At 65.5% G+C, this 56,178-nt stretch carries 55 protein-coding genes and 1 pseudogene (2 of these 56 only partly in view); 29 read left to right on the top strand and 27 right to left on the bottom strand.

Going from position 1 to position 56,178, the window contains the following annotated elements; all coding sequences use genetic code 11:
- The 6 genes from HL671_RS02560 to HL671_RS02585 all read right to left on the bottom strand — a co-directional run.
- Positions 1-501, bottom strand: the beginning of a protein-coding gene (locus HL671_RS02560) for an efflux RND transporter periplasmic adaptor subunit (protein WP_172235506.1). It extends 606 nt beyond the left edge of the window; 501 of the gene's 1,107 nt are visible here — the first part of the coding sequence; its start codon is at positions 499-501; the stop codon falls past the left edge of the window.
- Between the two features lie 234 nt (positions 502-735).
- Positions 736-2,067, bottom strand: coding sequence for an MFS transporter (locus HL671_RS02565; protein ID WP_012042421.1), 1,332 nt, complete (start codon positions 2,065-2,067; stop codon positions 736-738).
- 340 nt (positions 2,068-2,407) lie between these two features.
- Positions 2,408-3,370, bottom strand: a complete 963-nt coding sequence (locus HL671_RS02570; protein ID WP_172235507.1) for an alpha/beta fold hydrolase — start codon at positions 3,368-3,370, stop codon at positions 2,408-2,410.
- A 49-nt stretch (positions 3,371-3,419) separates the two neighbouring features.
- Positions 3,420-3,977 (bottom strand): TetR/AcrR family transcriptional regulator, encoded by a 558-nt coding sequence (locus HL671_RS02575; RefSeq protein ID WP_012042419.1) that lies wholly within the window; start codon positions 3,975-3,977, stop codon positions 3,420-3,422.
- Between the two features lie 126 nt (positions 3,978-4,103).
- On the bottom strand, positions 4,104-5,276 hold the full coding sequence (locus tag HL671_RS02580; protein ID WP_172235508.1) for a winged helix-turn-helix domain-containing protein: 1,173 nt from the start codon (positions 5,274-5,276) through the stop codon (positions 4,104-4,106).
- A 71-nt stretch (positions 5,277-5,347) separates the two neighbouring features.
- The gene (locus HL671_RS02585; RefSeq protein WP_012042417.1) at positions 5,348-5,578 is read right to left on the bottom strand and encodes a hypothetical protein; all 231 of its coding nucleotides are present in this window, start codon (positions 5,576-5,578) and stop codon (positions 5,348-5,350) included.
- 371 nt (positions 5,579-5,949) lie between these two features.
- On the opposite strand from HL671_RS02585, the gene HL671_RS02590 reads away from it, so the two are divergent.
- A complete protein-coding gene (locus tag HL671_RS02590; RefSeq protein WP_012042416.1) occupies positions 5,950-6,600 on the top strand; it encodes an OmpA family protein in 651 nt (216 codons plus the stop codon).
- 67 nt (positions 6,601-6,667) lie between these two features.
- Here the strand turns inward: HL671_RS02590 and HL671_RS02595 are convergent, their stop codons facing one another.
- Positions 6,668-8,002: a phospholipid carrier-dependent glycosyltransferase gene (locus HL671_RS02595; RefSeq protein WP_172235509.1), complete on the bottom strand. Its 1,335-nt coding sequence runs from the start codon at positions 8,000-8,002 to the stop codon at positions 6,668-6,670.
- 343 nt (positions 8,003-8,345) lie between these two features.
- Between HL671_RS02595 and HL671_RS02600 the strand changes: the two genes are divergently transcribed.
- The 3 genes from HL671_RS02600 (at position 8,346) to zigA (ending at position 12,855) form a co-directional block, all read left to right on the top strand.
- Entirely contained in the window at positions 8,346-9,788 is a 1,443-nt protein-coding gene (locus HL671_RS02600) for an MATE family efflux transporter (RefSeq protein ID WP_012042414.1), read from the top strand.
- Positions 9,789-10,059: 271 nt separating this feature from the next.
- Positions 10,060-11,289 carry a TadE/TadG family type IV pilus assembly protein gene (locus tag HL671_RS02605; RefSeq protein ID WP_012042413.1) on the top strand — a complete coding sequence of 410 codons (1,230 nt, stop codon included), beginning with the start codon at positions 10,060-10,062 and terminating at the stop codon, positions 11,287-11,289.
- Between the two features lie 360 nt (positions 11,290-11,649).
- Positions 11,650-12,855, top strand: a complete 1,206-nt coding sequence (zigA, locus tag HL671_RS02610) for a zinc metallochaperone GTPase ZigA (protein ID WP_012042412.1) — start codon at positions 11,650-11,652, stop codon at positions 12,853-12,855.
- A gap of 160 nt (positions 12,856-13,015) precedes the next feature.
- Here zigA and HL671_RS02615 read toward each other — a convergent pair whose 3' ends face one another.
- Positions 13,016-13,534: a cupin domain-containing protein gene (locus HL671_RS02615; RefSeq protein WP_172235510.1), complete on the bottom strand. Its 519-nt coding sequence runs from the start codon at positions 13,532-13,534 to the stop codon at positions 13,016-13,018.
- 157 nt (positions 13,535-13,691) lie between these two features.
- Between HL671_RS02615 and HL671_RS02620 the strand changes: the two genes are divergently transcribed.
- Positions 13,692-13,907, top strand: coding sequence for a CsbD family protein (locus tag HL671_RS02620; protein ID WP_012042410.1), 216 nt, complete (start codon positions 13,692-13,694; stop codon positions 13,905-13,907).
- 333 nt (positions 13,908-14,240) lie between these two features.
- Here the strand turns inward: HL671_RS02620 and HL671_RS02625 are convergent, their stop codons facing one another.
- Positions 14,241-14,699, bottom strand: a complete 459-nt coding sequence (locus tag HL671_RS02625; RefSeq protein ID WP_244424400.1) for an FKBP-type peptidyl-prolyl cis-trans isomerase — start codon at positions 14,697-14,699, stop codon at positions 14,241-14,243.
- Between the two features lie 734 nt (positions 14,700-15,433).
- Positions 15,434-17,020 carry a gamma-glutamyltransferase gene (ggt, locus tag HL671_RS02630; protein WP_041750524.1) on the bottom strand — a complete coding sequence of 529 codons (1,587 nt, stop codon included), beginning with the start codon at positions 17,018-17,020 and terminating at the stop codon, positions 15,434-15,436.
- Positions 17,021-17,154: 134 nt separating this feature from the next.
- On the opposite strand from ggt, the gene trhO reads away from it, so the two are divergent.
- Together trhO and HL671_RS02640 are read left to right on the top strand one after the other, a co-directional pair.
- Positions 17,155-17,922: an oxygen-dependent tRNA uridine(34) hydroxylase TrhO gene (gene trhO / locus HL671_RS02635; protein ID WP_172235511.1), complete on the top strand. Its 768-nt coding sequence runs from the start codon at positions 17,155-17,157 to the stop codon at positions 17,920-17,922.
- Positions 17,919-18,146, top strand: a complete 228-nt coding sequence (locus tag HL671_RS02640; RefSeq protein ID WP_172235512.1) for a SlyX family protein — start codon at positions 17,919-17,921, stop codon at positions 18,144-18,146. The genes trhO and HL671_RS02640 overlap by 4 nt, the downstream gene beginning before the upstream one ends.
- Before the next feature lie 13 nt (positions 18,147-18,159).
- Here the strand turns inward: HL671_RS02640 and HL671_RS02645 are convergent, their stop codons facing one another.
- A complete protein-coding gene (locus tag HL671_RS02645) occupies positions 18,160-20,070 on the bottom strand; it encodes a diguanylate cyclase (protein ID WP_172235513.1) in 1,911 nt (636 codons plus the stop codon).
- A 165-nt stretch (positions 20,071-20,235) separates the two neighbouring features.
- Positions 20,236-20,484, bottom strand: a complete 249-nt coding sequence (locus tag HL671_RS02650; RefSeq protein ID WP_012042405.1) for a hypothetical protein — start codon at positions 20,482-20,484, stop codon at positions 20,236-20,238.
- Positions 20,485-20,711: 227 nt separating this feature from the next.
- Between HL671_RS02650 and hemE the strand changes: the two genes are divergently transcribed.
- Entirely contained in the window at positions 20,712-21,743 is a 1,032-nt protein-coding gene (gene hemE, locus HL671_RS02655; RefSeq protein WP_172235602.1) for a uroporphyrinogen decarboxylase, read from the top strand.
- Between the two features lie 4 nt (positions 21,744-21,747).
- Here hemE and hemC read toward each other — a convergent pair whose 3' ends face one another.
- The 3 genes from hemC to HL671_RS02670 form a co-directional block, all read right to left on the bottom strand.
- Positions 21,748-22,725 (bottom strand): hydroxymethylbilane synthase, encoded by a 978-nt coding sequence (gene hemC / locus HL671_RS02660; RefSeq protein ID WP_172235514.1) that lies wholly within the window; start codon positions 22,723-22,725, stop codon positions 21,748-21,750.
- Positions 22,726-22,740: 15 nt separating this feature from the next.
- The gene (locus HL671_RS02665) at positions 22,741-24,366 is read right to left on the bottom strand and encodes a GMC family oxidoreductase (protein WP_172235603.1); all 1,626 of its coding nucleotides are present in this window, start codon (positions 24,364-24,366) and stop codon (positions 22,741-22,743) included.
- 94 nt (positions 24,367-24,460) lie between these two features.
- Entirely contained in the window at positions 24,461-25,654 is a 1,194-nt protein-coding gene (locus HL671_RS02670) for an acetate/propionate family kinase (protein ID WP_172235515.1), read from the bottom strand.
- A gap of 175 nt (positions 25,655-25,829) precedes the next feature.
- Here HL671_RS02670 and HL671_RS02675 point away from each other — a divergent pair, with 175 nt between their 5' ends.
- Positions 25,830-26,864, top strand: coding sequence for a cobalamin-independent methionine synthase II family protein (locus HL671_RS02675; protein ID WP_172235604.1), 1,035 nt, complete (start codon positions 25,830-25,832; stop codon positions 26,862-26,864).
- Positions 26,865-27,002: 138 nt separating this feature from the next.
- Positions 27,003-27,653 carry a hypothetical protein gene (locus tag HL671_RS02680; protein ID WP_012042399.1) on the top strand — a complete coding sequence of 217 codons (651 nt, stop codon included), beginning with the start codon at positions 27,003-27,005 and terminating at the stop codon, positions 27,651-27,653.
- Positions 27,654-27,688: 35 nt separating this feature from the next.
- Here HL671_RS02680 and HL671_RS02685 read toward each other — a convergent pair whose 3' ends face one another.
- The 4 genes from HL671_RS02685 to HL671_RS02700 all read right to left on the bottom strand — a co-directional run bounded on the left by HL671_RS02685 (position 27,689) and on the right by HL671_RS02700 (position 31,491).
- A complete protein-coding gene (locus tag HL671_RS02685; protein ID WP_012042398.1) occupies positions 27,689-28,669 on the bottom strand; it encodes a PDR/VanB family oxidoreductase in 981 nt (326 codons plus the stop codon).
- A 10-nt stretch (positions 28,670-28,679) separates the two neighbouring features.
- Complete coding sequence (locus tag HL671_RS02690) at positions 28,680-29,435, bottom strand: GntR family transcriptional regulator (RefSeq protein WP_012042397.1); 756 nt, start codon at positions 29,433-29,435, stop codon at positions 28,680-28,682.
- 6 nt (positions 29,436-29,441) lie between these two features.
- Entirely contained in the window at positions 29,442-30,485 is a 1,044-nt protein-coding gene (locus HL671_RS02695) for an aromatic ring-hydroxylating dioxygenase subunit alpha (RefSeq protein WP_172235516.1), read from the bottom strand.
- Positions 30,486-30,882: 397 nt separating this feature from the next.
- Positions 30,883-31,491: a nuclear transport factor 2 family protein gene (locus HL671_RS02700; protein ID WP_172235517.1), complete on the bottom strand. Its 609-nt coding sequence runs from the start codon at positions 31,489-31,491 to the stop codon at positions 30,883-30,885.
- Positions 31,492-32,427: 936 nt separating this feature from the next.
- Here HL671_RS02700 and HL671_RS02705 point away from each other — a divergent pair.
- Complete coding sequence (locus tag HL671_RS02705) at positions 32,428-32,829, top strand: DnaJ family domain-containing protein (protein WP_172235518.1); 402 nt, start codon at positions 32,428-32,430, stop codon at positions 32,827-32,829.
- Between the two features lie 238 nt (positions 32,830-33,067).
- On the top strand, positions 33,068-33,547 hold the full coding sequence (locus HL671_RS02710; RefSeq protein ID WP_012042393.1) for a VOC family protein: 480 nt from the start codon (positions 33,068-33,070) through the stop codon (positions 33,545-33,547).
- 39 nt (positions 33,548-33,586) lie between these two features.
- On the opposite strand, the gene HL671_RS02715 is transcribed toward HL671_RS02710, so the two are convergent.
- Positions 33,587-34,306: a class I SAM-dependent methyltransferase gene (locus HL671_RS02715; protein ID WP_012042392.1), complete on the bottom strand. Its 720-nt coding sequence runs from the start codon at positions 34,304-34,306 to the stop codon at positions 33,587-33,589.
- Positions 34,307-34,508: 202 nt separating this feature from the next.
- Here HL671_RS02715 and HL671_RS02720 point away from each other — a divergent pair, with 202 nt between their 5' ends.
- From HL671_RS02720 to HL671_RS02735, 4 genes and pseudogenes are all read left to right on the top strand, one after another.
- A complete protein-coding gene (locus tag HL671_RS02720; RefSeq protein WP_083780631.1) occupies positions 34,509-34,811 on the top strand; it encodes a hypothetical protein in 303 nt (100 codons plus the stop codon).
- 388 nt (positions 34,812-35,199) lie between these two features.
- Positions 35,200-35,418, top strand: coding sequence for a hypothetical protein (locus tag HL671_RS02725; RefSeq protein ID WP_148221424.1), 219 nt, complete (start codon positions 35,200-35,202; stop codon positions 35,416-35,418).
- 78 nt (positions 35,419-35,496) lie between these two features.
- Positions 35,497-35,931 (top strand): annotated as a pseudogene (locus tag HL671_RS38890) (HWE histidine kinase domain-containing protein); the annotation flags it as partial.
- Between the two features lie 372 nt (positions 35,932-36,303).
- Positions 36,304-36,675: a signal transduction histidine kinase gene (locus tag HL671_RS02735; protein WP_083780775.1), complete on the top strand. Its 372-nt coding sequence runs from the start codon at positions 36,304-36,306 to the stop codon at positions 36,673-36,675.
- Positions 36,676-36,693: 18 nt separating this feature from the next.
- Here the strand turns inward: HL671_RS02735 and HL671_RS02740 are convergent, their stop codons facing one another.
- Positions 36,694-37,599, bottom strand: coding sequence for a LysR family transcriptional regulator (locus tag HL671_RS02740; RefSeq protein WP_172235519.1), 906 nt, complete (start codon positions 37,597-37,599; stop codon positions 36,694-36,696).
- Between the two features lie 138 nt (positions 37,600-37,737).
- Between HL671_RS02740 and HL671_RS02745 the strand changes: the two genes are divergently transcribed.
- From HL671_RS02745 to HL671_RS02775, 7 genes are all read left to right on the top strand, one after another.
- A complete protein-coding gene (locus HL671_RS02745) occupies positions 37,738-39,018 on the top strand; it encodes a gallate dioxygenase (protein ID WP_172235520.1) in 1,281 nt (426 codons plus the stop codon).
- 71 nt (positions 39,019-39,089) lie between these two features.
- Positions 39,090-40,052, top strand: coding sequence for a PDR/VanB family oxidoreductase (locus HL671_RS02750; RefSeq protein ID WP_012042387.1), 963 nt, complete (start codon positions 39,090-39,092; stop codon positions 40,050-40,052).
- 4 nt (positions 40,053-40,056) lie between these two features.
- A complete protein-coding gene (locus tag HL671_RS02755; RefSeq protein ID WP_012042386.1) occupies positions 40,057-40,260 on the top strand; it encodes a hypothetical protein in 204 nt (67 codons plus the stop codon).
- A 261-nt stretch (positions 40,261-40,521) separates the two neighbouring features.
- Entirely contained in the window at positions 40,522-42,165 is a 1,644-nt protein-coding gene (locus tag HL671_RS02760; RefSeq protein WP_172235521.1) for a SagB/ThcOx family dehydrogenase, read from the top strand.
- 65 nt (positions 42,166-42,230) lie between these two features.
- Positions 42,231-42,968, top strand: a complete 738-nt coding sequence (locus HL671_RS02765) for an ankyrin repeat domain-containing protein (protein ID WP_172235605.1) — start codon at positions 42,231-42,233, stop codon at positions 42,966-42,968.
- Complete coding sequence (locus HL671_RS02770) at positions 42,965-43,315, top strand: hypothetical protein (RefSeq protein ID WP_012042383.1); 351 nt, start codon at positions 42,965-42,967, stop codon at positions 43,313-43,315. The genes HL671_RS02765 and HL671_RS02770 overlap by 4 nt, the downstream gene beginning before the upstream one ends.
- A complete protein-coding gene (locus HL671_RS02775; RefSeq protein ID WP_041751355.1) occupies positions 43,305-43,547 on the top strand; it encodes a hypothetical protein in 243 nt (80 codons plus the stop codon). Before HL671_RS02770 ends, HL671_RS02775 begins: the two co-directional genes overlap by 11 nt.
- Before the next feature lie 121 nt (positions 43,548-43,668).
- On the opposite strand, the gene HL671_RS02780 is transcribed toward HL671_RS02775, so the two are convergent.
- Entirely contained in the window at positions 43,669-44,118 is a 450-nt protein-coding gene (locus HL671_RS02780) for a Rieske (2Fe-2S) protein (protein ID WP_012042381.1), read from the bottom strand.
- Between the two features lie 193 nt (positions 44,119-44,311).
- Between HL671_RS02780 and HL671_RS02785 the strand changes: the two genes are divergently transcribed.
- The gene (locus HL671_RS02785; protein ID WP_172235606.1) at positions 44,312-44,953 is read left to right on the top strand and encodes a glutathione S-transferase family protein; all 642 of its coding nucleotides are present in this window, start codon (positions 44,312-44,314) and stop codon (positions 44,951-44,953) included.
- A gap of 271 nt (positions 44,954-45,224) precedes the next feature.
- Here the strand turns inward: HL671_RS02785 and HL671_RS02790 are convergent, their stop codons facing one another.
- A complete protein-coding gene (locus tag HL671_RS02790) occupies positions 45,225-46,943 on the bottom strand; it encodes an ATP-binding protein (RefSeq protein ID WP_172235522.1) in 1,719 nt (572 codons plus the stop codon).
- A gap of 25 nt (positions 46,944-46,968) precedes the next feature.
- The gene (locus HL671_RS02795; protein WP_172235523.1) at positions 46,969-48,582 is read right to left on the bottom strand and encodes a flavin monoamine oxidase family protein; all 1,614 of its coding nucleotides are present in this window, start codon (positions 48,580-48,582) and stop codon (positions 46,969-46,971) included.
- A gap of 135 nt (positions 48,583-48,717) precedes the next feature.
- Here HL671_RS02795 and HL671_RS02800 point away from each other — a divergent pair, with 135 nt between their 5' ends.
- The 5 genes from HL671_RS02800 (at position 48,718) to HL671_RS02820 (ending at position 52,664) form a co-directional block, all read left to right on the top strand.
- The gene (locus HL671_RS02800) at positions 48,718-49,122 is read left to right on the top strand and encodes a nuclear transport factor 2 family protein (RefSeq protein WP_041751354.1); all 405 of its coding nucleotides are present in this window, start codon (positions 48,718-48,720) and stop codon (positions 49,120-49,122) included.
- A 162-nt stretch (positions 49,123-49,284) separates the two neighbouring features.
- Positions 49,285-49,662: a hypothetical protein gene (locus tag HL671_RS02805; RefSeq protein ID WP_012042376.1), complete on the top strand. Its 378-nt coding sequence runs from the start codon at positions 49,285-49,287 to the stop codon at positions 49,660-49,662.
- A gap of 2 nt (positions 49,663-49,664) precedes the next feature.
- Positions 49,665-50,183, top strand: a complete 519-nt coding sequence (locus HL671_RS02810; RefSeq protein WP_172235607.1) for a hypothetical protein — start codon at positions 49,665-49,667, stop codon at positions 50,181-50,183.
- Positions 50,184-50,497: 314 nt separating this feature from the next.
- Positions 50,498-51,088, top strand: coding sequence for a cysteine dioxygenase family protein (locus tag HL671_RS02815; protein WP_172235524.1), 591 nt, complete (start codon positions 50,498-50,500; stop codon positions 51,086-51,088).
- On the top strand, positions 51,045-52,664 hold the full coding sequence (locus tag HL671_RS02820) for a rhodanese-like domain-containing protein (protein ID WP_172235525.1): 1,620 nt from the start codon (positions 51,045-51,047) through the stop codon (positions 52,662-52,664). Before HL671_RS02815 ends, HL671_RS02820 begins: the two co-directional genes overlap by 44 nt.
- A 177-nt stretch (positions 52,665-52,841) precedes the next feature.
- Here HL671_RS02820 and HL671_RS02825 read toward each other — a convergent pair whose 3' ends face one another.
- The 3 genes from HL671_RS02825 to HL671_RS02835 form a co-directional block, all read right to left on the bottom strand.
- On the bottom strand, positions 52,842-52,994 hold the full coding sequence (locus HL671_RS02825; protein WP_012042372.1) for a hypothetical protein: 153 nt from the start codon (positions 52,992-52,994) through the stop codon (positions 52,842-52,844).
- A 15-nt stretch (positions 52,995-53,009) separates the two neighbouring features.
- A complete protein-coding gene (locus HL671_RS02830; RefSeq protein WP_172235526.1) occupies positions 53,010-54,482 on the bottom strand; it encodes a putative sulfate exporter family transporter in 1,473 nt (490 codons plus the stop codon).
- Between the two features lie 249 nt (positions 54,483-54,731).
- Positions 54,732-56,178 carry the 3' portion of an ATP-binding protein gene (locus HL671_RS02835; RefSeq protein ID WP_172235527.1) on the bottom strand. The gene runs 914 nt beyond the window's last position, so only the last 1,447 of its 2,361 coding nucleotides appear in the window; its start codon lies off the right edge, out of view; it ends in the stop codon at positions 54,732-54,734.

Here is a 56,178-nt window from a genome sequence, read left to right on the forward strand (position 1 = left end):
GACCGAGCGCTCGGCCCGGTTCAGCCGCGCGCGCGCCTCGTCGGCGGACGCCTTGGCCTGATCCATCTGTGCATCCGTGGTCCAACCCTTGACGCGCAGCTCCTTGGCGCGGGTCTCGGCAGCGGAAGCCTGTGCCAGCACGCCGGTGGCGGCCCGGAATTCGGCCTCGGCCTGCTCGGCCTGCAGCTTGAGATCAACTTCGTCGAGCGTGGCCAGGGGCTGGCCGATCTCCACGGTCTGCCCCACCTCGACCAGGCGCTTGGCGACCTTGCCGGCCACGCGGAAGCCGATATCGGCCTCGATCCGCGGCCGGATGGTGCCAACGAAGCTGCGCTCCGGTGTTTCGGCCTCGTAATGCACGGACGCGACCAGAACCGGCCGGATGGGTTCGGCCTTCTGAGCGACGGTTTCGTTGCAGCCGGCGAGCGAGACCGCCATCGCGGCCAGCGCCACGCCGCTCAACAGCTTGGAAAAGCTAGAGAAAACCTCACGAACGAGCATCGCATACCCCTTGCTGCTATTGCGAAGGAGTGTCGATTATCGAGTGACGATTGTCAATAATCGTCATCAATCATGACTTCGTGAATGTTAAGACATGTTGCCGCAGTTGCTCATTCGTTGCGCAGATGGTCATGAGAGAGCCGGCCGCAACGGCGGCCGGCTCACAACACGCAATGGTTGGCCTGATCCACAGCCCGGCCGGCGGCCCTGCCAGGGGGCAGCCTCGGGGCTCGCTCACTCCGCCGGGGCCTGACCGGCGAATTCGACCTTGCTCTCGTGACGGCCGAAGAACACCAGCAGCCCGGCGATCAGCGGCAGCACCGACAACGCGAGCAGCCCGTGCGTCGTCGAGCCGGTCGTGTCCTTGATCCAGCCGACCAGATAGGGGCCGCCGAAACCGGCAAGATTGCCGATCGAGTTGATCAGCGCGATGGCGCCGGCCGCGGCGGTGCCCGACAGCCATGCCGTCGGCAAGGTCCAGAACACGCCGAACACGCAGAACACGCCGATTGCCGCCACGGTCAGCGCGACCATGGTCAACGTCGGATCGCCGATCATGCTGGATGCGGCCAGCGCCACCGCGATCAGGATCAGCGGCGCGCCGACATGGACCACGCGCTCGCGCGTCGCATCCGAATGCCGCGCCCACAGGATCATCGCAACGGTGCCGAACGCATAAGGAATCGCGGTCACGAATCCGGTCTGCACATTGGTCAGGCCAAACGCCTTGACGATCTGCGGCAGCCAGAACTGCATGCCATAGAGCGCGCCGACGAAGCCGAAATAGATCAGGCTGAGCACGATGACCTTGGGCGACGACAGCGCCTCGCCCAGCGTCATGTGTCCCGCCGCCTGCTTCGCTGCAGTCTCGGCCTCGATGCGCGTGGCGAGCCAGGCCTTCTGCTCCGCCGACAGCCAGTTCGCATGCTCCGGCCGGTCGGTCAGATAGAACCAGGTGACGACGCCGAGCAGGATCGACGGAAGGCCCTCGATGATGAACAGCCACTGCCAGCCCTGCAGCCCCAGCAGGCCGTGCATGCCGAGCAGCAGGCCCGAGACGGGCGCGCCGATCACCGTCGAGACAGGAACGGCGACGGCGAAGGCGGCGAGAAAGCGCGCGCGATACTGCGCCGGGTACCAGTAGGTGAGATAGAGGATGATGCCTGGAAAGAAGCCCGCCTCCGCGACGCCGAGCAGGAAGCGCAGCGCATAGAAGCTCCACGGGCCCGAGACCAGCGCCATCAGCGCCGAGATGATGCCCCAGGTCACCATGATGCGCGCGATCCAGCGGCTCGCGCCGAACTTCTCCAGGGCCAGATTGCTCGGCACCTCGAAGATGAAATAGCCGATGAAGAAGATGCCGGCGCCCCAGGCGAACACCAGCGGCGAGAATTTCAGCTCGGCATTCATGGTCAGCGCGGCGAAGCCGAGATTGACGCGGTCGAGATAGGAGAAGAAATAAGCGAGCACCAGGAACGGAATGAGCCGCCAGGAGATGGCGCGGATGGTCGAGCTCTCGATATCGGAACGGCCCGGCGCGGCCGGCGTGCTGGCGGACAAACTCATCGATCTCCTCCCCGGAGCATTGCAGGATTTCGTAGTTGAGGGGCGGTGTTGAGCATCGGTCGTGGCAAGTCAATCGGAAAACCCGATCTCCCACAGTTCGAGGGCGCATTCCCGGGGCGCGGCGCACGCATGACGCTGGCATCGGCCGGGATCGCCGCTGACACGCGCCGCCGCGCCGCTGCTCGGTCGGATCTTCTCGCTCCGGAACATCGTGGCCTATGCGATCGGCATCGTCCTCGGCCTTCTGGTCGACCGGATCGCAATGCGGCGGGCCTCGGCATCGGCCTGCCGACGGCAGGCCGGCGATCTCACATCATGAGATATCCCATCATGAGAGGGCTCAGCTCGGCGCTGTGCCGACGCGGCTGAAAAAGGCGTCGAGCTGTTCTGCCAGAACGGCCGGCTGCTCTTCCGGGATGTAGTGGCCGCATGCGGCGATGGTGATGCCTTCGACATGCTGGGCGAACTCCCGGAGCGGCGCCGCCATGTCCACGATCGATCCCTGGTCGGAGCCGACCGCCAGCATGGGCGGCTTGAGTCTGCCCCTGGCGCTGAGCTCCCGGTTCTGGCTCGCCGACAGCGCCGCCGAACGATAATAGGCCAGCCCGGCCCGCAAGCCGCCGGCCTTGGTCAGCACGCGGCTGTACTCATCGAGGTCGCTCTCCAGGAAAGTCTCGGGATTGGCGGACTTTCGCCGCAGGAACCAGCCGAGATAGTCGCGTTCGCGCCCCTGAATCAGAAACTCCGGAAGGTCCGCGAGGACGTGGAACGCAAAGTGCCAGGTCCGCCACGCGCGGTCCGGCGCGAAGGGCAATGCATCGGGCAAGGTGACGCCAGGAATTCCGGCATCGAGGAGCGCCAGGCTGCGCAGCTCGGCCTCGAACAGCGCCGCATAGGGATAGGCCACCCACGCGCCGATGTCGTGCGCCGCAAGATGATAGCGGGTGGCGCCGAGCCGTTGCAGCAATCGGTGCACGGCCGTGGCCAGGGTCTTGGTGTCGTAGCCATCGGCCGGCCGATCCGAGTCGCCCTGCCCTGGCAGATCGACCGCGATGACCCGATAGCGCGGCGCGAGCAGCGGCATGACCTTCCGCCAGGCGAACCAGCTCTCCGGAAAGCCGGCGAGCAGCACCACGATCTCGCCCTCCGGCAGGCCACCGCTGACATAATGCAGCCGGGTCCCGTCGATGGTCTCGAACCGGTGCGCGAAGCCTGGCAGCGACGCCTCCGCCCGCGCCAGCGGCTCCGCCGCGACGATGCGCGACGCGCCGGCTTGGGCGGTCCCATTCGACTGATGATGCATGAGGCCTCTCCTTAAATGTAGAACAATCGTTTCCTATTTAGCCGCAGGATTATCCGAGCAAGGCGTCGGCCTGGCTCGCGACGGCCAGCATCTCGCGCTTCGTACGCCCGGTCTTGCCGACCACGCGCAAGCCCTGGATCAGGCAGAACAGCGCGCCGGCGACGGCGTCTGGGTCCCGTCCAGTCCGGATCGATCCATCGGCCTGGCCGAGCCTGACGAGGTCGCACAACGCGGTCTCGACCCGGCGCAGCGCGGCGCGGACCTTGACCGCGATCTCCGCGTCCAGGCTGGCGAGTTCGGCGGCGCTGGTGACGACCAGGCAACCGCGCCGGCCTTCGCTGTCGCTGGCGGACTCCGCGTAGAACTGCAGCAGGGCGCGCAGCTTGTCGCGCCCGCTCTGCTCCGCATCGAGCCGCTCGCGCAATTGCCGGTCGCGCCGTGCGATGTAGTAATCCAAGGTCGCAACGAAGATCGCGCGCTTGTCCTCGAATGCCTTGTAGAGGCTTCCTGTCGCAAGCTTCATGGCGGCGCGCAGTTCGGCCAGCGACGCCGCGTGGTAGCCGCGCTCGCTGAACACCACCAGCGCCCTGCTCAAGGCCGTGTCCATGTCGAACTCACGCGGCCGGCCAGGCCCGCGGCGCGCGACGGAATTGCTCGGTGACTTCGTCATGCTCCCATATTAGGAAACAATCATTCCCAAATCAAGGGAGAGGCATGTGCGCTGCTTTCCCCCTCAATCTCCAAGCTGGAACTTCTGGAACCGGTGCAGTTCATCCTCGATGCGCCGCTTCAGATCCTTGCGTCCGGCGCCCCGCGCGGATTTACCCCCGCCGACCCAGCTCCATTGCTGCATCAACAGCCTGCCGTTCTGCCGGTCGGTCTTGAGGTCCAGCGCCGCGACGATCTCCTCGCCGACCAGCACCGGCAGCGCGAAATAGCCGAACAGCCGCCTGTCCTTCGGGACGTAGGCCTCGAAGCGGTGATCGTAGCCGAAGATCGCCTGCGTCCGCTTGCGCTGGATGATAAGCGGGTCGAACGGCGAGAGGATGTGGACCCGCTCCGGCGAGATCTCGATCACCTCCGCCAAGGCGCCCGGCGTGGCCCAGTGTTCCTGCCTGCCGGCGCCCTCCAGCGCGACCGGCACCAGTTCGCCGCGCCGCACCCGGCCGTCGATCACGCGCCGCACGTCGCTTTTGCGCGCGGCATTGAGGTGGCACAATGAGTCGAGGCTGACGACGCCCTGCGCGCGCAAACCGCGGTCGAGCAGATAGGTGGCGATCTCGCGCTCGCTCGCGCCCTTCGGCAACCGCTCCCAGCCGAAATGCCGGGTCGTCAGGTCATAGGTCTTGAGCATGCCGTCGCGGCCCGACACGGTCAGCACGCCTTCGTAGAAACCGAGCTGCAGCGCCCGCTTCGACGGCTTGCGGCTGGCCCAGGCGTGGTCCTTCTCCCGCAGCACGTCATCGTCGATGTCGCGGATGGTCAGCGCCCCACCCTGCCGCACCAGGCGCATCACCTTGCGCGTATCCTCGGGCTTCACCGTCTTGAACCAGCCATGCCCCTCGCGGCGATAACGCCGCATCGCCGGCACGAAATAGCGGAAATCCTGCACCGGAACATAGGACAACGCATGCGTCCAATATTCGAACACGGTCTTGTCCGCGCTCTGGGCCTGGCGTAGCTCGGCGCGGCGATAGGCGGGAATCCGGCTGAACAGGATATGGTGATGGCAGCGTTCGATCACGTTGATCGTGTCGATCTGCACATAGCCGAGATGGGCGACCGCGGCCGCCACGGCCGCGGGGCCGGCGCCAAACGGCGCCTCGGCATCGAGGCGCTGGGCGCGCAGCCAGAGTCGGCGCGCTGCGGTGGCGGACAGTTGATGGTGGGAGGAAGGCGCGGGCATGACGACGAGATCGTGCGAGATTCGGCAGCGTCCGCGCAACATCCATTCCGTCCGCCCGATCCGCCTGGCCCCTACGGCTTGGGCTTGTCCGGAATGCTGCCGGTGGCGATCTCGGCTCGGCAATTGGCCCGCCCCGGATCGGGCGCACGACATTTGTACATGCGGCCGGTGAGCCGGTCGACCAGCCAGGCTGTGTCCTCGGACGGGCTTTCCAGCCCGATATAGCGATTGCCGACGGCCGAGATCAGGGTCGACAACAAGATGGCGGCGGCGATGATGCCGGCGCCGATCAGGGTCGACATGGAACCGGTGGAGCCGGCGTGGTCCTGGCCGCTCGGCCGATGGGATTGATAGTCGCGCCTCTGGGATGAGTTGAACACGGCTTTGCTTTGCTTTTCTGTTGCGTTTCTTGTTTCAATGCTTGTTGCCGACCTCGCTTTCCATGGTTTGCGATTTTTTTCCGGCGGTGGATATCCGGTAGAACCGCATCTTGCCGATTTGTTGTTCGTGGACCGGCCCCGGCCCGATGGCTTTGCGACAAACTTGCAAGCCCGGCAGCCCGGCTACAGCCGTGAGGCCGGCCGGCGGGTGACATCAATCACATTCGAAACTTTGAACCGATTCTATCGTCGCCCCATCCAATGCCCAGAGGGCACACCCGAGGATGACGACGATGACCGTATTTTTTGGACGTTTTGCCATGCGAGCGACGACGGTGGCTGCCGTGCTGGCCCTGGGCGCAGGTGCCGCTCTCGCCGGCGAAGCCGTGTCCGCCGATCAGATCCTGAACGCGTTGAAGCCGAAACCCGCCACCCGCGGCCTGTCTGTCGGGCCGCAGGCCGCCCCGCAAATCGACGCGACCGCCCAGGCGAAGCAGTCGACCTTCATCGACAGCATGCGCAACCGCAAGACCCGGTCGCTGTCGCTCGGCGAGCGCGAGCAGCTGGCCGAGATCGCCGCGACCAAGCCGAAGATCGATCTTGAGATCCAGTTCGATTACAACTCGGCCGCGATCAGCAAGACCTCGATCCAGGCGGTGCAGGAACTCGGCAAGGCGCTGTCCGATCCGAACCTGAAGGGCTCGACCTTCATGGTGGCCGGCCACACCGACGGGATCGGCAGCGACGGCTTCAATCAGGATCTGTCGGAGCGCCGCGCCGACACCCTCAAGCGCTATCTGGTCGAGAAATTCGGCCTGGCCGGGCAGGACCTCGTGACCGTCGGCTACGGCAAGACCAAGCTGAAGGATGCCGCGAACCCCGCCGATCCGGTCAACCGTCGGGTCCAGGTCGTCAACATGGACACCAAAACCGCGGCGAAGTGAGAGCGCTCCGCCGCGTGGCGCTCCGCCTGCCGATGGTCCCCCGGCAGGCGGAGCGTATCGTTGGCGGTCAGATCCAGCTCTGGAACAGCATCAGTCGGCTGAAGCCCTGCATCGTGGTGCCGATGAAGGCGGCGCTGATCGGCAGCATCACCAGGAAGCCGATCGTCGCGACGGCGACATAGGCCCACATGGCCCAGCGCGGCAGGCGCGTCAGCGCATGGACCAGCGCAAGGCTCGTGAGCGTCGCCGACGGCAAGTAATAATACAGAAAGCTCAACGCCCGCGGCAGCAGCGCCCAAGGCAGATAGCAGCCGAGATAGAACGCCAGGATCAGGAACGCCGGCGCGCTGCGCGCCGCCACGACATCCCTGGCACAGACGGCGAGCGCCACGAGCGCCGGCCATAGCACCAGGGGATTGCCGAGCAGCACCACGGCCGCGATGTCGCTGTCGCCGGCCTTGTCGAACAAGAACCAGACCGGACGCATCAGCAAGGGCCAGGTCGGCCACGCACTCATGTAAGTATGACCTGCGATCGCTGTCGTGATACTGTCGGCGAAAATTCGTCGCTGCGCGTCGAAAATCCCTGGGATCGACATGCCGTGCAGCGGAACGAAGGTGGCGAGATAGCACAGCGCCGGGATCGCGACGAGGCAGAGGAGGATATGCCATCCCCTCAACTCCGGCCATTGCTCCGGCCGATACCAGTCGGTCGGCTGCGGGTCGCCGAACGCCGTCTGCCAATGCTGCAGCAGCTTGATCACGCCCACAATCCCGAGCACGGTCAGAAGCGGGAACAGCCCGCTCCATTTGCACGCGACGGCAACGCCGAACAGGGCGCCGGCCAGCGCAAACAGGAGCTGCGGCCGCCGCTGCCCGTAGGCGAACAGGAACGCCGCAATCCCCAGCAGGCTGAAGGCGAGCGCGCCGATATCGAGCATCGCGGCGCGCGCCTGGACGAACAGCATCTGGTTAACGAGGGCGAGCAGCGCGGCGGCGAGCGCCGCCGGCTGCGCCGCGAACAGGGCGAGACCGCACAGATAGATCGCGACGACGGCCAGGGCGCCGAGCACCGTCCCGGGATAGCGCCATGCGAAGGCATTGTCGCCGAAGGTCCTGATCGACAGCGCGATGAGCTCCTTGGCGAGCGGGGGATGCATCGGATTGAGCTGCGGGGCCGCCGGCGCAAGCCCGAGCATCTGCCGCGCCGCCGGCACGTAATGGACCTCGTCGAACACGAATTTCGACGGCGCGGCCACCCCGACCATCAGCAGCACATGCGTGATCGCGAAGATCAGCAAGGCCGTCAGCGCGCAACGTCGGACGGCCGGCACGCCCTCCGGCACAGCCTCGTCGGCGCCGTCGTCATCGTCCCGGCGCGCAGCAGGTGACTTCGTGTGCATGCGCGTAACCGCCCCAGCGCCTTGAACGAAGATGCCGCATCTTACAGCATTCCGTTCTCCTGTCTCGGGCCGGCGGCGCGATGCCCCCCTCGGAGCACTCGCATCTCCCCGGGGTTCCCAGGGAGCAGCCGCCTTGCGACGTCACGACAGCCGGTCGAGGGTCCCAGTCATGGCTGCGTCGGGCCCACGTTCGGGCCGTGGCGCCGCCAGCCTGGCGGCGCGCTCCCTCAAATATTCATGATCGACCCGCGCCCCGGTCTCCTTGACCCCCGTGCATCGACGGTCATATTGAATGACGCTCATCATTCAAATGCGACGCGATCGCCGGTCGCGCGGAGGTAGGATGAACGTCTCGACGCAGGCAACCCGCTTGGCGCCACGCCCTGCTCCGGCGGCTCTGCCTCCTTCCCCGCCGCGTCCGGACCCCACGCACCACAGGACAGCGACCGCGCGCGCGGCGCTGCTCTCCGGCCCGATCCTTCCAACGCTGTTCCGGCTGGCGCTGCCGACGATGTCGGTGCTGGTCGCGCAGACTGCGGTCAATATCGCCGAGGCCTATTATGTCGGCTTCCTCGGCACCGACGCCCTGGCCGGTGCGGCGCTCGTCTTTCCGATCTTCATGCTGATGACGATGATGTCCAATGGCGGCATCGGCAGCGGCGTCTCCTCGGCGGTGGCCCGCGCCATCGGGGCCGGGCGGGATGGCGATGCGGAGGCGATCGCCTTCCATGCCATCGTGGTTGCCGTGGTCGCCGGCGGCCTGTTCACGCTCGCCACCACCCTGCTCGGCCCGGCGCTGTATCGTGCCCTGGGCGGTCAAGCCGGCGCGCTGGAGGCGGCGTTGCGCTACTCCAACTATCTGTTCGCCGGCGCCATCCCGGTGTGGATCGTCAATCTGCAGGCGGCGGCGCTGCGCGGCGCGGGCAATGTGCGGGTGCCGGCGCTTGTCACTCTGGTCGGCGCCCTGGTCATGATTCCGGCGTCCCCGCTGCTGATCTTCGGTCTCGGACCGCTGCCGGGTCTCGGCATCGCCGGCGCCGGCATCGCCTTCGGGCTGTATTATTGCGGCGCCATGCTGGTCCTGCTGCGCTACATGGCCTCCGGCCGCTCCAGCCTGCATGTCCGTCTCGCCCCGCTGCGGGGCCGCCTGTTCGCCGACATTCTCAAGGTCGGGCTGCCGACGGCGCTCAACGCCGTGCTGGTCAATCTCACCGTGATCCTGGTGACCGCGCTGGCCGGCCGCTTCGGCACCTCGGAGCTCGCCGCCTACGGCATCGCCTCGCGGCTCGACTACATCATGATTCCAATCCTGTTCGGCCTGTGTACGGCGACCCTGACCATGGTCGGCATCAATGTCGGCGCCGGCCAGAGCGGGCGCGCCCGCCGCATTGCCGGACTCAGCGCCCTGACCGGCGCAATTCTGGTCGGAGCGATCGGCGCGATCGCGGCGGTGCATCCGCCGCTCTGGCTCGGGCTGTTCAGCCACGATGCCGACGTGCAGCGCGAGGGCGCGATCTATCTGCGCATTGTTGCGCCCGCTTACGCCGCGCTCGGCTTCGGCTTCGTGCTGTCCTTTGCCGGCCAGGGCGCCGGCCATGTGCTATGGCCGTTCGTGGCCTCCGCGCTGCGCATCCTGATCGCCGCCGGCGGCGGCTATGTTGCCACCACGATGATGGGCGGCAGCATGGCCTCGCTTGCAGCGATGGTGACGCTGTCACTCCTCGCCTATGCGCTGATCTGCAGTGTCGTCTTGTGGGCCGACCGGATCTGGCGCGCGGCCCGATAGCTCGCATCGATTGGCGAAGCCTATCGCTTTACAACTAATAAGCAGCAGAGCTGAACACCACCAAATACAAGTAATCGGCGCAAGCACTACTCGAGAGATGTGCCAACACCCAGCTCTCATCGAATCAAAAAACAGTCTGATAACCTTCGGCCGCCCCTCACTTGAATCGGGTTCCCTTTACGGAACCCGATTCAGCGCGCGGTAAGATCTTGCGCTCCTTTCTGCGGGAACGCGCTGGCACTGAGCCAGAGCCATCAGCAGGAGCGTCGCAATGGCTGCAAAGATCTGGCTCGCAACCTTTCGCAATCTCTGTCGCCGGTTCGGGTGGGCCAGCGACGGTCAGATCAGCATGATCTTCGCCATCGCCAGCATTCCGATCCTGGTGTCGGTTGGCGCCGCCGTGGATTTCGCGAAATCGAGCGACGTAAAGGCGCAGTTGCAGAAGTCGATCGACGCTGCTGTCCTGGCCGGCGTCGTCCGGCCGAACGACCAGCAGATCTCGACCGCGGCCGCCGTGTTCTCGGGCGCCTATCGCGGCCGGTTCGACACCGCCGCGACCGCCAGCTTCGCGTCCAACACCGACGGCTCGCTGACCGGAACGGCGACGACGTCGGTGAAGACGTCGTTCCTCAACGTGATGGGCACCTCGGCGCTCGGCGTGACCGCATCCGCCACCGCCAAGGCCGGAGCCCAGGCCCAGTCGTCGGTCTGCATCCTGCTGGTCAGCACCGTCAATGCGCAATCGCTGCTGGTGAACTCCGGGGCCCAGCTCAATGCGCCGTCTTGCGAGATCCACGTTCTGTCGACACAGAGCCCGGCCGCGATGTTCAACGCCACGCTCAACGCCAAGCGCATCTGCATCAAGGGCAGCAACATCACCAAGAATGGCGGTGTCAATCCGCCGGTCGAGACCGGCTGCGCAGCGATATCGGATCCCTTTGTCGGCAAGCTGCCCGCGGTCACGGTCGGATCATGCACCACCAACAACAAGGTCTTCGATCCTGGCGCGGTCACCCTCAATCCCGGCGTCTATTGCGGCGCGACTAATTTCAACGGCTCCGGCACGCTGACGCTCAATCCCGGCCTCTACATCATCAAAGGCGGCGCGATGACCTTCAACTCGGGCTGGACGGTGACCGGCAGCGGCGTCACCTTCTACCTCGTGGATCAGAACGCAACCCTCACCTTCAACGGCAATGTGAACGCCACGCTCGCCGCGCCGTCCACAGGCACCTATGCCAACATCCTGATGTTCGAGCCCAACGGTCTCTCGACCTCGCAGCTTCCGATCAACGGGACCAGCAGTTCGTCCTACACCGGCCTGATCTACCTGCCGAGCCGCAACGTCACCATCAATTCGGTGTCGACCATGAGCAGCAACAGCGTGACCATGGTGTTCAACACACTGATCCTCAACCAGACCAATTGGAGCATCGCGCCGGGCGCGCTATCGATGTCGGTGGCCAGCGGTCCCGCCGGCACGGCGTATCTGTCGAGGTAGTTGCGCTCCTCATGATGGTCTGAGCCACCGCCACCCAGCACTGCTGCGCTTCATCACGGGGATTGTGCGTCGGCGACTGCCGCCCGACGCGAGCAGAACTCCGGTTTACAAAGCCGCCATAACCGGCTTGCGCGTCTGTGCGCGCAATGGGGCATCGACAAAAGGGGCGGAGAGCGCTCGCCTTCATTTCAATTGTACGCCCGTTTCGGCAACCCGGGCGTGCGGCTCACGCCTTCGTCACCGCTCCTCCCTTGACACGCCCAGTCTTTTCAGATGATGTTATGTTATAACATAACACATGAGGCCGCATGCCCGCTCGCCGGCACCGCCCCCTCCCGTTGAAGAGGCTGTTCGATCTCGATGCCCAAACTCCCCGTCACAGTCTTGTCCGGCTTCCTTGGGGCTGGGAAGACTACTTTGCTCAACCACATCCTGAACAACCGCCAGGGTCTGAAAGTGGCGGTGATCGTCAACGACATGAGCGAGGTGAACATCGATGCGGACCTCGTTCGCGATGGCGGTGCCAATCTTTCGCGGACGGATGAGCAGTTGGTCGAAATGACCAATGGCTGTATCTGCTGCACCCTGCGCGACGATCTGCTGAAGGAGGTTCGCGCGCTCGCCGAAAGCGGCCGGTTCGATTACCTCGTGATCGAATCGACCGGGATCTCCGAGCCGCTCCCGGTCGCCGCGACGTTCGACTTCCGCGACGAGCACGGCGCGAGCCTGTCGGACGTCGCACGCCTCGACACGATGGTGACGGTCGTGGACGCGGTGAATCTGCTGAAGGATTATTCCTCGTCGGATTTCCTCGCGCAGCGCGGCGAGGCACTGGATGGCGACCAGCGCGCGCTGGTCGATCTCCTGGTCGAGCAGATCGAGTTCGCCGACGTGGTCGTGCTGAACAAGGTCGACGACGCCAGCGAGGATCAACGCGAGGCGGCGCGCAAGATCATTCGCTCGCTCAATCCCGATGCCGATTTGATCGAGGCAAGCCATAGCTGCGTGCCGCTGGAGCGCGTGCTCGCCACCGGCCGTTTCGACTTCGCGCGCGCTCAGCAGCATCCGCTCTGGTATAATGAGCTCTACGGCTTTGCCGAGCACACGCCGGAGACGGAGACCTATGGCGTGACCAGCTTCGTCTATCGCGCCCGGCGTCCGTTCGTTCCGGTTCGGTTCGATCAGTTCCTGCGCGAGCAGTGGCCTGGGGTCATCCGCGCCAAGGGGCACTTCTGGCTGGCCACGCGGCCGCAATGGCTCGGCGAGATCAGCCAGGCCGGAGCCATCGTGCGCACCAGCGCGCTCGGCTTCTGGTGGGCGGCGGTGCCGCAGAAATTATGGCCGGAGGACCCCGCTTGGCGCGCACGCATGCTCGAGCGCTGGGACGACATCTACGGCGACCGCCGTCAGGAGATTGTCTTCATCGGCAGCAACATGGACGAGGCTGGGCTGCGTGCGCGCCTGGACGCCTGCCTGCTGGCCGGCAAGCCGGCGATGGATGTCGCCGCCTGGGCCAGATTGTCCGATCCGTTTCCCGTCTGGCGACGGGCCAATGAGGCAGCCTGATCACGGCAGAGGTCGAACGGTTCAGCTCACCCGCAAATTCACCTGCGAAGATCCAGAAACACGCGTGCAGTCGCCCCTGCTCCGCGTGTGAAGGAAGCGGTGCAGCCGCTTCCGGTCCGGCGGAGCCATCGCAAGATGGCTCCGCCACTTGCTCTTGCGATCAAGGCTTCTGCGACTCGGCCGGATCACGATGCACCGGGTCGATCCACAGCACGGTCTCAGGCTTTTCGACAGGCTCGATGTCGATATTGATCGCCACGGCCTCACCGTCGCTACGCACCAGCACGCATTCCAGCACCTCGTCGGGGCTGGCGTTGATCTCCTGGTGCGGCACGTAAGGCGGCACGAAGATGAAATCGCCAGGACCGGCTTCTGCCGTGAACTGCAGCTGCTCGCCCCAGCGCATCCGCGCTTTGCCTTTCACGACATAGATCACGCTTTCGAGATGTCCGTGATGATGCGCACCGGTCTTGGCATCCGGCCTGATCGTGACGGTGCCGGCCCACAGCTTCTGCGCCCCGACCCGCGCGAAATTGATCGCGGCCTTGCGGTCCATTCCCGGCGTCGACGGTACGTTGGAATCGAGCTGATTGCCGGGAATGACGCGCACGCCGTCGTGCTTCCAGCGCTCGTCGCCGTGATGGGAATGGCCGTGGGCGTGATCGTGAGAACCTGACATGTCTCTCTTCTTCTCGTCTCTCGTGTTTGCTCGTGTGCCGTGGAACCCGGCCATTCTAGTCCAACTCCCGCGCCGGCGCCATTCCGGTTCCCGGCCGAACCTTTTCGGATCGCCCGCGTTGGTCATGTGCAGTTCAAACAGACAACGGAGACAGATCATGGGTTCGACGACGGACAAGATCAAAGGCGCGACCAACGAGGCGATCGGCAAGGCCAAGCAGGGCATCGGCGAAGCCACCGGCTCGGAGCGTCTGCAGGGCGAAGGCGTCATTCAGGAAGTGAAGGGCAAGGGTCAGCAGGCGATGGGCGACGCCAAGCAGGCCACCAAGGACGCCGTGAACAGCGCCGCCGGCGCGGCCAACAAGAATCTCTGAACGAGATCGGCGCGGCGCGCCGATGATGGTCGATGATGAATCACAGAACCGGCCCCTCGCGGGGCCGGCTTTGCATTGTTGTGAGTTGATGTGCCGAAGCGGCAGAGACTGGGGTGTGTCATACGGCGCCCTCCCACCTCGTGGAAAAAGGCGCATCCATGAGTACCGTCATCGCAAGTGAAGCGACGCGATCCAGGGCCACGAGATCCAGGGCCACGCGATCCAAAGCGACCGGATCTAAGGCCACACGATCCAGAGCGATGCGGCTCCGGATCGTGTCGTTGTTGCCGCTGCTCCTCGCAATTGGCGCTCCGAGCCGCGGCGAGCGCGGACTTACTTCACACCCAGCAGCTCGACATCGAACAGCAGCGTCGCATTCGGCGGGATCACACCGCCGGCGCCGCGGGCGCCATAGCCAAGCTCGGGCGGAATGATCAGCGTGCGCTTGCCGCCAACCTTCATCGTGGCGACGCCCTCGTCCCACCCCGCGATCACGCGCTTCATGCCGATCGGAAACTCGAACGGCTCGTTGCGGTCCACCGACGAGTCGAATTTCTTGCCCTTCTGGCCGTTCTCATACAGCCAGCCCGTATAGTGCATCACGCAGGTCTGGCCGCGGGTCGGCGTTGCGCCGGTGCCTTCCTTGGTGTCGATGATCTGCAGTCCGGAGGGAGTCGTCATGGTCTTTCCTGTCGGTGTTGCGGGACGGGTCTGTGCCGAAGCTGCATGCGAGCCCAGCACCAGGCCAGCCGCTGCCATCAGCGCTACTCTTCGATCGATCGGACGCCGCATGCTTCAGACTGCCTCTGCTCGTTCACGGGGAGCCGCGGTTTAGCGCATGGCGAGGCCGGTGACCAGCCTGCCCAGCGCCTCCGCATCTCCCGATGCGGGATGCCGACCCCCGCGACCGATTTCTGAATTAAATAATTCTATTGCGCTTTTTCGGAAATCGCGCTTGTCTGCCCGCATCCCGCCTCACTGCGGAGGGGCGCATCGCGATCGTCACGACACGCGAGGCGGGGAGCGGCGGCCGCGAGCGATCGCAGCGCGTCTTCCGATGCGCGGACGAACGATTGCTTGCGGACGTGAAGTCGCAGCGTCCTGATACCCCGATGCTGGTATCACGCGCAGTGCGCGCGAGCGCATTGCCGCTATGGTGACCAACAAGCCCGGCGCACCAGGGAGACTGCGTATAAGCGTGAAGACCGCCGCGCAGGGAATGCCGGATGATCGGCTTTGCCTGTGGTACCTGCCGCCTGCATTCTTGTTCGCAGGCGGGCCATGGGTGAGGTCTTCACCCGGCATTCCCTGCGCCCTCTGCAATCTCGCGAGGGACGACCTGATGCAGACCTCGGGCATCCCTTGCCGCGAGACGTGAAGCCATGTCGATCGCTGTTTGAGCCGTGAACGCGCCCCCTACGCATCTGTCATCGTCGATGCGAGGAGCGCACCGACGAAGAAATCCAGAGCCACGGCCGTCGCTCTGGATCGCTTTCACTGCGCTCGCGACGACGAAGAGCCTCGCCTCAATACCCCAGCGCGCAGCCATCCTTGCGCGGGTCGGAGCCGCCGGTGAGCGTGCCCTTGTCCCAGTCGATCCAGATCGCCTGGCCACCACCGAGCGGCGAGACCACTTTGGAGGTCTTATGGCCGATCTTCTGCAGCCCTTCGACCACGTCGGCCGGCACGCCGTCCTCGAGCTGATAGACGCCCTCGTAGTGCAGACCCCTGGCCATATCGATCGCTTCCTGCACGTCGCAGCCATAGTCCAGGATGTTGGTCAGCACGTGGGTCTGGCCGACCGGCTGATACTGGCCGCCCATGACGCCGAACGACATCTGGGCGCGGCCGGCCTTGGTGGCAAGCGCCGGGATGATCGTGTGCAGCGGACGCTTGCCCGGCCCGATGCAGTTCGGATGGTCCGGCTGGATGCGGAAGCCGCCGGCGCGGTTCTGCAGCAGAACGCCGGTCTCGTTGGACACGATCGCCGAGCCGAACGAATGCGCGATCGAATTGATGAACGAGCAGACATTGCGGTCGCGGTCGACGACGGTGATATAGACCGTCTCCGGATTCATCGGCGGCGCGACGTTCGGCAGGTCGAGCAGCTTGTCGAGGCTGATCTGCGAAATGTACTCGTCCGCGAATTCCTTGGCGAGGATGCTCGCGACCTCGGTCGTCATATGCGCGGGGTCGCCGATGTGCTGCTCGCGCATCATGTAGGCGATGCGTGCAGCCTCGGCTTCGAGATGGAAGCGCTCGACGCTGAGCGGCGCGATCCGGGTCAGGTCGAAACGCGACAGGATGTTGAGCATCACCAGCATGGTGATGCCCGGGCCGTTGGGCGGGCACTGCCAGACGTCGTAATCCTTGTAGCTGGTGCCGATCGGCGCGGTCACCTCGGTCTGGTGGTTGGCGAAGTCCTCCAGCGTGTGCAGGCCGCCGATGCCGCGCAAGGTCTGCACCATGTCCTCGGCCACCGCGCCGGTGTAGAAGCCCTTTGGCCCCTCCTTGGCGATGATGCGCAGCGTCTGCGCCAGTTCCGGCTGGCGGATGACATCGCCGACCGCGGCGACCTTGCCATGCGGCAGAAAATAGCGGGCGGTGTTGGTGCCGTTCCTGAGCTTCTCGAACTGATTGTTCCAGTCGAAGGCGACGCGCGGCGCCACCACATAGCCGTCCTCCGCGGCGCGGATCGCAGGCTGCAGCAGACGATCAAGCCCGAGCCGGCCGTGGTCGCGCAGGATGCGGTCCCAGGCATCGATCGCACCGGGAACGGACACGGCATGGGCCGAGGTCAGCGGCACCGAATGGATCTTGCGCTCCAGGTACCAGTCCACCGTTGCGGCCATCGGTGCACGGCCGGAGCCGTTATAGGCCGTGATCCGGCCCTCCCCCTTGGGCTGTACCAAAGCGAAACAGTCGCCGCCGATTCCGGTCGACTGCGGTTCAATCACCCCGAGCAGCGCGCAGGCCGCGACCGCCGCGTCCGCCGCTGTGCCGCCGGCGCGCAGCACCTCGATGCCGGCCAGCGCGGCCTGCGGATGCGAGGTTGCGATCATGCCGTTCTGGGCGTGAACCGTGGACCTGCCAGGGAAATGGAAGCTTCTCATCGTGGCTCGCTGCGTGATCGGGTGGTGGCTGGAATGCCAGGGGGCTGGTCGGCTACATGGCATATTCCTTCCGGCCTCGGCAATGGCCGGGGATACCAGCTTTTCTATGATCAGGTCTGCTGCTAAACGGCCGCATGCCCTTGAGCGTCGCTGCCTTCTATCAATTCGTCGCGCTGCCGGATTTCCGTGACTTGCGCTCGCCGCTTCATGCCTTCTGCGCGGAACGTGCCATCAAGGGCAGCATCCTGCTCGCCGCAGAGGGCATCAACGGCACGGTGGCCGGGACCGACCAGGCGATCGCCGCGCTGGTGGACGAATTCCGCCACGGGCCGCTGTTTGCCGGCCGGCTGGACAATCTGGAGCTGAAATTCTCGTCGGCTGCGGCGATGCCCTTTCAGCGCCTGAAAGTGAGATTGAAGCGCGAGATCGTCACGCTGGGCGATCCCGCCGCTGATCCGACCCGGCAGGTCGGGACCTATGTCAGTCCCACCGATTGGAACGCGCTGATCACGGCGCCGGATACCGTCGTCCTCGACACCAGGAATGCATTCGAGGTCGCGCTCGGCACCTTCGACGGGGCGATCGATCCCGGGCTGCAGAGCTTCGGCCAGTTCAAGGATTTCGTGGCGCGCGCGCTCGATCCGGCCAAGCATAAGCGGATCGCGATGTTCTGCACCGGCGGCATCCGCTGCGAAAAGGCCAGCGCACTGCTGCTCGCACGGGGCTTCTCCGAGGTCTACCACCTGAAGGGCGGCATCCTCAGCTATCTCGAGGAGATCCCGGAAGCCGAGAGCCTTTGGCGTGGCGGCTGTTTCGTCTTCGACGATCGGGTCACGCTCGGTCACGGCCTGCGGGAGCAGGGCCATGCGATGCAGCAGAACGTCCCGGAGGACCCGCGATGAGCAGCTTCGAGCAGCCGGACCAGGAGTTCGGCGAGCGGATCGACCGCCTGGAGATGCGGCTGACGTTCCAGGACGACACGATCGAGACGCTCAACCAGACCATCACGGCGCAGTGGCGCGAGATCGACGCGCTGAAGCGGCAGATCGCCCTGCTCGTCGAGCGGCTCGAAGATGCGCAGACCAATGCCGAGGGGCCGCGCAACGAACGGCCGCCGCATTACTGACGGCGAAGCGACATCACGCCGGAACCGTCGCCGGCGTCTTGCCGGACGGCAGCTCGATGATCTCCCCGGCCATGACCACGCGGTCGCGGCCACCATCCTTGGCGGCGTAGAGGGCGCGGTCCGCCGCCTCGATCAGCGACGCCGGACCGGCCGAGCGTTCGAAGCCGGGACGGCACACCGCGCCGCCGATGCTCGCCGTCACGATACCCGGCCCATTGTGGTCGTGCGTGATGCGGGCCTCGTGCAGGGCCCGCCTGATGCGCTCGCCGAGCCGGGCGCATCCCGCAGCATCGGTGTTCGGCAGCAGAATCGCGAACTCCTCACCGCCATAGCGGGCTGCGAGATCCGAGCTGCGCTGCGCCTCGTCGGCAAGGATTCCGGCAACGGTGTGCAGGCACTCGTCACCCGCCGGATGGCCGTAGCTGTCGTTGAAGGCCTTGAAATGGTCGATGTCGATCATCAGCAATGCGAGCGAGGTCTTGTCGCGATACGCCCTGCCCCACTCCTCCAGCAGCCGCTCGTCGAAGCGGCGGCGATTGGCGAGGCCGGTCAGGCCATCCTCGATCGCAAGCGTCTCGAGCCGGCCCTGCAAGGCTTTCTGCTGCGTCACGTCGCGGGTAACCGCAACGAAGCCGTCGAGCGTCCCATCCGGCCGGCGGGTGGCGCGGATCGTGGCTTCGACCCAGATCTCGGACTTGTCCCGGCGCCGCATGCGATAGGTCGCGCGCGCCTCGTCGACGATGCCCTTCTTGATCTGATCGAGCATTTCCTGCAGCTGCGGACGATCCAGCGGATTCACGCCGGAGATCGCGCGCTTGCCGAGCAGCTGCGAGGGATGCCAGCCAAGAACGCGCATCGTGGAGGGCGAAACATAGCCGATGCATTCGTCCAACTCGATCCGAGTCACGATGTCGCTGGAGCCCTCGGCAAGCAGCCGGAAGTTCTCCTCCTTCGCGGCCAAGGCTGCGGCCAGACGCTGCCGCTGCAGCAACTGCTTGACGAGGAAGGCGCCGATCGCGACGACAAGGGCAACAAGACAGACCAGCACCCCGACCCGGATCAGCGCATCGCGTCTCCACACAGCAAGCACGTCGGCCTGCGTCCGTGTTGCAAGCACCAGGAACGGGTAACGTTGGGCATGCTGATAGGTCCCGATGCGATCGAGATCGTCGTCCGCCAGGCGAAAGCGCAAGACACCCGAGAGCGGGTGATAGGGAATGGTTTCCAGCATGGGACGTCCAAGCTCCTGCGGATTGGGGATCGAGTTATCCGCGAGAAGGGTGCCATCACGTGCCATCAGACTGATGGTGCCGCGGTGCCCGACATCGAACTGGCGATAGAACTGAGCGAAGTAAGCGACATCGATCGTCGCCGCCACGACACCGGCGAAACGGCCGTCAGCATGATTCCAGCGCCGCGACAATGTAATGACCCATTGCCCTCCTGACTTGCTCCGGACAGGGCGGCCGATCAGAAGCGAGCGGTCCGCCGAGATCCTGTGACGGGCAAAATAGTCGCGATCGGCATTGTTGTAGTTGGAGAGATTGACGTCCTCGGTTGTCGCAAGCCACGCTCCGCTCTGGTCGTAGGCGAAGATTCCCCTGACCCGTCCGAGATTGGCTTTTCTCGCCGTCAGGAACGCCTGAAGCCGTTCGATACCGCCAGGCTTGCCGTCATCTCTCTCCAGAGCGGTGACCACGCCCCTGATCAGCGAATCCGCCAGCTCGAACGTGTCCTCCACATGCTGCGTCAGCGACCGGGTCAGATTGCCGAGCTCGACTTCCGCGTTACGCAGTTCGTTGTTGCGCCACTCCCATTCGCTCCAGCCGCTGAATGCGAGGATCGCCCCGCACACAAACGCAAGGATGCCAGCAGCCCACATCGGCAAGCGGCTGGGATCAACTCTGGTCGCAACAACGTCCATTCCGCGGGACTCTCCGGACCAGGAGAGAGTCCCATGGAACATCTTATTTAACTCTGAAATGAGGCTGGTCCGCCGACGTCTGCAGCGCCCCGTAAGACTACGGCATCTACCGTACAACTACGGGATCATACAACGAACACACCGGGGATGACCGCTTCTGTTAGTTCAGCGAGCGAAGACCGAACGCACCTTTTCCCACAGCGACGGCGCATCTCGCTCATGACCGCGCAAGTCTGTGTCGTTCCCCTTCACGCGCGTGGTCGAAGGCTGTTGCAGGCTCACCGGGTCGGACGCCGGAAACGTGTCCATCAGCCCCTTGTCGAGCGGCGTCTTGGTCTCACGATCGAGACGGGCGGCTTCGCGCGGATCAACCGCATGCTTGTCCGGCGGTGCGGGATTGAACTTCTCGGCCATGATCTGTCTCCCTGTCAGGGGACAACGCAGCGAGATCGGCGGTGTTCCCCGACAGCCGGGACCGCCCTCCGTAGCCGAGATCGGGGAGGTCCTGCCGCGCGGCAACCAGAATCCTCGCCGACCGCCGAGTTGCGACCGATAGGAGCTTGGCCGGAACCGCGTGGCCATGTATCACGGAAGGTATACTGTTCCCGAGGTTGCGGAGCCCCAGCGTGAGTGAGACTGCCGTGAACAAGCCTTTCATCGATGTGCTGGCCGGTCAGCGGCAAAGCGCGCCTCCGGCCTGGATGATGCGACAGGCGGGCCGCTATTTGCCCGAATATCGCGAAGTGCGCGCGAAGGCCGGCGGCTTCCTCGATCTCTGCTTCAACCCCGAGATGGCGGCCGAGGTCACGTTGCAGCCGATCCGGCGGTTCGGCTTCGACGCCGCAATCATCTTCTCCGATATTCTGGTGATCCCGCACGCGCTCGGCCGCAGCGTGCGCTTCGAGGTCGGAGAAGGGCCGCGGCTTGATCCGCTCGATACGCCCGAGAAGATCGCCACGCTCGCAGGACATGCGGACCTGACGAAGCTCGACGCCGTGTTCGAGGCGCTGCGCCGCGTCCGTGCAGAGCTCCCCAAGAGCACCGCGCTGATCGGCTTCTGTGGCGCGCCCTGGACAGTGGCCACCTACATGGTTGCAGGTCAAGGCACGCCCGACCAGGCACCGGCGCGGCTGCTCGCTTATGCCCAGCCCGAGGCCTTCAGCAGGATCATCGACGCGCTGGTCGAGAGCTCGATCGCCTATTTGCTCAAACAGCTGGAAGCCGGCGCCGACGCGCTGCAGATCTTCGACACCTGGGCCGGTGTGTTGTCACCGCGCGAGTTCGCGCGCTGGTCGGTGGCACCGACGCGCCGCATCGTCGAAGGTGTCCGCAAGGCGCGGCCCGACGCCAAGATCATCGGTTTTCCGCGCGGCGCCGGTGCGTTGCTGCCGAGCTATGTCGCCGAGACCGCCGTCGACGCCGTCAGCATCGACTGGACCGCCGAGCCTGGCCTGGTGCGCGAACGGGTGCAGAGCAAGGTCGCCGTTCAGGGCAATCTCGATCCGCTGGCGCTGATGACCGGCGGCGCGGCGCTCGACCAGGCGGTCGACGACGTGCTGGCGAGCTATGCGGGCGGCCGCCACATCTTCAATCTCGGCCACGGCATCCTGCCGGAGACACCGATCGCCCATGTCGAGCAAATGCTCAAGCGCGTCCGCGCTTACAAGGGGTGACGCACTAACGCGGCCGGCTGCGCTCGATCAGCTCGGCCGCGCCGTTGGCAAGCAGTTCGAGTCCGACCGCGCGGCCAAGCTCGCGGGGGCGATCAGCGGGACCGGCGCGCTGGGCTTCGATGAAGCGGCCGCCATCCTCGTCGAGCACTGAGGCGGTCAAGGTCATCTGGTCCCTGTCGATGGTCGCGAAGCCCGCGATCGGCGAATTGCAGTGCCCATTGAGCACCCACAGCACCTCGCGCTCCGCGTCGGCGCAGCTTCGCGCTGCGCCATCGTCGATCGTCGCGAGGATGCGCCGCGTCTCCCAATCCAGGGACGGGCACTCGACCGCGACGATGCCCTGCCCAACCGCTGGCAGCATATCGGCGGCTGCGAAGTCGAACGAGGCGCGGTCGGAGAGACCGACACGCTCCAGGCCGGACCGCGCCATGATCAGAGCATCCGCCGGTCCGACCGCCCCGCCATCGGGAAGCCGCTGCAGCTCGCCATTGTCGAGCTTGCGGATACGGGTATCGGCCGCGCCGCGGAAATGGATGAGCTCGGCCTGCGGGAACAGCCGCCGCGCATAGGCGGCGCGGCGAACCGCATTTGTGCCGATCTTGAAGCCACGGCCGCCATCCTTGCGGAATTCGTCCAACGACAGCCCGCGCCGCAAGACCAGCACGTCGCCTGGCGGATCACGCGAGAGCAGCGCCGCGATGACCAGGCCCGGGGTCTCTTCATTGCCCGGCATGTCCTTCAACGAATGCATCGCCGCATGCAGTCTGCCGTCCAGCATCGCACGGCGAATTTCGGCCACGAATGCCCCGCCCTTGCCGCCATGGGTCAAGAGCTTGCTGGTCTGGTCGGAATCTCCTGTCGTCTCGAATTTGACGATCTCGATGTCGAGCGAGGGAATTGCCGCCTGCAGACGGCGTGCGATTTCCTCCGTCTGCGCCAACGCCATCGTGCTCTTGCGGGTGCCGATCCGGAAACGTGTCACGAATTCATTCCTGCGTCAGCGCGCGTCCTGCAAGATCATGTCGGAGGCTTTTTCCGCGATCATGATGACCGGCGCATTGGTGTTGCCCGAAACCAGATCCGGCATGATCGAGGCGTCGACGACGCGCAGACCATCGATGCCACGCACCCGCAGACGCTGATCGACCACCGCCAAGTCATCCGTCCCCATCCGGCAGGTCGAGGTTGGATGATAGATCGTGCTGCCGGTCTGCCGACAATAGGCCAGGATATCGTCGTCGCTCACGATCTTGGACCCCGGATAGGCTTCATCCGAGACATACGGCTTCAGGGCCGGCGCCGCCAGGATTTTTCGCAGGATCCGGATGCCGTCGATATTGGCGCGCCGGTCGGTCTCGCTGGCGAGATAATTGATGCGGATTTCCGGGGCTGCCGCCGGGTCGGCGCTCCTGATCCGCAGCGAGCCGCGGCTTTCCGGCCGCAACTGGCAGACCGAAGCCGTGAAGCCGGAAAAGGCGTGCAGCTTTTCGCCCATTTTGTCCGTCGAGAACGGGATGAAATGGATCTGGATGTCCGGGCTCGCCAGCCTCGGATCGCTCTTGAAGAAGGCGCCCGCGGTGCCGGCCGCGATCGTCAGCGGTCCCTTGCGGAAGGCGGCATAGCGGGCGCCGGCGAGCAGCTTGCGCACCGGATTGTTGACAATATCATTGAGCGTGATGCGCTGGCTGCACCGCATCACGATGCGCACCTGCAGATGATCCTGCAGGTCGCTGCCGACGCCTGGCGCATCGAGCACGACGTCGATGCCATGCTGCTTCAAGAGACCGGCCGGACCTACGCCGGACAGCTGCAGCAGTTGGGGCGAATTATAGGCGCCGCTCGATACGAGAATTTCTCTGCGGGCACGGGCCGTCCGCAGCCGGCCGCGCTGGCTGAACGTGACGCCGGACGCGCGGCGGCCGTCGAACAGGATACGCTGGGCCAGCGCGTCGGTCTCCACGTGAAGATTGCTGCGACCGAGCGCCGGCCGCAGATAGGATACCGCGCTGCTGGCGCGCCGCCCATGCCGTGTCGTCGTCTGGAAGAAGCCGGCGCCTTCCTGGCTTGCACCGTTGAAATCGGCATTGAACGGTAGACCGGTCTCGCCAGCTGCCTTGACGAACGCCTCCGAGAGCGGATCCTCGTGCCTCCAGTCGGACACCGGGAGCGGGCCACCGACCCCATGGTAATCATCGGCGCCGCGCGACTGATTTTCCGCCCGCTTGAAATAAGGCAGGACGTCGTCATAGCCCCAGCCGACATTGCCGCGCTGCCGCCAGCGGTCATAGTCCTCGTGCTGGCCGCGGACATAAAGCAGACCATTGATCGAACTGGAGCCGCCGAGCACCTTGCCGCGCGGCTGAAACACGGAACGGCCGCCGAGCCCGGGCTCCGGCTCGGTCTGGTACATCCAGTTGACGGTCTTGTCCTTGAACAGCTTGCCGTAGCCGAGCGGGACGTGGATCCAGATATTGGTGTCCTTCGGGCCCGCCTCGAGCAGCAGCACGGTATGCTTGCCGTCCTTGCTGAGGCGGTTGGCGAGCACGCAGCCGGCCGAGCCGGCCCCGACCACGATGTAGTCGAACTCCAGGTCCGCCCCCCGTAACGCCACGCTGCCTTCCATCGTTTCCCCGCCCAGGCTCTCTTGTTGTTTCATCCTGGAGATACCAAAAAACCGGGACATGCAAGCGGCAAATCGACAGGGCTGGCCGGCTGGATCAGGTCTTCCCTCCTGCTGCAAGCAGCTGCGCAGTGTGCCGCGCGATCATCAGCTCCTCGTTGGTGTTGATGACGAACACGCTGATGTCCGAGCCCTCCGACGAGATCACGGTTTCGCTCGCGCGGTTCCGGCGCGCGTCGAGCGCGATGCCAAGCCATTCGAAGTCTCGGCAGACGCGCTCCCGAACGCGCCAGGCGTGCTCGCCGATACCGCCGCAGAACACGATCGCGTCCACGCCGGAGAGGACCGCTGCCATGGCGCCGAGCTCCCGCCTGATGCGGTCGACGAAATAATCGACGGCCTGCCGGGCCTCCGGCGTATCCGCCGCTTCCAGCTCACGCATGTCCTGCGACAGTCCCGACAGGCCCTTGAGACCCGAATGATTGTAGAGGAGATCGGTGACCGCCGCGGCGGTCATCCGCTTCTCCTGCAGCAGGTAGAGAACGACGCCAGGATCCAACTGCCCGCAGCGCGTCCCCATCGGCAATCCGTCGAGCGCGGTGAAGCCCATCGACGAGCCGATGCTCCGCCCGTCGCGAATCGCACACATCGACGCGCCGTTGCCGAGATGCATGACGACGACGCGGCCCTTCTCGGCCTGCGGTGCAATCTCCTGCAATCGCGAGATCACGTACTCATAGGACAGACCGTGGAAGCCGTAGCGCCGGACGCCCTGCTCATAGAGCTCGCGCGGCAAGGCGTAGGTATCATTGACCCAGGGATGGGAGCGGTGGAAGGCGGTGTCGAAGCAAGCCACCTGCAGCGCGCCGGGGAAAGCCCGGTGCGCCGCGCGAACGCCGGAGAGATTGTGGGGCTGATGCAGCGGCGCCAGGGGATTGAGCGCCTCGAGACGCGTCAGGTCCTCATCGGCGACGACGATGGGCCGTGTGAAGGCGAGCCCGCCATGGACGATGCGGTGGCCAATCGCATCGACGGTCGCGCGACCGGCAGCGCGCTGCAGAACATCGATGACCACGGTGAGAGCCGCTTCATGATCGGTCGCCCTTTCCGGATCGAGCCGCTCATCAGCCAAGATGCGGCTGCTCGAACGGGCTTCGAGATGCGGCGTCGCGGTACCGAGCCCTTCGACTTGGCCCCGCAGGATTTCGACCGGGCCGGCCGCGTCCTCGAACAGTGCAAACTTGATCGACGACGAGCCGGCGTTGAGGGTCAGGATGTGGCGCATCGTCATGCTGCTGGTCCTCGTCTTGGCCGCGCGCCATCGTGCAAACTGCGGAAAATACGACCCGTTTTCATGACGGTCCAAAAACAAATAAAACGCCAGGTTGTATCGCCAGGCCGATAATATCGTATGCTGACATTCTGCCCAAGCGAGCCGGATCGCGGAGAGGACCAGCGCGGTGACCATGCCTCGACATCTTCTGCCGACCACCGTGGTCGGAAGCTACCCGCAGCCGGACTGGCTGGTCGATCGCGCCATGCTCGCAAAGTCGGTTCCCCGCATTCGCATGCAGGGCATGTGGCGGATCCAGCGGCCGCTGCTCGACGACGCTCAGGACGATGCGACGATCGTCGCGATCCATGACATGGAGCAAGCCGGGATCGACATCGTGTCGGACGGCGAAATCCGGCGCGAGAGCTACTCGAACCGTTTCGCCACCGCGCTCGACGGCATCGATGCCGACAATCCGGCCATCATCGTCTCGCCTTCGGGACTCAAGACGCCCGTGCCGCGCGTAGTCGGGCCGATCAGACGAAAGTACCCGATCGAGCTGCGCGACATGGAGTTCCTCCGCCGCAACACAAGCCGCGCCGCCAAGATCACCTTGCCCGGGCCGTTCACCTTGGCCCAGCAGGCGCAGGATGATTTCTACCGCGACGACGAGGCGCTCGCGATGGCCTTCGCCGAGGTCGTCAATGCCGAAGCGCGCGATCTGCAAAGGGCGGGCGCCGACGTCATCCAGCTCGACGAACCCTGGGTGCGCAACAATCCCCCGGCTGCGCGGCGTTTTGCGGTGAAAGCCATCGACCGGGCGCTCGATCATATTACGGTTCCGACCATCGTTCACGTCTGCTTCGGCTATGCGGCCATCGTGCCCGGCTCCAGCAAACCGACCGGATACCCGTTCCTGTCCGAACTCGCTGATTGCTGCGCGGAGCAGATCGCGATCGAGGCGGCGCAGCCGCGGCTCGATCTCGGCGTTCTCAAGGATCTTTCGGCCAAGACCATCGTGCTCGGCGTGCTCGATCTTGGCGATCCCGAGGTCGAACCGGTCGCCGTGATCGCCGCCCGCATCCGCAGCGGTCTCAACATCGTGGCACCGGAGCATCTCGTCGTCGCGCCGGATTGCGGCATGAAATATTTGCCGCGCGCGACCGCCTTCGGCAAATTGCAGGCGATGTGTGCGGCGGCAGCGCAGGTCCGCGAGGAGCTCGCCTGAAACCAATGTGGCAGAAGCGGCGCATGTCGGGCAGCGTCCTTCACGATCACACCACCCTGCGCCCGCATTTCCGGAATAAGGCAGACGGCGAGCGCCAGGAGATCGGTTGGGCCGACCTCTTCGGATATGGAGGCTCGGATGACCGTTTGCATCACCGCCAGACACGTCCTCGGCTCAATCGCCGTGCTGGGCTGCGCAGCATCAAGCGGGACTGCAATGGCCGATCCGCTCGACGACGTCATGGGCGGCCTGATGCGCGACGCGCGCAGTTCGTTCGCGCGCATGGTGCCGCTCGACCTCGTTCCCGCGATGCCGTCGCTGCAACCTCCTGCAATCCAACACCCCAGCGCGCCGCCGGTGGCCGCGCAACCGCTGCCGCCCCCACAGCCCAGCGCGAGGCCGGTGGCGCCAGCTTCGGACCGCACGGCCAAGCCGCGTCCGCCGCTCAGTCCGGCCGCCGCGGCGCTGGCCGCCGCGGAAGCTGCGGAGACCGTCGCCGACGCCAATCTCGATGCCGCGCTGGCCGCCAATGAGAAGGCGGTGGCCGATCGCAACGCCGCCGACGCGCTGGCCAAGGCCAATCCCAATCCCGCCAATATCGCCGCGGCGAAAGCGGCGACCGAGGCGGCGCACACCGCAGACGCCAACCTCACCGACGCGCTGCTCGCCGACAAGGATGCCGATGCGCGGCTCAAGGCGGCCCGCGCCGCGCTGGCCGCCGAGCAGAGCGGCCGGAGGTCGTCGACCGGAGCACAAGTGCAAACGCCAGTCAGCCTGACCGACAAATAGCCGCTGACCTTACGCCGACCTCACAACCATGGACCTCACAACGCGTCAGCGCGCTCCAACGTGTCGATTGTCACGACGCCATGGGCGCGGGACACGCAGGCGCAGAGCTTGCGATTGTCGTGCTTCTGCTCCTCGCTGAAGAACACGTCGCGATGATCGATCTCGCCTTCGACCGCAACCACGTCGATCGCGCAGACCCCACATTCGCCGCGGCGGCAATCGGCCATGACCTCGTGTCCTGCTGCATTCAGCACATCGAGCATCGAGCGATCGCGCGGCACGATGATCTCCTCGCCGCTGCCGCGCAGCCGCACCTTGAACGGCTCGGTCGCCAGACGACCTGATGATCCGAACGTCTCATAATTGAGGTCGGACGACGCCCGGCCGCATGCGGCCCAGGCCGCACGCGCGGCGTCCAGCATCCGCATCGGCCCGCAGAACAGGACGGCGGTGCCGGCCGGCAAGCCGGCGAACAGGCCTGCCAGATCGAGCCGCTGCGCCTGGTCGGCCGCATAGACCGCAAGCCGATCGCCGAGCAGCGGCGACAGCTCATCGAGATAGGCCGCATCGCCGCGCGATCTCACCGCATAATGCAGCGCGACATTCGGCGTCTTGCGCATCAGCGCCTGTGCGGCACCGACCAAAGGCGTGATGCCGATGCCGCCGGCGACGAGACAATAATGCTGGCGCTGCCAGTCGACCTGCAGCAGCGAGGTCGGGCTGGTCACGTCGAGCCGGGCGCCCGGCTGCAGCGACCACAGATAGCGTGAGCCGCCGCGCGAATCCTCGGCGAAGCGCACCGCGATCCGGTAACCCCGCGGGTCGGCCTCGCCGACCAGTGAATAAGAGCGGACATCCGCCTGACCCGCGATGAAAACGCTGACCTTGATGTGGCTGCCGACCGGATAGGGCGCGCAGGCATAGCCGTCCGGCCGCAGGATGAACTCGCGAATGCCCGGCGCGAGATCGCGCGTCGCCACGAGCGTGGCGGGCGACCAATTGTCCTGGAAGCGCATGATGGTCTCCTCAGCTCTCGGTCTGCGTCTTGATCAGCACTGCGGCCGGAACGAGGTCCATAGGTCCGCGCGTCCTAACCGCCAGGCGCAAATTGCGGGCTGCAAGCCGGGCATGCTCCCGCATGATCGCCTCGGCGCGCGCGCCTTCCCGGTTCTCGATCGCATCGACGACGATGCGATGGTGCTCCTGGGCCACGACCAGGATATGGCGTGCCTCGGGCAGCGCCGACTGCGCCATGACGAAACCGCTCGGCGACGCAAAGGGCAACGCACTGGCGCGATCGACCTGGCGGATCACCGGCGCACTGCGCGACAGCTCGGCCAGCAGCGCGTGGAAGCGGGCATTGAGCGCGACATAGGCAGAGAACGCGTCGAAGGAGATTTCGGCCGGCGCGATCAGCTCGTCGATCTGCGCCAGGCATTCGCGCATCGGCTCGGTATCGCGCACGGAGACGCCGCGCTCGGCGGCGATGCGCGCCGCCAGACCTTCCATCGTGCCGCGAATCTCGATGGAATCGAGCACGTCGCGCTCGGAGAACGATTTGACCATGAAGCCGCCGGACGGAATCGCCTCCAGCAGCCCCTCCTCTTCCAGCCGCACCAGCGCCATGCGCACCGGGGTGCGCGAGACGCCGGCAGCTTCCACCGCCTGCAGCTCCGAGATGCGCTCGCCCGGCCGCAGCGCGCCGGTGAGGATCAGGTCGCGCAGCGTCAGCTGCGCACGAACAGTCTGGGAAATCGAGCGCTCATTCTCACGCTCTGCCATGTCCGATTACTCCGCGGCTTCGCGCAGCGGTGTCTCGCGCGCGATCATCCGGTCGATGATCCGCCGCGCCCACATCGCCCCTGCATCGATGTTGAGATTGTAGAAGACGCGTCCCGGATTTTCGTCCATGGCGCGCTGCTGTGCTTCCAGGATCAGCTCATCCTCGCGGAAGATGCCCGATACGCCCTCGCGGATCTCGGTCGTCAGCCGCTGCTCGGTGAGCTGGTAGTTGCGGGCGAAAGCCCAGAAATAATGGCAGGTCTTGTCGGTCTCCGGCGTGATGGTGTTGAGCACCATGCCGTTGACGCCCTGCGAACGGTCGCCTTCCGGCGCGCCCGTCCCCGTCGGCGCGACGCCGACATCGATCGTCACCGTGCATGGCGCCTCGAACCGGATGATCTGCCAGCGGTCGACCAGACCGGGCTTGCCCAGCTGCTTGGCCCAGAACGGCGGCGGCTCGATGCCGCGCATCCAGCGCGTCACGGTCGCGGTGCGCTCGCCATGGGTGACATCGAACGGCGCTTCCGCCACCGCATCATTGCCGATCGACGAGCCGTGCACGAAGGTCTCGTGCGTAAGGTCCATCAGATTGTCGACCACCAGGCGGTAGTCGCATTTGACCTGAATCGTCTTGCCGTCGCCCGCCCAGGCCGGATCGTGATTCCAGTGCATGTCGGGGATCGTGGCCGGATCGGCCAGTGCCGGATCGCCCATCCACAGCCAGATGAAACGATGACGCTCGACGGCCGGATAAGCGCGCACGCAGGCGGACGGATTGATGGTTTCCTGAGACGGCATGAAAGTGCAGCGGCCCTGCGGGCTGAACTTCAGGCCGTGATAGCCGCAGACGACCGTGTCGCCTTCCAGCCGTCCCTTGGACAGCGGAACCAGCCGGTGCCAGCAGGCGTCTTCGAGCGCTGCGATGGAGCCGTCGGCTTTGCGGTACATCACCACATGCTTGCCGCAGATGGTGCGAGGCAGCAGAGCCTGCTTGACCTCGGCATCCCAGGCAGCGGCATACCAGGCGTTCATGGGGAACGAAGCAGCCATCACGTTTCCTCACTGATATATTAGTATACTGGCAGGTCGGTATACTCAACCGCCATGAATTGTATACATCAGACGCGCCTTTCCGGCAAGTTCTCTTGTAATTCCGTCCGAAGTTACCGCTCTCGGTATACAATCCGCTTCTCGGCCGGGCATTTTCATCTCCAGCGGCAGCCTCGATCGGCCGCCGGCTGTCTTCGCTCAGCGCTCCCGCCGGTCCGGCGCGGGACAGATTGGATCCCGATCGGCTGCCGCGCCGCCTCTGCCATGTTCCCTCACGTCGCCGGGCATAGAACGAGATTTGGGCTTGGCCGGATCAGACGGTGCCGGCCGCAGGCACGTCGCAAGCGCGTCGGGTTGCGCCGCTCCTGATCAGACGCGGCGCCGCCCCCCGGATTGATCACACCGGCTCGCCCTTGAGCCAGGCCGCCCCCCGCGCGTAAAGCGCCTCGACCTCCGGCCCTTTCAATCCCGGCATGTCGCGCTTGACCGTGTAGCCGATGCGAGTTTGCAGATAAGCGAGATGGCGGTAGCCAACCGGAAACTGCTCCAGCAGGACATCATCGAGCGCGGGCACAGCGCCGGGTGTCACCGGGTCCATGCGATCCTTCTCGTAAATCGGCTGGCGCAGCACGATCCCCCATTTTCCCTGGCGCTTTTCGAGAAAGTCGTAGAAGCGGCCGGTGCAGAGCACATCGCAGAGCACGCCTTCGACCTCGGCGCGCTGCGAAATCGTCATCTTCGTCTGCGCGATCGCGCGGGATCCTGCGAGATCGACCGAGATGCCGCCGAGAAAGTGCAGGATGTTGACGCCCTTGGCCCAGGCAGCCTTGCTGATCTCGATAAACTCGTCGCCCGTCCCCTGCGTCCAGGTCGCCATCATCCGTCCGTCCGGATGCCAGACCGAGCGAAAGCGCTCCCAGTCGCCGGCGTCGCGCCAGATCGCCCAGTTCTGCAGCAGCTCGCGGATCTGGCGGTCGTCCTCGATCTCGGCGGCGGTCTTGGTCATGGTGGCATTCCTCCTGATTGTGCGGCTGCTGGATACATCGATCGGGTGAACGCTGCAAAACCCCCGGCAGAGTCATGGTGGGCCCCGCAGCTCGCCTCATGCCCGCTGTCGTCCCAGGGAAGTGCGGCAACGCGCCAGCGTTGGCGGATACTGACCCGGGACCCATACGCCGTGGTCGTCGTGGCTGGGAGAGACGGGGCGAACATCGTGCCTCGCACGTCTCCCTAGGGTTATGTCCCGGATCGGCGCGCGCGTTGCGCGCTTGTCCGGGACGACAGCGGGGCAAATGATCGACATTTTCGGCCTCATCATCAGGTGTGAGAGACAAGCGTCTTTCGTCCCGCGGCATGTGATGCCCGGGTGATGCAGCGATCTTGCCCTCCTGAACAATGAGAGGGCGCGGGGAAGGCCGGGCCTCGGCTGAGGCCCCGTGGCCCGCCTGCAACAAAGAAAGCAGGCGGCAGTCACCACAGGTCCAGCCGGACAGACCCGGCCTTCCCCGCGCGACGGTTTTAACGGTGTCCTTCGTGCTCTCCCTGGGGATCGGCGTTCTTGCCCCCATTTGCGACAACGCGCTTGTGGCGCGTTGCGCAGACCTCAGCGTCGAGAGGCCAGGACCACACGACTTTGCCGTCCGTCACGCCTGCGCTCGTCCGGCGCAGCCGTCACGTCCATCGCAGCCCACCTCCACGTTCGTGACGACGCGTCCGTCCCTCTACTCGAGGCGGGATGGGCCGAGAAGACCATGATTTCGGAAAAATAGCAATACAAATGTTTGCCGCGCGCCACACGCCGGCTGCGCTCGATCGCCTGCCTTGCCCGGGATCTTGAGCGTGCGGCGCCGTTCCATCCGGACACGGGGCACCGGCTGGCGTGGCGTCCACCGCGGCGAGCTGCTACGATCGCGGCGTTGCGATTGCGAAAGGCTGGCCTGTCATGACCGAGCGCAAACCGCTGGCGACGAGCTTCGAGTCGTGGGTCGAGGCGCAGATCCGAGCAGCCCAGAGCCAAGGCGCCTTCGACAATCTGCCGGGAGCGGGCCAGCCGCTTGCAAATCTCGGCGACGAGCACGATCCGCTGTGGTGGGTGAAACAGCTGATCCGGCGCGAGCAGATCTCGATGCTGCCGCCCGCGCTGGAGTTGCAGCGCAGGGTGGAAAAGCAGCTGGCGGCAATCGAGAAGATGGCGGACGAAGCCGCAGTCCGTCGCGAGATCGCCGCGCTGAATGCTGACATCGCCAAGGTCAATGCCACCGTTGTGGAGGGACCGTCGACCCGGCTGGGCGTGCTCGATGAAGATCAGATCGTGGCGGGCCGGCGCAGCCGCCGGCGTCGATAACCGATCCGGGAAGCCGCGCCTGGAGCATCGCTTAGCGATCGCCCTGGACCGCGTGCCCATGGTCAGCCCTGATGAAGGCTCTCAAAAAAATCTCAGGATCAGGCGAGCAACGTGTCGGGCTGTGTCCGCGAGGACCGTCCTTGGGTCAGTCAGGCGAGACGAGCTGGCGTTGAGCCTATTCCGAGGACTGCACATCCGGCGTGACGTGCAGCCTGCATTTGCGAGAGAAGGAAGCCCGATGGCAAACAACAAGAACACGATCTGCCTGTGGTTCGACAAGGACGCCGAGGCCGCGGCACGCTTTTACGCGGAGGTGTTTCCCGACAGCCGCGTGACCGCCGTCCACCGCGCACCTGGCGATTACCCATCAGGCAAGGCCGGCGACGTCCTGACGGTGCAGTTCACCGTGTGCGGCATCCCCTGTCTCGGCCTCAATGGCGGACCCGCGTTCACGCCCAGCGAAGCCTTCTCGTTCCAGATCGCGACCGACGACCAGGCCGAGACCGACCGCTATTGGAATGCCATTGTCGGCCATGGCGGCAAGGAGAGCGCCTGCGGCTGGTGCAAGGACAAATGGGGCATTTCCTGGCAGATCACGCCGCGCGCGCTGACCGACGCCATGACCGAAGGCGGTGACGTCGCCAAGCGCGTGTTCGCCGCGATGATGACGATGCACAAGATCGACGTCGCCGCGATCGAGGCGGCCCGGCGGGGCTGACATCGCCATCCAGCCGGAACGCGTGACGGCGTTCCGGCTCTACGGGCGCAGGCAGCGCAGATGCAGGAACAGCGGCACCCGCAGCCAGCGCCGGCTGCTGTCGCGGGTGATGATCTGCTCGGGTGTCGACGGCTCGCGCAGCGCCTCGATCAGGAAGCCGGCGCTCTCCAGCGCTGCGAAATAGCTCTGCAGCGGGCGGTGCGCGCTGTGGAAGGTCATGTTCAGCCCGTCGCGCTCCACCGCGTCACTGAAGGTGAAGGAATCCAGATAGCTTCCCTTGATGACGAAGGGCGCATCCGGCGCCGGGCTCTCGAACCGCCCGGCCGAATTCAGTGGATGGACGATCGCCATGCAGAAGCGGCCGCCGCGCCGGAGCACCCGCGCCGCTTCGCCGATCGCGGCCGGCATCGCATCGACATCTTGCAGCGACATGAAGGCGATGACGAGATCGGCGCACGCATCGGCCAGCGGCAGCGCGGCCGCATCGGCGCGAATGACCGCGATCGACGGGTCGGCCTGCCTCGCCGCGGCGATGAGGGACGGCGAGGCATCGAGGCCGACCACTCTGTGGCCGCCGGCCGTGAGCTGCCGGGAGAGCCGGCCCTCGCCGCAGCCGATGTCCAGCGTGAGGACACCCGGCGGCGGCAGCAGGCGGTTGAACTGCTCGCCATGATGACGCCAGAAGCTGTCGTGACCTGGCGCCCTCGCCCAGGCCAGCCACGCGCTGGCCTGGTCTTCCCACTGCTCGCGAAGAGTCATCACCGGCCCCCTCTCACCTGACGCGTCAATCCGGAGCCGCGCTCAATAAACCGCTTCCGCGCGAGAGTCACCGGCTGCGCTGACCGCTTGGCGCTTGACGTGCGCGACAACGAAATTCCGGGCCCTGGGAACCATGCGGCCGCGAGCCTATTGGCTCCATGACATATCACCCCTGTGACACGTCCCCCCCTGGAGATCCATCATGGCCATCAAGGCTCTCACGATCACTCTCGCCGCCGCTGTGACGACATTGTTGACTGCAGCCGCCTCGGCTGCGCCGCTCACAGCGGGCCTGTCGGGTGTCCCAGATAACAGCGTCCAGCAGGTTCGCATGGTCTGCACCGAGAACGGCCGCTGCTGGCGCGAAGACCGCGGACACCGCACGATCGTCCGCGAAGATCGCGGCGCCTATGGCTATGGCCGGCGCGAGCGTCGTGATGATGACGACCGTGGCGGCATCGGCATCCGTGCCCCCGGCGTGAGCGTCGGAATTGGCCGCTACTGAGACTGACGCGATCGGCGTCCTGATCAGCACCGGCTGATCAGGAACGACAAATCAGTAAGAATTCGAGCAAGCCGGCGCTCGCGGGTGACCGCAACGGACCTGCGAATGCCGCGTCAAGATATTAGTTTTCGGCCGGGCCTCGCTATTGCGGGCGCACGCACCACATATGGATGATCACCGCGCGTCTCCCCGGCTGCCATCGGTGACTGAGAGCCCTGCGCTCCCGCCGCGACCAGAAGGCGGACAGCATGTCGAACATCCCGCAATTGAGCACCAAGGCCGGTATTCGCGAATGGCTGGTGCCGCCCCTCCTCGTGCCGATCTTCTTCGGCTTGCTGATCATCGTTGCGGTACTCGTCCGATGGTAGCCCCGCGCGGCGGGCCGCCGATGCCGGCCGAGCCTGTCGGCTCCTCCGCACCGGATCAACGAGATCCCTCGGCGCTGGATACGGCGCTCAGTTTGCAGGCGGAGAGCGCGCTCGCGAAAGCCGGCCTGATGCAGCCTGGCGGTGAACGCGCCGCAGCCGTCAGGAAGGCCAAGGTCCTCGCCAACGCTGCCGAAATCCTCAGGCATTTCAGCGGGCGGATTGGGCTGCGGACGAAGTGAAGGCCGAGCCGCGGCCTTCTCTTGCGCGCTGATCGACATCTTCCGATGGCGGCATCCAGTGCGAGGACATCTCGGCCCATGCTCAAGATCGATCTCACCACGAAAGCGCATCTTCACGGAACGGTCGTAGACCCGGACTTTCTGGTGCGGGAGATTCGCGGGCTGAAGCGCCTGCTCGCCGAGGCCGAGAGCAATGCAAAGGCGTTGCTCGACAAGGCCGAGATCGAGGCGAGAGAGCGCGAGGTCGTCGGTGGGCTGCAACGGCTCATTCTCGAGGAACTGCAGCACCGCATCAAGAACACGCTCGCAACCGTCGGCGCCATCGTCTCGCAGAGCCTGAGCGGCCTGCCGGCAGCCAAGGACGCTCAGCATGCCATTTCGGGGCGGCTCCAGGCCCTCGGGCGCGCGCACGACCTCTTGCTGCAAGCGCGATGGTCCAGCGCCGACCTCGGCACCGTGATCCGCAACTCCATCCAGGCCTTCGACGACCCGGACGTCTCGCGATTTTCGATTCTGGGCCCCGAGGTCCCGGTGACGTCGAATGCCATTGTGGTCATGGCGATGACGCTGAACGAGCTTTGCACGAATGCGCTGAAGTTCGGCGCCTTGTCGGTCCCGACGGGCCGCATTGATCTCGTCTGGACCATCGATCGGCCGAAGCAGCACCTGCATCTCGTCTGGACCGAACGCGACGGCCCGACGGTTCAAGAGCCCGCCAGCCGAAGCTTCGGCACCCGGCTGATCGAAACGCTCGGCATGCAGTTCGGGGGCGAGGTGCAGCTAAGCTATCCGCCGACGGGCTTCTCCTACACGTTCGATGCGCCGATCACCGCACTCAATTCTCCGGCAAGATCGCCGGTGCACGACAACAGACGAGGATCGCAGATGTCACTCAGCCAATTTTGCGTCGACGAGCAGCCGCATACGATGGATGGACTGCGCCTGCTCGCCCAGGATGGCACGACGGGCGTCGAGGCCTTCATCAGCCGCAAGGTGATGGACATCTGGGCCGAACAGATCGAGCATGCGGGCGGGCGGCAGAGCCTGTTTCGCAGCCAGTACAACGCTCTGGGAAAACGAAACCTTGCAGCCCTCGCACGGATCGTGAGCGCGAAATATCAGCGCGGCGCGGCGGCCAACCGTCAGCATCCCTTCGTCGAGGTGCTGTTCTCGGACATCGCCGAGAGCGGCGAAACCCTGGACCTGAGCCAGTTGGTCCGCGCGCCCCTGCCGCCATCCTTCCACCGCCTGCCGTGAAGGCGGCGGCCGGAGCGATCAAGGCGTGCGGGGCTCGGCGCAGATCTCCTCGAGAAAATCCAGGAAGGCGCGAGCGCGCGAGGAGATCAGCTTGCGGCTCGGAAAGATCGCGGTGAGCTGGGCGGCGCGGGTGTCGAACACGACCTCCTTGCCGATCTCGACCAGCCGGCCCTCATGGAGCAGCTCGACGCAATAATGCTCCGGCAGGAACGAGACGCCGGCGCCATGCGCCACCGCGCGGCGCACCGCCAGGGGATTGTTGATGCGGGCAACATGCGGGCCGACGTCGAAGCGGACGAGATGGCCGTGCTGCTTGATCGTCAAGGTGCGGTCGCCGTAGCGGCGCTCGCAGATCATCAGATGAGCTTCCAAGGCGCGGATGTCGTCGCCGATGTCATGCACGGCGAGATAGGCCGGGCTCGTCACCCAGATCAGGCGGCCGCCGATCAAGACCTTCTGCGCCAGCTCGGAATCCTCCTGCACCCCGACCACCACCGCGATGTCGAAGCGATCGGCCAGCATGTCGATCGCACGCGTGGTCGCCTCGACATCAAGCTCGATGCGCGGATAACGGTGGTGGAATTCGGCGAGCTTGGGTGCGAGGATCTCCTCGCAGAAGGCCGGCGGCAGCGCGACCGACAGCCGGCCGCTGGGCACGTCGACCAGCCCGGTCATGACCGCATCGGCCTCCGACACCTGGTCGAGGATCTTCTGGCATTGCTGGAAGAACAATTCGCCCTCACGGGTGACGCGGACGCGCCGCGAATTGCGGTCGAACAGCCGGATGCCGAGGTCCTGCTCCAGGCGGGCGACCGACTTGCTGACCGAGGATTTGGGCATACCGAGGGAGCGTGACGCCCCGGTCATGCCGCCCGTGGCCACCACGGCATGGAACACGGGAATGTCCTCGATCCGCCACTTCATCTTCGGCCCACGCGTCCATATAGAGAAACGATCCGTGCACAATAGCATCATTGTCTAGCCGGGGAAACTTCTTAGGCTCGCCGGCCACATGCCGCCGCGCGTCAGCCAGAGGCGGCGTCGCATTTCGCGGAGGGAGACATGGCCCGGATCATCGGCGGCATCGGCGCGTCGCACTCGCCCACCATCGGCTTTGCGCGCGACACCAACAAGCAGAACGACCCCGCCTGGAAGCCGATCTTCGACGGCTTCGCGGTGGTCCGCGACTGGGTGAGGAAGACGGACATCGACGTCCTGTTCATGATCTACAATGACCACGTCACCTCGTTCTTCTTCGACCATTACTCGGCGTTCGCGCTCGGCATCGACGACAGCTATGTCGCGGCCGACGAAGGCGGCGGACCACGCAACGTCCCGCCGGCGAGAGGCCATCTCGGCCTGTCGCAGCACATCGCCATGGCGATGGTCGCCGACGAGTTCGACCTGTCGTTCTTCCAGGGCAAGCCGGTCGATCATGGCCTGTTGTCGCCGCTGTCGATGATGGGCGATGCCAGCGATCCATGGCCGGGCACCGTCGTCCCGCTGCAGGTCGGCGTGCTGCAACTGCCGATTCCCAGTGCCAAGCGGATGTGGAAGCTCGGCAGGACGCTGCGCAAGGCGATCGAGAGCTATCCGGAGGATCTGAAGGTGGCGATCTTCGCCACCGGCGGGCTGTCGCACCAGGTCCATGGCGAGCGTGCCGGCTTCCTCAACGAGGACTGGGACAACGAATTTCTCGATCTGCTGGAGAAGGAGCCCGAGGGGCTGACGGCGATGCGGATCGCCGACTACGCCGTGAAGGGCGGCATGGAAGGCGCCGAGGTGATCATGTGGCTGATCATGCGCGGCGCGCTCTCCGACAAGGTCCGCCTGGTTCACAAACAGACCTACGCGCCATCGGTGACCAATATCGCGACGCTGGTGTTCGAGGATCTCGGCACTGCGCCAGACCCGCGGGAGGTCGCGGCCTATCGCGCGCATATCGCCCATGAGCTGCAGGGCGCGGAGACGCTGCCCGGCACCTACCCGTTCACCCACGCGCGCAGCCAGGCCAATTTCCGCATCAACGACTTCCTGCACCGGCTCGTCATCCCGGCGCATCGCAGGAGATTCATTGAGGAATTCGACGCGCTGGCGGATGAATACCGCCTCACGCAAGAGGAGCGCGAGCTGATCCGGAACCGCAGATGGATCGAGATGATCAGGCGCGGTGTCAGCTTCTTCGTGCTGGAAAAGATGGCCGCGGTGATCGGCGTCTCCAACCCGGAGGTCTATGCGGCGTTCCGCGGCGAAACCCTCGAGGCCTTCCTCAAGACCCGCAAGGTGCCGATGCGCTACTCGGTCGCCGGCGGCGCCAAGGCGGACGCGATCGACGCGCAGTGACACACGCCCGACCGCTGGCCCTCCCTTTGCATCGGCTGCTCATCAGCCGGGTCGCAAGATGGAGTTGTCAGATGTCCGACACCCTGCACACCGTCGTCGTGGCCAGGAAGGCCATCGAGGCGCACAACATGGCCTCGTTCGAGCTCGTCCCGGCGGACGACCATCCGCTGCCGGGCTTCACCCCCGGCAGCCATATCGACGTCACCCTGCCGAACGGGCTGACGCGGCAATATTCGCTGCTGAACAGCGCCGCCGAGCGCAACCGCTATTGCATCGGCGTCTGGAAGGATGCCAACAGCCGCGGCGGCTCGAAGGCGCTGCATCTCGACATCAAGGAAGGCGACAGGCTGCAGGTCAGCCGGCCGCGCAACCGCTTCAAGATCCCGAAGGACACCAAGCGCGCGCTGCTGGTCGCGCGCGGCATCGGCGTGACGCCGATCCTGTCGATCGCCGACACGCTGAAGGCCAAGGCCATCCCGTTCGAGCTGCACTATGTGTTCGCGCTGATGTCGCCGGATTCGTTCCGTGGCACCATCGAGGGCTCGTCCTTCGCCGAGAATACCAGGTACTACACGGAATCCAGCGAGGACAATCAGCTGCTGAAAGCGGCGGATCTGCTCGCCGACCGTCCCGACGACACCCAATTGTTCATCTGCGGCGTCGACTGGTGGATGGATCCGATCATCGCGCAGGCCAAGCAGAAGGGCTTCGCCGAGGAGCGCATCCATATCGAGCGCTTCACCGCGAAGGCGGCCGCCGCGCTGCTCGACAAGGTGTTCGACGTCACCATCAAGAGCAGCGGCGCGACCTTCAAGATCCCGGGCGACAAGACCGTCACGGCGTTTCTCGAGGAGCACGGCGTCAAGATCGCGACCTCCTGCGAACAGGGCCTATGTGGCACCTGCAAGACCAGGGTTGTCGAGGGCGAGATCGACCATCGCGACAAGCGCCTGTCGGCGGCACAGCGCGCCGAGGGCTATTTCCTGCCCTGCGTGTCGCGCGCCAAAGGCGACCGGCTGGTGCTGGATCTGTAGCGCCGTGACCACCGAGACCGATCTGTGGCAGACCGCGTGGATCATCGCGCACCAGCATGGCAGCGACGGACCGGCCTTCGCGACCCGCATGGCCGACAGCTTCAAGCTCGGCCACAAGGTCGACGCGCACCAGGCGTGGCTGTCGATTGCGGCCAAGGTCGCCGTGCTGATCGACGCCACGGCGTCGGGCAGCGCGCACCGGCACTGATGTCGAAAACCGGACAGCGCCGGATGGGATCTGTCCGAAGTCGCACACGATCTGCGGCGACAAGCGTATCTCTTCGCTTGTTTGGAGATCCGCCGTCGACCGCTTCTCTATCGTCATTCCGGGGCAACGCGCAGCGGCGAGCCTGGAATGACGATGTGGAGACAGCCGGAGCTCGTCGGAACGGAATTTGCTCCGTCGCATCCGGTCACCCAGCGACCATCCCCCATGCGCGGATACACGCGTCGCGCCTTGTGAGGAATCATGTCCGTGTCACCGTCCAGCGCGGCAGAGCTCCCGGCCGCGGCCGACATCGCGCTCGCCTACCATGCCCGCACCAGGCATAGCCTGAAGCGCTATGCGGCGGGACCGGAGACGCTGGATTGGGATGCGCAGCCCAATCCGTTCCGCGACTTCGCCGGCAGCCCGCGCACGGCGCTGCCGCTGACCTCAGACCGTCTCGCCACGAGCTTCGCCGAGGCCTGCAATGGCACCGCCCCCGTGCAGCCGCTGACCATCGACAGCGTCGCGCTGCTGCTGGAATTGTCGTTCGGGCTCAGCGCGTGGAAAGAGTTCGGCCCGGATCGCTGGGCGCTGCGCTGCAATCCTTCGAGCGGCAATTTGCATCCGACCGAAGCCTATGTGATCGCGGAGCATGTCAGCGGTCTCGGCGACGGCCTGCATCATTATGTCAGCCGCGTTCACGTGCTGGAGCAGCGCTGCCGGCGGGCCATGGCTTCAACAAACGAGCCGCGGCTATGGCTCGGCCTGTCCTCGATCCACTGGCGCGAGGCCTGGAAATATGGCGAGCGCGCGTTCCGCTATTGCCAGCTCGATCTCGGCCACGCGATCGGCGCCGTCAGCTACGCGGCCGCCGCGCTCGGCTGGACCGCCCGCGTTGTCGACGGCCTCGACGGCAGCAGGCTGGCCGCGCTCATGGGGCTCGATCGCGCCAGCGATTTCGCCGGCGTCGAGGCCGAGGATGCCGACGTACTGCTCGCGATCACGCCGCGCGACGCGGCCGCAGGCGCGCCGCCGCCACTGCCCTCTGCTGCCGCGATCGACGATGATTGGACGGGACAGGCCAATAGGCTCGACCGCCATCCGCTCTATCGCTGGCCGGTGATCGCCGAGGTGAGCGCCGCGACGCGCGGCGGCGGACGTGATGCGGCCGCCGCGCCGCCACCCCACCCGCCGCGCGCCTCGCCATCCCCTGCGCGCGCAGCCGAACTCATTCTCGGCCGCCGCAGCGCCCAGCGCTTCGATGCGAAATTCACGATGGCGCTCGCCGCATTCCATCAGCTGCTCGACGCGCTGCTGCCGCGCGCCGCACCGCCCTGGGAGGCCTGGCCGTTCACGCCGCGGCTGCATCCGCTGCTGTTCGTGCATCGCGTCGAGGGTCTCACGCCCGGCCTCTATGCGCTGCCCCGCAGCGGCGAGGCCCAAAGCGATCTGCGCCGTGCGCTGCGTGCCGAGTTCGACTGGCAACGCGTCGCGCGCGCGCCCGATCGTCTGCCGCTGTTTCAACTGCTGCCGACCGACAGCCGCGGCGTGATCCGGACCGCGAGCTGTCATCAGGCCATCGCCGGCGACAGCTGCTTTGCGGTGGCCATGCTCGCCGAGTTCGCCCCACTCATCCGCGAGACTCCCTGGCGCTATCGCCAACTTCATTGGGAGGCCGGCCTGATCGGCCAGGTGCTGTATCTCGAAGCCGAGGCGGCGGGCCTGCGCGGCACCGGCATCGGCTGCTTCTTCGACGAGTCCGTGCACGAGATGCTCGGCGTCGCCGGCACCGATCATCAGACGCTCTACCACTTCACCGTCGGCCGCCCCCTGGCCGACGACCGCATCACCACGCTGCCGGCCTATCCCGGCCGCACGCGCAATGAGTCGGGAGCCTTGCCATGAGACCGCGTATCCCGTTCCAACGCATCGATGTCGGCCAGGCCGCCGAGCTGCTGCTGCGCGACGACGTGCTGCGCTTCGACGTGCGCGACCGCGCCTCGTTCAACGCCGCCCACATCACCGGCGCGCAGCATCTCACCCAGGGCAATCTCTCGGCGCTGATCTCCGGCACCACCCGGCGCACGCCGATCCTGATCTACTGCTATCACGGCCATGCCAGCCAGGAGTATGCGCAGACCTTCTCCGATTTCGGCTTCGCGGAGGTCTATAGCCTCGATGGCGGCTACGAAGCGTGGCGGCAGCGCGTCCCGGCGCAGAACGGCTCGGCGAATGTCGGCCCGACATTGGCGGCTTGGCTCGCCGCGGAGGGATTTCCCGCCGATGGCGTCGACGCTCGCATCGCCAATCGCACCACGCCGCTGATGAAGGCGGCCTATCTCGGCAATGTCGCCATCATCCGCGAGCTGCTCGCCGCCGGCGCGGCGGTCGCTGCGATCAACGCCGACGGCAACAACGCGCTGTGGCTCGCCTGCGTCGGCCAGCACCTGGACGCCATCGATGCGCTGGTCGAGGCCGGCATCGATCTCGACAACCGCAACGACAATGGCGCGACGGCGCTGATGTATGCGTCCTCTTCCGGCAGAGCGGACGTGGTCGCACATCTCCTCGCCAAGGGCGCCGATATCAGCGCCGAGACGCTCGACGGCTTCACGGCCCTCGACATGGCCGCATCGCTCGAATGCCTCAGCCTGTTGCGTCACGCGGCCAAGGCCACGGCCCGTCCGGTGCCGGAGGTGAGACCATGACCGTCATCGAGCACGATTTCGGGATGCAGCAGCGCCAAATCGAACGCCGGTTCCGAACGCTGCTCAGCCTCGACGCGCTGCACGAGGCCAATGTCCGCGCCAATCCGGTCCCTTATCTGGAGCGGGCGAGCGAGCGGATCTATCAGCTCGAGAAGGCGCTGTTCGAGGCATGGCAGGCGGCAATGGCCGCGACCGACGGCGACGACGAGACGGTGAGCATCGGCAAGGCCGAGCATGCGCGCCTACTGCAATGCCGAACCATCGTCGCGCGCGCTTATGCGCAACTGGTCGCCGATCAGCCCGCCCCTGAGACGCATGAACCAAATGGAGACCAACATGGCGAGTGACGGCTTCTTCGTGGACTGGGATGGCAATCTGCGCAGCGCCGCCGATCCCGGCGGCGGCTATCTCTGCGACATCGATACGGTGGCACGCTATGTCGCTGTGACGACGAAGAACGGCACGCTGGTGCACGAGGCAACATTCTTCAGGTCGCAAGCCGATGTCGAGAAGGCCGGAATCAAGGCTCAGCTGGTGCCCGGCAGCCATCCCTGGGGCAAGAAGGCGGATGGGTTTTAGGAGATGCGTCGAACGCCGTTGACCCCATGAGCGTCATTGCGCGCGAAGCAACCCAGAGATGGACCAAGACTCTGGATTGCGTCGTCGCTTCGCTCCTCGCAATGACGGCAGGCAGCATCTGTCAATCCGGGTGGATCATGATCTCCATGGTCTCATCAAGATCGTCGAACGGATCAGGGAAACTGACATCCTCGACCAGCGCGACGCCGCACAGGCAGACGTCGCCGTCGATGACGGCGAGCGCGATCGGCTCGAGGCTTTGGCCTTCGCAGGCGCCGGCGTGGCACAGGCCGGTGTCGATCTCGAACGTCGCGCCATGACGGCCGCAGCGCAGCAGCGTCCGGTCGGCATTGAAGAACTGGCCGCTGCCGATGTTCAGCCATTTGCCCTCGTGCGGGCACGCATTGACATAGCCGACGAAGCCACCCGAAGCGGTGTGGACGATGACGATCGGAAACGGCCGCGCCTCGCCATTGTCGCCAATCCGCGACAGGCTGAACGCCTTCGCCTCGCCCCTCGCAAGGCTCGTGGTGGGACAGATGACGAAGACTTCGGGCTCACGTTCGGTCATGCACGGCACTCCCTGATCGATGCGACGGGAGCAGCGGGACCGTGATGTCGTCTCCTGTCGCAAAGCTGACGACGGCAGCTCGGCTTGCCGAGCCACGGCACGTCCCTCTCGAAATTGTCCCGATCCTTGCATGAAGCGTGCCGCGTGCATCGAAAGCACGTGCGATGTCGCGTGGGAGACAATGATGGCCGCGATGAAGTTCTACATGACGCCGGGCTCCTGCTCGACCGGCATTCACATCATTCTCGAGGAGCTCGAGGAGGTGTTCGAGGCCCATATCGTCAATCTCCCGGCGGGCGACAATTTCAAGCCGGACTACGTCGCCATCAATCCGAAATCCACGATCCCTGCTCTGGTGCGCAGCGACGGCAGCGTGCTGACCGAGGTCCCGGCGATCGCCTACTGGCTCGGCCGCTCCAGGCCGCGGGCGAAGCTGTGGCCGAGCGATCTCGAAACCGAAACCCGGCTGCTCGAGGCCATGACCTACATTTCCGGCACTGTGCATGGCCACGGCTTTGCGCGCATCTTCGCGACACCGACCTTCAGCCGCAACGAGGCCGACCAGGAGTCGGTGCGTGCACTCGGCCGCAATATCGTCGTAAAGGGCTTTGCGATCCTGAGCCGGATACTCGGCGAGCAGCCCTATCTCGGCGGCGATTTCAGCGTTGCCGATCCGATCCTGTTCTATGTCGCGTTCTGGGCCGACAAGACGGGGATCGCGCTGCCGGCCAATCTGCTGGCGCACTACCGGCGGATGTTGGCACGGCCCGTCGTGCAGCGCGTGCTGCGCGAGGAAGGGTATAATCCGGCGACGCTGGGAAAGAGTGCCGAGTAGCTCCTGCTCGTGCAGGAGCTATACGTCCTTCTCGACCACGGCCGCACAGGCAGTGCTGGTGCCATGCTGCCAACCCTGGAGCTTATGAGCTCCATCAACGCGACGGCGTCATTGCGAGCGCAGCGGCGCGACGAAGCAATCCACAGCCACGCGCGCGGCCCTGGATTGCTTCGTCGCTCCGCTCCGCAATGACGTGCCAACGGGATTTCGGCCGTTGGCGTCGACGCCAGGGTCTTACCTCTCGCCAGCCGGAGGCGAGCAGAGCGGCGTTCTACTCCGCCGCCTCTGCCATGGCGGCATGATCACCGAGATCGATGCCGCGGAAGATCGCGCAGCGGCGGAAGACGTCGATGGTCGGGCGCACGCTCTTGTGGTGGCAATATTTGGCGACGAGCTTGGCCAACCCCTTGATGTCGCGCCCCGAGGCGCCCGGAAACGTCTCGACCAGCAACTCGACCAAGCCGGCTTCGACCTTCAGCCCGAACTGCTCGCACATCACCTGCCAGATCCGCCGGCGCGCTGCGACATCCGGCGGCTGGAATTTTATGAGCGCGATGCAGCGCGACACGATGGCTTCATCGATATCGTCGATGCGGTTGGTGGTGAGAAACAGCAGGCCGTTGAAATATTCGAGCACGCGCAGGAACACGCCGACGACGGCATTCATGGTCATGTCGTCCTCGCGCCGCTTGATGTAGACGTCGGCCTCGTCGATCAGCATCACCGCACCCCAGCGCTGCGCCCGTGTCAGCGCATCCTTCAGGGCGGTCTCCATCGCTGCTACGCTCAGCCCGAGCTGCCCGGAATGCACCCGGTAGAGCGGCCGGCCGATGATCTCGGCATAGACCTCCGCCGTCAGCGTCTTGCCCACGCCAGGGGGACCCGCGCACAACACCGTGGTCCCGCCCGACTTGCCGGCGACGATATCGTCCATCAACAGATCCATCTCGGCGGTGAGGATGTCGATCAGGTCGGTCTGCTCCTCCGGCAGCACCAGCTTCTGCTTCAGCTCGGGCTGATAGGCATAGGGCGTCATATCGTCGGCATGCACCCAGAGATAATGGTGCAGATCGAGGTGGAACATCAGCATGTAGGGATGAACGGGAATCTTGCAGAACATCCCCTTCGGGATCGCCGCCTTGGAGTCCTCGACCTCCTGCTCGGCATCGTAGAGATTGCTCTTGGCGGCCTTGCGCAAATACTGCCCGAGAATGTCGCCGGTGACCTCGAGCGTGAGCGCACGCTCGGTCAGAATCCCTTCGTCATTGACCAGCCGCGCGCTGCCGCCGCCGGACGACAGCACGATCACGTCCTTTCGCGACCAGTCCAGGTCCCGATGCGAGGCGTTCGGATCATCGGCGAAAAAGCCGGTCCCGCGGCCGGAGAACTGCGCGCCATAGCGACCGCGCCAGGCGAAATAGCGCTCGGAGGTCTCGTCATAGGCGGCGATCAACTCCGGCGTCTCCTTGAGGACGCCCTTGGCGGCGAAGATCTCGGCGACGGTCCGGCCGACAATGTCACCGGCCGAAATGCGCAAGGTGGCCGTGGTGATCGATCCCTTGGCGTTGGCCTTCAGCTCGATGAAGACGCGGCCGGCCTCGTCATTGGACGGCGCCGTGTAGTCGAGCCGTGTGACGACATAAGGCAGCGGCCGGCTGGCCACGTTGGCCGTGAACATCCAGCCGCGGATGGCACCGGAGGTCAGATAGCGCGCGATCGCGGGCAGAACCTGTTCCAGCTCGTTCTCGGCAAAGCGCGCGCCGGCATCGTTGAACGCCCGCTGCAGGGTCGCGATATGCGCCGCGCGCGCGTGCCATTCGGGACCGGCCTTCTGATAGACGTCGCGCAAGAACTCCAGCTCGGCGCCTGCGAGTTGCGCGACGTTGACCTCGACCTTGTCACCGAACCGCAGCTGCTCCTTGAGAGGGGTGAGGTGCGGAAAGGCCGCCGCCATGGCCTCGATGGTCGGACGTTCGATCTGCAGCTTCATCGGTCGTCACCCGACGGTTCCGGTGTCACGACGACACCCCGCTCGGCTGGCGCACCGCGTCAGCCTTGGCCAGCAACAGGTGATTGGCGGCGAGCGAGAACTCCTGCCAGGCGGCGGCGATGTCGCGCAGGATGGTCTGCACATAATCCTTCGGCGGCCGGTGCTCGAACGGAAAGTTCGACAGCGCACAGGAGGTGCGGTTGAAGGCGATGGCGTCGTCGAGCAGCGACTGCATGACATCGCGGAACGGCTTCTGGATCTCCGGCATCAAAGCCGAGCGCCCACGCTCGACCGCCACGTTGCGCATGTCGAACGTCAGGGCATCGAGCACCTGCAGCGCGGCTGCGAACACCTGCTCGATGGCGCCGAGAACCGCGAGCTGTGTCAATTGCTCCCGCTGCTGCGTCGCGAGGCTGCGGTTGAGCCGCTGGCGGTAGTCGTCGAAGGCCGCATCGCGCTGCGCGGCGACCCAGGCGGCAAACCAGGCGAGGCTGGCCTCATTGCCGGTCAGTCCCTCGTCGAGGGCCACGCCGGCGCGCGCGCCGACCGGCGCGTCGGCTGCGCGGGCGATCGCGCGCTCGATGCGCCGGGCCGCATTGATTGCGCCTTCGAGATAGCCGGCCGCATGGCTTGCAGTCTCGGCGCCGCCGAGATGTAGCCGCCCGTCCCATAGCGGCCGCCGCAGCATCGGGCTGGCGATCTCGCTGTGTTCGCCGCGCGGCGTGGTGCGGTCCAGTGCGCTGCAGGTGAAGCGCTCGGTCGCCCAATCCTGATAATGCTGCTCGCCGCCATCCAGCTCCGCGCCGAACAGCTGCACCATCTGGCTGTCCATCAACATCGGAAGACCGACGGCGAAAGTCTCGCGCAGAGCTGGCGCAAAGGCGAGAAAGCCGCCGAGCGCAGCTCGGTCACCTCCTTCGTCGCAAGCATCGAAAATCTCGCCGACGACAGCCTGCTCGTGGCTCGCGAAGGCATTGCCGGACAGGCCCTTGTCACGCCAACGCGCCTGGTCATAGGCGATCACGACCTTGGCCTGTGCCGCCATCCAGGTCTCCGTACTGCGCATCGCCTCGAAGGTCGCATCGTCGAGCTCGGGGCGAAAACCGACGTGATCGATCAGCAGCCGCGGCGGCAGCGCCAGCACCGCACGCTTGGCCTCGATGGCGACCGATTCGGTCGATGTCGCGAAGACCAGTCGCACATGGGTGCCGCAATCGATGACGCGCATCAGCTCATGGCCGGTATGGATGCTGGACGGCGGGAGATCACGGACGAGCGCCTCGATCAGCCTGGTCATGCCGCCCGAGAGCCGGCGCGCGCCCTGGTGAAGTGGCGGCCCGCTGATTGGCTCCGGGCTCTTGTCCGCCTCCTTCAGGTGCAGAACCGTGCCGTCATCGTGCTGGGCGAAATCAGACAGGCCAAGCTCCGCAATCAGCCCGGTCAGCAGCGGCTGGGTGTCGGGCCAGAACCAGGTCGGACCGAGATCCAGCGCCAGACCCGTCCTGCTGCGCACAGACAGGACACGTCCTCCCAGGCGATGTCGGGCTTCGAACAAGGCGAAGCTGCCGCCGCGTTGCTGCAAGCTGCGTGCAAGTGCGATTCCGCACAATCCACCCCCGACAATGGCCGTTTCGAGCATGGCAGGACCTCGGCTGATGCGTTGCAAGGACGTTGCAAGCGGGTCTTGCAAGAAGCTTGCAAGTTTTTGCCGGCCAACGATGTGAGTTTCCAAACATCGCTTGATTTTGCCAGCGGCTTGGCCCACCTCATCATGATGAGTGACGAGAGCGACCTCCTGGCGGCCAACGCGGCCTTCTATGCAGCCTTCGCGGCCGGTGATTTTGCCGCACTTGCGGCGCTCTGGGCCGATCGCGACGGCATCTCCTGCATCCATCCGGGATGGTCGCCGATCATTGGCCGCGGCGCGGTGATCGGAACCTGGCGCGACATCATCAACAATCCGGGACGGCCCCAGATCGTCTGCGCCGATCCGTACGCGATCGTCGACGGCGACCACGGCCACGTTCTGTGCATCGAGTTGGTGGATGGGGCAGCGCTCGCCGCCGCCAATCACTTCGCGCGCATCGGCGGCGTCTGGCGGATGGTGCACCATCAATCGGGGGCGATCGCGCAACTCACGTCTGCGCACGACGACCCGGACAGCCATCGCCTGCATTGATCCTCGGCCAATTGGCACGAAACTTGATCTGACGACACTGACCGGCAGCAATGTCGGAGATTGTTGATGTCGTCGCGTCGGATTCGGGCCAGAAGCCTGTCTCCGCGCCCGGGGGAACGGCTGTGCGACCAGCATCGTGCGCATGCCGACGGGAGAGATGGGATGGCCCGCGTTGTTACCGCCTATCTGAAGCGCGCTGAGGTGCCTGAGCGCGCATCTTTGCAGCAGGCGATCGATCGCCTCCCCTTCACGCTGACACTCGACGAGACGTATAGGCCGCTGGAGAGCACGAGCTACCTGCCCTGCACGCTGGATGGAGAGGACGCTGGCTTCGGCTTGCGCTTCAGCGCGGTCGCGCCGCGTCAGGACGAACGCGATGTCGCGATGACGCTCACATGGGGCGGCGATCCGCGCGAAGAGGCGGCAGCGCTCGCGATCTGTGCTGCGCTCGCCGCGACGTTCGGCGCGCTGGTGCTGCGCGACGGCAAAGAGCTTGCACCCGACGAGATGCTCGAACAGGCGAAAGGAGCACTGGTATGAACATGACGGCTCCCCTGCAGCCGACGGCGATCCATGCCGTCCCGGCCGAGCTTTGCGAATGCGGCTTCCGCCTGCTGATGATCCGGCAGTTCAATGTCGGCGCCGTGCCGCCGGCCTTTGCGATCATCGATCAGCGGGTCATGCGGATGCCGCAACGGCTCGGCCGCCACGGCGTGTCGTTCGCCGCGACCTTTCTTCCGGAGGTCATGTCATGGCTGATCGATCATCTCGGCCGGCCGTCGCTGCATGACGAGAGCGGGCGCTCCTACCGCAATCCGCGCTGGCCGGTGGTGTGCTGGCACGATCAGGAACGCTATTGGCCGAGCGGCGCCGTGACGGTGGAATGGTTCGCCGAGGTCGCGTTTCAAGATCATGCCTCGTGGATGGCATTCCGGACGCGTTGGCATGAGAGCCTGATGGGCCGGAATGCTGATGCCGACTCAGGATTGGGAGAAGCAGACGCGCGCGAGTCGCATGACACGGAAAAGGAATTTGCCGACGAGGCGTTTCAGCAGGCATGATCTGCCAAATTGATGCTGGGCCACAACCGGCTCTGTTCGATCCCGATCGAGGCGTGATATCAAACGCGTGATCAAACGAAGCGGAGGCGATCGTGCGCTACGTCTCATGGCTTGAAGGCTGGCTCGGAGGCTTGTTCGGTCATCTGCTCACGGAATGGCAGCCTGACCGCCGTGCCGGTGCTGGCGGCCCCTTCATCCGGCCTCCTGCGGCGGAGCTGTCAAACGAAGATCTGTTTTACCTCGCGATGCTCGGCCCTCACGTGTGAGCGGACCAGCCTCGGCTTCGACGCTCCGTCCAATCCCACGAGTCGACCATGACTGATATCGCGCGCTTCCGCGACTTCGTCGCCGCTACCGCACGCCTGATTGCGGGCACCACAGACGAGACAACGCTGCTCACCGCCCTCGCGCCCAAGCTTGCTGAACTGGTCGGACATGACGACTGGCTGCCCGAGGCCTATGCCGTGGCGGGTGGGGAGAAGTACCGCCAATATCTGCTCTACGCTGATCCGCTGGAGCGGTTCTCGATCGTCAGCTTCGTCTGGGGTCCGGGCCAGGGCACGCCGGTGCACGATCATCGCGTCTGGGGCCTGGTCGGCGTGCTCAGGGGCGAGGAGCTCTCGGTGAGCTATGAACGGCGGCCGGACGGGACGTTGCGCGCCGGCCAGCCGGAACGGTTGCGGGCTGGACAAACCGCCGCGGTATCGCCACAGATTGGCGACATCCACGCCATCTCCAACGGTCTGGCGGACCGCTCCTCGATCAGCATCCACGTCTATGGCGGCAATATCGGCCGCATCCGCCGCGCGGTGTTCGACGCGGAGACCGGCGCCGCCAAGGACTTCATCTCCGGATATTCGAATGACACCGTCCCCAACCTCTGGCCCGACCGCAACACCGCCTGACCAGGTCCGCTTCATCACCCCGACGGAGCTGCGGCGGCGCTGGCGGGCCCAGGAAGAAGTGGCGCTGCTCGACGTCCGCGAGGAAGGCCCCTACTCGCTATCGCATCCGTTCTTCGCGGTGTCGCTGCCGCTGTCGCAGATCGAACTGCGCATTCTCGACCTGATCCCGCGGCTGAGCGCGCCGGTCGTGGTCTATGATGACGGCGAAGGCTATGCGGCGCGCGCGGTGCCGCGCATCCATGCACTGGGGTATCGCGACGTGTCGATCCTCGACGGCGGACTCGCGGGCTATGCCCGGGTCGGCGAAGTGTTCCGCGACGTCAACGTGCCGAGCAAGGCGTTCGGCGAGTTGGTCGAGGCGATCCGGCACACCCCGTCACTGTCCGCTGACGACGCCAAGGCGCTGATCGAGCGCGAGTCCAATCTCGTCGTCCTCGACGCAAGGCGGTTCGAGGAATATCGCACCATGAGCATTCCGCGCGGCGTCAGCGTGCCCGGCGGCGAGCTCGCATTCCGGGCGCGCGAGATCGCGCCCTCGCCCGACACCACCATCATCGTCAATTGCGCCGGCCGCACGCGCTCGATCATCGGCACGCAGTCGCTGATCAATGCTGGGCTGCCGAACAAGATCTATGCGCTGCGCAACGGCACCATCGGCTGGACGCTGGCCGGCCACCAGGTCGAGCGCGGCAAGACCGCGCGCATGCTGGAGCGGCCGCAGGCTAGCTACGCGGCGGCGCTGGCCGATGCCAAGGCCTGGGCCGCGCGCGTGGGCGTCGGCGAGCTCGATGCCGCGACCTTCGCGCGCTTCCAGGCCGAGGCCGGCACGCGCACGCTCTATTGCCTCGACGTCCGCACGCCCGAGGAATATGCCGCCGGCCATCCGGCCGGCTTCGCCTCGGCACCCGGCGGCCAGTTGGTGCAGGCGACCGACGAATGGGTCGGCGTGCGCGGCGCGCGGCTGGTGCTGTTCGATGATGATGGCGTGCGCGCGCGCATGACGGCGTCATGGCTGACGCAGATGGGGTGGGACGCATCGATCATTGGGCCGGACGTGGTTGCGCCGACAGAAGCCGTGATCCCGGCCGCGCGCCGGCCGGCGCTGCCGGACCTTGGCGGCGCCGCCATCGGTGTCGGAGAGCTTGCAGCCGCCCCCGCGTCCTGGACGATCGTCGACCTCTCCCGCAGTCCGGCCTACAAGACCGGGCACATTCCGGCCGCGCATTTCGTGCTGGCGTCGCGCTTTGCCACGGATCTCACCAGGCTGCCCGGTGAGGGCCCGATCGTGCTGGTCAGCGCCGACGGCGCGGAGGCTGCGTTTGCGCTCGCCGACGCACGCGCGGCAACCAAGCGAGAGCTCCGCGTGCTCTCGGGCGGCACGCGCGCCTGGACGGACGCGGGACATGCCCTGGACACCGAGCGCCAGTCATGGATCTCGACGCCTGACGACGTCTACAAGCGTCCCTATGAGGGCACTGATAACGCCACCGCGGCGATGCAGGCCTATATCGACTGGGAGCTGCAGCTGGTCGCCCAGCTCGCCAATGATTCCGTGTCGAATTTCCACGTGGTGTAGTTGGCCAGGAACGTCGCGGCAGGTGGGCGCACGCGCCGCTTTGCCCACTTTTCGCTTGTCCCACTGCATGACTCCGTCATTGCGAGCGCAGCGAAGCCATCCAGGGCGTCACGGGGACTCTGGATGGCTTCATCGCCTTGGGGTTCCTCGCAATGACGGCCGCGTGTGGCGGTGTCCTTACAGTTGCACGGGAAACAGGTGATTGATCGCCACCAGGATCACCAGAAGAACGATACCGAGGCCGAGACTATAACCGATCAGCTTCTTCTCGATCGGCAGCAACGGCTCGACCTCGCTTGCCGTCTCGGTCTTGAATTCGGATGATGACATTGCAACCTCTCCCGATCAGCTGGCGAGCGGCGGCTTGAAGCCGCTGAAGAACAGCCAGGAAATTAACAATCCGACCCAGATGACGAAGCCGAACAGGCTGACGACATAGACTGCGGCGAGCTTGGCAAAGCCGTCCTGCCAGAGCTTGCGGAAATCCGAGAGCACGCCGATCGAGAAGAAGGTCAGGATGAAGAAGATCACGCGAAACACGTTGGCCTCGTTGGCGGCCGCAGGCAGCGCCTTGCCGATCTCGGGCGTGGTGCCGGTCGCGAGCCACAGCGAGATCGCGAACACCGCGACGAAGCCGAGGATGAATTTCGGGAAGCGCTCCCAGATCTCGCCGGCCTTCGCCTTGTCGGTGCGCGGCGTGATGTGGTTGGTCCAGATGTAGCCGAGGATGAAGGCCCAGATGCCGATGAAGATATCGATGAACACCTTCACCGTGGCCGTGGTCGCGAGGATCCAGCCGGGCTGATATTTGATGCCTTCGGCCGCGGCCTTTGCCAGGATCAGCGACTCGGTGATGCCGCCACCGGCGACCGCTGCGCCGTCGGTCTTGATCGCCAGACCCATCCAGGCCCCCGCGACCAGCGGCTCCTGCCACAGGAAGGTCTGCGCCAGGAACGGCAGGATCAGGATCTCGACCACCGCGAACACCACCACCAGCGACGACACCAGGATCGGCACCGCGGGCCGCGCGCGAATGGCGCCGCCGGTCGCGATCGCCGCTGCGACGCCGCAGATCGAGATGCCTGACGCGAGCGGCACCGACCATTCGCGGCTGAAGCCGAACCATTTGCGGGCGACGAAATACACCACCGACCAGTAGATCAGATAGGCCTCGATGATGGCGGCGACGCCGCGCAGCAGGATCGACGACGCCAGATTGAGCCGGCCGGCGGCGGTCACCGCAATGGTGGCGCCGAGGATCACGATCGCGATCTTGATATAGAGCTCGGGCCGGATCGCCTCCTTCAGCCACTCCGCGAAGCGCGGGAAGATGTTGGCGATCACGAGGCCCGCGACAAGCGCGACGATGAAGCCGCCTTCATTGGTCAGCTTCAGCGACCAGGAGATGCCGAACTTCTGCTGATCGGCCGGCGTCACCACGGCGATATAGGCATAGCTGCCGACGATCCAGCTCGCATAGGCAATTGCGAACACGATGGTGAAGGCGAGGATGAAGCGCTTGATGTCGCCGCCAAGCGCCGCGACTCCGGCCGTGAGCACCACAAGCAGCGACACATAGGTCGCAGCGAGCGAGCCGAGGCCGCCGAGCGCGGCATAACCCTTGGCCACCGGCGCCAATGCCTTGCCAAGGTCGGTGTAGACCGACGTGGTGACCGCCCAGCCGAGCAGATCGATGCCGCCGAGGCTGAACAAAGACAGGGCAAAAACGAGAACGCCAATGACCAGCGCCAGCCAGTCCTCCGTCAGGTTTCCCTTGGTCACGGCCTGCTTGGCCGAGCTGATTGCAACGTCCGACATCGATCTTTCCTCCCGCGCGACACGCCGCGCGGCCAGCGCCAATGATGCGCCATCAAAGTCGTGTCGTGAGAAAGTCGCAATCTCACAGAATTTCTTTGTTCGCTGTGACGAAGGCACAGTCCTACTGTCAGCTGGACCAACCGTAGCAAATCCTGCTTGGGACCATTCTCCATGGGCGCCGTGGCTGCACGCGCGCAGGCCGGCGGCGGCCCAGGATGGTCCAAGCCGCCGGCGCTTGCGGCGACCCGGTCAGGAGACGAACATCTCGAGCTGCCCGTTGCCGCCTGCCTGCAGCGGCGGCGCGTCGGCATATTGCGGCAGCGCCCAGCGGCGAATCGCGGCGAACAGCAGCGGCGGCTGGATCGGCTTGGTCACATAGTCGTTCATGCCCGCCGCCAGATAGGTTTCGCGTTGCCCGACCAGCGCATTCGCGGTCAGCGCGATGATCGGAACGCAGCGCTCGGGACCCGGGAGTTGACGGATCGCCTTGGTGGCCGAGATGCCGTCCATCTCCGGCATCTGCACGTCCATCAGGACGAGATCGTAGACCTTGTCGGAGATGGCAGCGATCGCCTCTGCGCCATTGACCACCATCGTCGGCCTGAACCCCTGCTTCACCAGCAGGCTCTGGATCAGGGTTGCGATGATCGGGCTGTCCTCGGCGACCAGAATGTCCAGCGGGCGGTCGACACTCGCCACGATCGTCTCGGCCGGCAGCGCCAGCGCCTCGCCGCACCGGCACTTGGTCTCGAACCAGAAGCGGCTGCCGCGGCCGAGCTCGCTGTCGACGCCGATGCTGCCGCCCATGATGGTGCAGAGCTGCCTGCAGATCGCAAGCCCGAGACCGCTGCCGCCATATTTGCGCGAGATCGACGTGTCGGCCTGGACGAACGGATCGAAGATCTGCGCCAGGATCTCCGGCGACATGCCGATGCCGGTATCGATCACCTCGATCCTGAGGTCGACGACGCCGCCATCCAGCTGGCGATGCGAGGCGCGCACTTCGATCGAGCCCTGCTCCGTGAATTTGATCGCATTGCCGACCAGGTTCAGCATCACCTGGCGGATGCGGGTCGGATCGCCCTCGAGATATTGCGGCAGGCCCGGCGCGAGGCTGACCTTGAGATCGAGGCCCCGCCTCCTCGCCTTCTCGCCCATGAACGAGACCGCGCTTTCGACCAGATTCGGAACGTCGAAATCGATACATTCCGATTGCAGCCGCCCGGCTTCGAGCTTCGAGAAATCGAGAATGTCGTTGATCACCTCCAGCAGCAGGTCCGCCGATTCCTTGGCCAGCGCCGTGTACCGCTTCTGCTCCTCGCTGAGCGAGGTGCCGCGCAACAGATCGACCATGCCGACCATGCCGCTGAGCGGCGTCCGGATCTCGTGGCTCATGATGGCCAGAAAATCCGACTTGGCCCGATTGGCGGCTTCCGCGGCGTCACGCGCCGCGCGCAGCTCGGCCCCTCTCGCCTCCAGCTCCTGCGTCTGCTGCTCGAGATCGGACCGGATGGCTTCGACATAGGCAAGCTTCTGTTCGAGCTCGGCCTGAACCGTCTTGAACGCGGTGATATCGGTTACCAAACAGACCGTTCCGCCATCGGAGATGCGATGATCGACGCTCTGGATCCAGCGGCCGTTGAGTTCGCGGTGCTCGATCATCCGGCTGCCGCCGAGATGCCAGGCCGTCTTGCGC

This window comes from Bradyrhizobium denitrificans, assembly GCF_013179005.1.
GTDB classification, from domain to species: Bacteria; Pseudomonadota; Alphaproteobacteria; order Rhizobiales; family Xanthobacteraceae; genus Bradyrhizobium; species Bradyrhizobium denitrificans.

Coding starts and splice junctions, on each gene's coding strand:
- HL671_RS02565 (WP_012042421.1), bottom strand. CDS start 2,067: ATGAGTTTGTCCGCCAGCACGCCGGCCGCGCCGGGCCGTTCCGATATC.
- HL671_RS02570 (WP_172235507.1), bottom strand. CDS start 3,370: ATGCATCATCAGTCGAATGGGACCGCCCAAGCCGGCGCGTCGCGCATC.
- HL671_RS02575 (WP_012042419.1), bottom strand. CDS start 3,977: ATGGACACGGCCTTGAGCAGGGCGCTGGTGGTGTTCAGCGAGCGCGGC.
- HL671_RS02580 (WP_172235508.1), bottom strand. CDS start 5,276: ATGCCCGCGCCTTCCTCCCACCATCAACTGTCCGCCACCGCAGCGCGC.
- HL671_RS02585 (WP_012042417.1), bottom strand. CDS start 5,578: ATGTCGACCCTGATCGGCGCCGGCATCATCGCCGCCGCCATCTTGTTG.
- HL671_RS02590 (WP_012042416.1), top strand. CDS start 5,950: ATGACCGTATTTTTTGGACGTTTTGCCATGCGAGCGACGACGGTGGCT.
- HL671_RS02595 (WP_172235509.1), bottom strand. CDS start 8,002: ATGCACACGAAGTCACCTGCTGCGCGCCGGGACGATGACGACGGCGCC.
- HL671_RS02600 (WP_012042414.1), top strand. CDS start 8,346: ATGAACGTCTCGACGCAGGCAACCCGCTTGGCGCCACGCCCTGCTCCG.
- HL671_RS02605 (WP_012042413.1), top strand. CDS start 10,060: ATGGCTGCAAAGATCTGGCTCGCAACCTTTCGCAATCTCTGTCGCCGG.
- zigA (WP_012042412.1), top strand. CDS start 11,650: ATGCCCAAACTCCCCGTCACAGTCTTGTCCGGCTTCCTTGGGGCTGGG.
- HL671_RS02615 (WP_172235510.1), bottom strand. CDS start 13,534: ATGTCAGGTTCTCACGATCACGCCCACGGCCATTCCCATCACGGCGAC.
- HL671_RS02620 (WP_012042410.1), top strand. CDS start 13,692: ATGGGTTCGACGACGGACAAGATCAAAGGCGCGACCAACGAGGCGATC.
- HL671_RS02625 (WP_244424400.1), bottom strand. CDS start 14,699: ATGCGGCGTCCGATCGATCGAAGAGTAGCGCTGATGGCAGCGGCTGGC.
- ggt (WP_041750524.1), bottom strand. CDS start 17,020: ATGAGAAGCTTCCATTTCCCTGGCAGGTCCACGGTTCACGCCCAGAAC.
- trhO (WP_172235511.1), top strand. CDS start 17,155: ATGCCCTTGAGCGTCGCTGCCTTCTATCAATTCGTCGCGCTGCCGGAT.
- HL671_RS02640 (WP_172235512.1), top strand. CDS start 17,919: ATGAGCAGCTTCGAGCAGCCGGACCAGGAGTTCGGCGAGCGGATCGAC.
- HL671_RS02645 (WP_172235513.1), bottom strand. CDS start 20,070: ATGGACGTTGTTGCGACCAGAGTTGATCCCAGCCGCTTGCCGATGTGG.
- HL671_RS02650 (WP_012042405.1), bottom strand. CDS start 20,484: ATGGCCGAGAAGTTCAATCCCGCACCGCCGGACAAGCATGCGGTTGAT.
- HL671_RS02665 (WP_172235603.1), bottom strand. CDS start 24,366: ATGGAAGGCAGCGTGGCGTTACGGGGGGCGGACCTGGAGTTCGACTAC.
- HL671_RS02670 (WP_172235515.1), bottom strand. CDS start 25,654: ATGACGATGCGCCACATCCTGACCCTCAACGCCGGCTCGTCGTCGATC.
- HL671_RS02675 (WP_172235604.1), top strand. CDS start 25,830: ATGCCTCGACATCTTCTGCCGACCACCGTGGTCGGAAGCTACCCGCAG.
- HL671_RS02680 (WP_012042399.1), top strand. CDS start 27,003: ATGACCGTTTGCATCACCGCCAGACACGTCCTCGGCTCAATCGCCGTG.
- HL671_RS02685 (WP_012042398.1), bottom strand. CDS start 28,669: ATGCGCTTCCAGGACAATTGGTCGCCCGCCACGCTCGTGGCGACGCGC.
- HL671_RS02690 (WP_012042397.1), bottom strand. CDS start 29,435: ATGGCAGAGCGTGAGAATGAGCGCTCGATTTCCCAGACTGTTCGTGCG.
- HL671_RS02695 (WP_172235516.1), bottom strand. CDS start 30,485: ATGGCTGCTTCGTTCCCCATGAACGCCTGGTATGCCGCTGCCTGGGAT.
- HL671_RS02700 (WP_172235517.1), bottom strand. CDS start 31,491: ATGACCAAGACCGCCGCCGAGATCGAGGACGACCGCCAGATCCGCGAG.
- HL671_RS02705 (WP_172235518.1), top strand. CDS start 32,428: ATGACCGAGCGCAAACCGCTGGCGACGAGCTTCGAGTCGTGGGTCGAG.
- HL671_RS02710 (WP_012042393.1), top strand. CDS start 33,068: ATGGCAAACAACAAGAACACGATCTGCCTGTGGTTCGACAAGGACGCC.
- HL671_RS02715 (WP_012042392.1), bottom strand. CDS start 34,306: ATGACTCTTCGCGAGCAGTGGGAAGACCAGGCCAGCGCGTGGCTGGCC.
- HL671_RS02720 (WP_083780631.1), top strand. CDS start 34,509: ATGGCCATCAAGGCTCTCACGATCACTCTCGCCGCCGCTGTGACGACA.
- HL671_RS02725 (WP_148221424.1), top strand. CDS start 35,200: ATGCCGGCCGAGCCTGTCGGCTCCTCCGCACCGGATCAACGAGATCCC.
- HL671_RS02735 (WP_083780775.1), top strand. CDS start 36,304: ATGTCACTCAGCCAATTTTGCGTCGACGAGCAGCCGCATACGATGGAT.
- HL671_RS02740 (WP_172235519.1), bottom strand. CDS start 37,599: ATGAAGTGGCGGATCGAGGACATTCCCGTGTTCCATGCCGTGGTGGCC.
- HL671_RS02745 (WP_172235520.1), top strand. CDS start 37,738: ATGGCCCGGATCATCGGCGGCATCGGCGCGTCGCACTCGCCCACCATC.
- HL671_RS02750 (WP_012042387.1), top strand. CDS start 39,090: ATGTCCGACACCCTGCACACCGTCGTCGTGGCCAGGAAGGCCATCGAG.
- HL671_RS02760 (WP_172235521.1), top strand. CDS start 40,522: ATGTCCGTGTCACCGTCCAGCGCGGCAGAGCTCCCGGCCGCGGCCGAC.
- HL671_RS02770 (WP_012042383.1), top strand. CDS start 42,965: ATGACCGTCATCGAGCACGATTTCGGGATGCAGCAGCGCCAAATCGAA.
- HL671_RS02775 (WP_041751355.1), top strand. CDS start 43,305: ATGGCGAGTGACGGCTTCTTCGTGGACTGGGATGGCAATCTGCGCAGC.
- HL671_RS02780 (WP_012042381.1), bottom strand. CDS start 44,118: ATGACCGAACGTGAGCCCGAAGTCTTCGTCATCTGTCCCACCACGAGC.
- HL671_RS02785 (WP_172235606.1), top strand. CDS start 44,312: ATGAAGTTCTACATGACGCCGGGCTCCTGCTCGACCGGCATTCACATC.
- HL671_RS02790 (WP_172235522.1), bottom strand. CDS start 46,943: ATGAAGCTGCAGATCGAACGTCCGACCATCGAGGCCATGGCGGCGGCC.
- HL671_RS02795 (WP_172235523.1), bottom strand. CDS start 48,582: ATGCTCGAAACGGCCATTGTCGGGGGTGGATTGTGCGGAATCGCACTT.
- HL671_RS02800 (WP_041751354.1), top strand. CDS start 48,718: ATGAGTGACGAGAGCGACCTCCTGGCGGCCAACGCGGCCTTCTATGCA.
- HL671_RS02805 (WP_012042376.1), top strand. CDS start 49,285: ATGGCCCGCGTTGTTACCGCCTATCTGAAGCGCGCTGAGGTGCCTGAG.
- HL671_RS02810 (WP_172235607.1), top strand. CDS start 49,665: ATGACGGCTCCCCTGCAGCCGACGGCGATCCATGCCGTCCCGGCCGAG.
- HL671_RS02815 (WP_172235524.1), top strand. CDS start 50,498: ATGACTGATATCGCGCGCTTCCGCGACTTCGTCGCCGCTACCGCACGC.
- HL671_RS02820 (WP_172235525.1), top strand. CDS start 51,045: ATGACACCGTCCCCAACCTCTGGCCCGACCGCAACACCGCCTGACCAG.
- HL671_RS02825 (WP_012042372.1), bottom strand. CDS start 52,994: ATGTCATCATCCGAATTCAAGACCGAGACGGCAAGCGAGGTCGAGCCG.
- HL671_RS02830 (WP_172235526.1), bottom strand. CDS start 54,482: ATGTCGGACGTTGCAATCAGCTCGGCCAAGCAGGCCGTGACCAAGGGA.